Source organism: Pseudonocardia sp., from assembly GCF_050246655.1.
Taxonomy (GTDB): domain Bacteria; phylum Actinomycetota; class Actinomycetes; order Mycobacteriales; family Pseudonocardiaceae; genus Pseudonocardia.
In genome coordinates, this window is sequence record NZ_JBFWVQ010000027.1 from 1 (window position 1) to 56,305 (window position 56,305).

Here is a 56,305-nt window from a genome sequence, read left to right on the forward strand (position 1 = left end):
CCGCTGATCATCTCCGGTCCGGCGGGGGAGAGCGGGCGCTGGTACGCCGAGTTCGCGCGGATCGCGCCGCTGCTCGAGCGGGACGTCCACTACGAGGTGGACGAGCGCAAGCGCACCGTCGGCGTCACCGAGGACGGCGTGCGGCTGGTCGAGGACCAGCTCGGCCTCAAGCCGGTGCCGGTCGAGGGCGGAACGATGAACGAGGAGAAGGGCGGGCTCTACGACGCCGCCAACACCGCGCTCGTCGGCTTCCTCAACAACGCGCTCAAGGCCAAGGAGCTGTTCAAGAAGGACAAGGACTACATCGTCCGGGACGGCAAGGTCCTCATCGTCGACGAGTTCACCGGCCGCATCCTGGCCGGGCGCCGCTACAACGAGGGCATCCACCAGGCCATCGAGGCCAAGGAGGGCGTGGAGGTCCAGGCGGAGAACCAGACGCTCGCGACGATCACGCTGCAGAACTACTTCCGCCTCTACACCAAGCTTGCCGGCATGACGGGCACCGCCCAGACGGAGGCCGCCGAGCTGGACCAGATCTACAAGCTGGGCGTCCTCCCGATCCCGACGAACCGGCCGATGATCCGCGCCGACCAGGCCGACCTCATCTACAAGACCGAGGTCGCGAAGTTCGACGCGGTGGCCGACGACATCGCCGAGAAGTTCGAGGCGGGCCAGCCGGTGCTGGTCGGCACCACGAGCGTGGAGAAGTCGGAGTACCTCTCGAAGCTGCTCAAGCAGCGTCAGGTGCCGCACGAGGTGCTCAACGCCAAGCAGCACGAGCGGGAGAGCCACATCGTGGCCGTCGCGGGGCGCGCCGGGGCCATCACGGTCGCCACGAACATGGCCGGCCGGGGCACGGACATCGTCCTCGGCGGCAACCCCGAGTTCCTCGCCGACGTCGAGCTGCGCGAGAGCGGGCTCGATCCCGTGGAGACGCGCGAGGAGTACGAGGCGGCCTGGGACGACGTGTACGCCCAGATCAAGGAGCAGGTCGCGGCCGACGCCGAGAAGGTGAAGGCGGCGGGGGGCCTGTACGTGCTCGGCACCGAACGGCACGAGTCGCGGCGCATCGACAACCAGCTGCGCGGCCGCTCCGGCCGCCAGGGCGACCCCGGGGAGTCGCGGTTCTACCTGTCCCTCGGTGACGAGCTGATGCGCCGGTTCAACGGCCAGATCGTCGAGTCGATCATGAACCGGCTCAACGTGCCGGACGACGTCCCGATCGAGGCCGGCATGGTCACCAAGGCCATCCGCAGCGCCCAGACACAGGTCGAGCAGCAGAACTTCGAGATCCGCAAGAACGTCCTGAAGTACGACGAGGTGCTCAACAAGCAGCGCACCGTCATCTACGACGAGCGCCGCCGGGTGCTGGCAGGCGAGGACGTCGGGGACCAGATCCAGCACATGATCACCGACGTGGTAGAGGCGTACGTCCACGGTGCGACCGCCGAGGGCTACGCCGAGGACTGGGACCTCGACAAGCTGTGGGCCGCCCTGCGCCAGCTCTACCCGGTCTCGATCCGCTGGGAGGACCTGGCGGGCGGGGTCGACGCCGACGATCCCGACGGCACGCTGGACGACCCCGGCGACCTCACCCGCGAGTCGCTCGCCGAGGCCGTCGTGGCCGACGCCAAGGCCGCCTACGCCGCGCGGGCCGAGCAGATCGACGCGGTCATCGCGGACCGCGGCGGGATGCGCGAGCTGGAGCGGCAGGTGCTGCTGCAGGTCCTGGATCGCAAGTGGCGCGAGCACCTCTACGAGATGGACTACCTCAAGGAGGGCATCGGGCTGCGGGCCATGGCGCAGCGCGACCCGCTGATCGAGTACCAGCGCGAGGGCTACGACATGTTCGTGGCGATGCAGGAGGGGATCAAGGAGGAGACGGTCGGCCTGCTGTTCAAGATCGAGCTGGTGGCGCAGCAGCCTCCGGCCGACGCCACGCCGACCGAAGCGCCCGCATCGACCGAGGGCACGACGGCCGCGGAGGCCCCCTCAGCTTCCTCCCCGGACGACGCCGCCCCCTCCCCGGACGACGTCGCCACCCCGCCGCGGGGTACACGCACCCAGCCCACGACTCGGCGCGGGCGCGCCGCGGCCCGGGCGGCCGAGCCTCCGACCGAGCAGTTCGAGCAGCCCGCCGACAGCGTGCTTCCGCCCGCCCTGCGCGCCCGCCGTCCCGCGAACCTCAGCTACGTCGGGCCGTCCGAGGACGGCACGCCGCAGCGCGTCGGCTCCGGTGGCGCGCGTACGGGGAACGGGCGCACCGGATCCGCCGCCGGTTCCGGTCCCGTCTCGGGTACGACGGCGACGCCGTCGCGCAACCGCCCGTGTCCCTGCGGGTCGGGCCGCAAGTACAAGCAGTGCCACGGGTCACCGACGGGGGCGCGTCCCTGAGCGCTCCCGCCCCGGTGCGGTGATCGCCGCTCCCGTGACATGACGTGCACCGGTGCACGTTGCGTCACGGATCGGGTGATCATGATCCGCGGGTGCCGTCAGCCGAGGCGGATCGCGACGCACCGCCACCGTCCGCCCGGCGCACGCGGTTCGAAGCGGGCGGCGACGGCGCGTGCGCGCCCGTCCAGGCGGTAGACGGCGGCCACCTCGGCCGCCCCCGGCGCCGGACGGCAGATCCGTACCGACGCGAGCCGGCTGCGACCGCTTCCCCGGCGTGCGGCCGACCGCACGCAGCGCAGCGCGTCCGGTGCGAGGTGCGCCGTGAGCTGCCAGGCCGGGCGCCTGCCGTCGAGGACGTCCAGGACCAGCAGCAACGCGGCCTCGACCTCGTCACGGAGGTCGTCGACCCGGCCGGCGGTGTGATCGGCGGTGTGATCGGCGGTGTGATCGGCGACCCGGCGGGCGGCGGCGGGCGGCCCGGCCCTCCGGGACGGCGTGGGCGGCTCGCGTGGCGGCAGCGCCCGGACCGGCCCGCCGAGGCGTTCGCCGGGTAGCGGCTCGTAGCGGACGCGGCGCAGGCGTGGCGCCTGCGCCGTCGGTGCGGCGGGGATGGCAGTGATCGTCACCCGCCCAGGGTGGGCGGCGAGGACCTCCGGCGGGGCGGATCGTGCAGGTTCGGCACCGAACGGTACGGCGCCGAACGGCCGGGGATCCGAGTGTCGTCGGCGAGCGGGCGCGGGCGGGTTCGGGGGGCGAGCGGGCTCGGGCGGGCTCCGAGGCGGGCGGACCTCCACGATTCGACCTCCTGACGGCAACCGCGGCCGTACCGTGGCGCGATGACCCACCCGCTGGACGAGCTGGCGTGGGCGCCGCTCGCGGGGCTCGTCGCCCGGGCCGGGACCGCCGTCGCCCGGCGCCACCGGCGGGCGGTGGCCGAGCACGGGCTGAGCACGACGGCGCTCGGCGTGCTCGCGGCTCTGGCCGGTGAGCCGGCTGCCCCGGGCGCCACTGTGGATTCCGGCCTGGATTCCGGCCTGAACGGGTCCGCCACCGCCCACGACACCCTCGTGCGAGAGGGAGTCGCCGGGCCCGGCTCCCGGCGACGCGGGGCGGGTGCCCCACCTGCCGGTGGCGCCGGGCTCTCCCACCGCGAGCTCGCCGCGCGCCTCGGCGTCGCACCGGCCACGCTCACCCCGGCCCTGGACGCGCTGGAGGACGCGGGCGACGTCCGTCGGGCCCGGGACCCGGACGACCGCCGCGTCGTCCGGCTCGCGATCACCGCGGACGGCAGCCGCCGCCTCGCGCGGGCGTACCCGCTGGTCCGCGCCGCGACCGGGGTGCGGCTGCCGCAGCTCCCGCCCGACGACGAGGCGGTCGTCCGCAGGTACCTGCTGGCCCTGCTCGCGGCTGTCGCCGAGGATGGCGAGGATGGCTGCGCCCGCTGACCCCGATCCCGCCTCGCCCGCTGCGGGTGGCCCGACCGCGGCGGCAGCTGCCGGTGACCCGGCCGCATCCACGGCGGCGAACGCCACCGGTCCGGGCACGGCGACGGGTCTGCGCGCCCTCGTCATGGACTACGGCGGCGTGCTCACCGAGGGCGCACCGATGCTGTCGCTGCCCCACCGTGCGCGGAAGGCCGGGCTCGCGACGGCGCTGGTGTCGGACGCCCACGCGGTGCCCGACGCGGTGGCCCGCCTGTTCGACGTCGTGGTCCTGGGTGGGTCGCTCGGGGTCCGCAAGCCGGACCCGGAGGTGTTCCGGCGAGTGGCGGGACTGCTGAGGGTGGCGCCGACCGAGTGCGTGGTGGTGGACGACCTGGCGCGCAACGTCCGCGGGGCGACGGCCGCCGGAGCCGTCGGCGTGCTGCACCGGGCGGTCAGCCTCACCGTCGAGGAGGTCGAGATCCTGCTCGACCTGCCGTGAGAATGCTGCCCCGAGCCGCGCAACGAACGGCACCCTCGTGCGCACGGTGCGCACGAGGGTGCCGCTCGTGGCGGGACGGTTCCCGCGCCGGGGCCTACTGCTGCGGCGGCGGGTTGTCGGCGGGCGCCGGCTCCGGTGGGGCCGGAGCGTCCTGGGGCGGCGCAGCAGTGGTGTCGCCTGCGCCGGTGTGCTGCTGCGCGAGGTCGACGACCTTGTCGATCTGCTCGTCGTGACCTGCGAAGCGCTCCTTGGCGGCCTCGCCGGCCTTCTCCAGCGCTTGGTCGACCTTGTCGTCGTGCTGGCCCAGCAGATTCTTGGCCTTGTCGAGGAAACCCATGGCGCACACCTTGGCCCTTCCGTGCGGGATGCGCCAGCGTGACATGCCCCCGAACGGCCTAGCCGCGGAGCCGGACGTGGTGCGGTCGCAGCGAGTCGACGCTCGTCACGCCGAGCAGCTGGAGGGTGCGGACGACCTCGGCGGCGAGGATGTCGACGGCCTTGGCGACGCCGCGGCGCCCGCCGGCCATGAGCCCGTAGACGTACGCGCGGCCGACGACGGCGGCGCGGGCGCCGAGCGCGAGGGCGGCGACGACGTCGCCGCCGTGCATGATCCCGGTGTCGACGAGGACCTCGGCGCGGTCACCGACGGCCTCCGACACGGGCTGCACGAGCTCCAGCGGGACGGGGGCGCGGTCGAGCTGGCGGCCGCCGTGGTTGGACAGCAGCACGCCGTCCGCGCCGGCCTCCACGACGCGCCGCGCGTCCTCGACGCCCTGGACGCCCTTGACGACGAGCTTGCCGGGCCAGATGCCGCGCAGCCACTCGACGTCCGCCATGGTGAGGGCCGGATCGAAGACGCGGTTGATCATCTCGGCGGGCGTGCCGCCGGTCGTGGTGAGGCTCGCGAAGGTGAGCGGCTCGGTGGTGAGGAGGTCGAACCACCAGTTCGGGTGCATCGCGCCGTCGAGGAAGGTGCGCAGCGTGAGAGCGGGCGGGATGGCGAGCCCGTTGCGGACGTCGCGCAGCCGCGCCCCGCCGACGGGGGTGTCGACGGTGAGCATGAGCGTGTCGAACCCGCTCGCGGCGGCCCTGGCGACGAGGTCCTTGGCGGGTTCGCGGTCGCGCCACAGGTAGAGCTGGAACCACTTGCGCCCGGTGGGAGCGGCCGCGGCGACGTCCTCGATGGTGGTGGTGCCCATGGTCGAGAGCGACACCGGGATGCCGGCGGCCTGCGCGACGGCGGCGCTGGCGCGCTCGCCCTCGGTGTGCATCATCCGCAGGAAGCCGACGGGGGCGAGGGCGAACGGCAGCGCGCAGCGCCCGCCGAGGACCTCGCGGCTGGTGTCGACGCTGCTCACGTCGGTGAGGACGGTCGGGCGGAACTCGATGCGCCGGTAGGCCTCCCGGGCGCGGCGCAGGGTGATCTCGGAGTCCGCGCTGCCGTCCGCGTAGTCGAAGACGGCCCGGGGGGTGCGGCGGCGCGCGATCGCGCGCAGGTCGGAGATGCTCGCCGCCCGGGCCAGCCTGCGCTCGGTGGGGTCCAGCGTGATCGGGGCCGGTCGCAGGAGGGGACGCAGCTCGGACGGACGGGGCAGGCGTCGCCGGACCATGCGGCCCACCCTAGGCGCCGTGCTGCTGATCACCACGGGATCTCGCGGCCGTCCCGGAAGAAGCGCCCGGTCGGCCCACCGGGTGGCAGGTCGACGGCGTGGAGGACGCTCGCTGCGCCCTCGGCGACCGGGCGCCCACCGGGGCCACCCATGTCGGTGGCGACCCAGCCGGGGCAGACGGCATTGACGAGCACGCCGCGCGGGCGGACGGCGGCCGCGAGCCGGACGGTGAGCATGTTCAGCCCGGCCTTGGACACCGAGTAGGCGGGGGCGCCCGCCCCGCCGCCCTCGCCGAACGACCCCGCCCCGCTGGACACGTTCACGATCCGCGCGCCGCGGCCCATCAGGGGCAGCAGCGCGACGGCCGCCCGCCAGGCGCCGACCAGGTTCGTGCGCAGGATCTCCTCGACGGCGTCGAGATCGGCGCGGGCGGCGTCCTGCCAGGTGTCGTAGCCGACGGCCGCGTTGTTGACGAGCACGTCCAGCCCGCTGCCGCGGGCGCGCAGCTCGTCGGCGACCGCGGCGGCGTCCCCGCGGGAGGTGACATCCAGCCGCCGGACGAGGACGGCCTCGCCGAGGCCGCCGGGAACGGTCGCCGGGTCGCGGGCGCCGAGCACGACGGTCATCCCGCTCGCGGCGAGCGCGCGCACGACCGCCAGGCCGATGCCGCGCGACCCGCCCGTGACGACGGCGGTCCCGGCGCGGGTCATCCCCGCCGCCTGCGCAGCTCGAACGCGGCCACGGCCCCGGCGCTCGCGACGTTGAGCGACTCGACGCCACCGTCCATCGGGATCGCGAGCAGCCCGGTGCAGGCGGCCCGGACCTCGGGTGACAGGCCCGCGGTCTCGCCGCCGAGCACGAGCGCCACCCGCTCCGGGAGCGATGCCTCCAGCAGCGAGGAACCCCCCGCGTCGAGGCCGTGGACGGCGAACCCGGCCTCGCGCAGCGTCGCGCAGCCCTCGGCGGCGGTGGCGGCGCGCAGCACGGGGGCCCGGAAGGCGACCCCCGCGGAGGCCTTGACGACCATCGGGTCGATCGACGGCACCCCACGGCGGGGGAGCAGCACGCCGTCGAGCCCGGCGGCGGTGGCCGAACGCAGCAGCATCCCGACGTTGGCGGGGTTGGTGACCCCGTCGAGGACGAGCACGGCGGCCGGCCCGGGGTGCCCGGCGACGAAATCGGCGACGGGCGCCATCCGGGGGGCGACGACGTCGGCGAGCACGCCCTGGTCGTGGCGGCCGTTGCCGGCGAGGACCTTGACCCGGTGCGCCGACGCCCGCTGCACGGGGACGCCGCGGGCCTTCGCGGCGGCGAGGATCGCGCGGGCCGGCTCGCCGCGCTGGTCCTCGGCGAGGATCACCTTGTCGACGCGCAGGCGCTCGTCGTCCAGCGCCTCCAGCACCGGGCGCCGCCCGTACACCGTGATGAAGGTGTCCTTCGGTGAGCGGGCATGCGCGGATCTCTCGGCTGACACACGCCGAGCCTAGGATCGCCGCATGCCTCCCCGGCTCTCCGCCCTCGACGCCTCGTTCCTGTACCTGGAGGCTCCGACGACCCCGATGCATGTCGGGACCGTGTCGATCTTCCGGCGGCCGCGGAGCGGGTTCGACTACGACCGGCTCGTCGAGCTGATCGAGCAGCGGCTCGCGCGGGTGCCGCGCTACCGGCAGAAGGTGCGCCACGTGCCGGGCAACCTGGCGCGGCCGGTGTGGGTCGACGATCCGGACTTCGACGTGGCCTACCACGTCCGCCGCTCGGCGCTGCCGAAGCCCGGTACGGACGCGCAGCTCAACGAGCTGGTGGCGCGGCTGATGTCGCGGCCGCTGGACCATGCCCGCCCGCTCTGGGAGATGTACCTGGTGGACGGCCTCGCCCGCGACCGCACGGCGGTGCTGGCGAAGACCCACCAGGCGATGGTGGACGGCGTCAGCGCGATCGACATCGGCCAGGTGATCCTCGACGTGTCGCCGGATCCGCGACCGGTGCCGGACGAGCTGTGGATGCCGCGACCGGAGCCGTCGGATACGAAGCTGGTGCTCGGTGCGCTGGTGGAGGCGGTGCAGCGGCCCGGCGAGCTGGTGGACACCGCGCGGACGGCGGCGGGGGACGCGATCGCGACCGTCGGGAAGCTCGCGGACGGCGTGGGCCAGGTGTTCTCCGTGGCGTGGAAGGCAAGCCGCCGGGCCCCGGGCAGCCCCCTCAACGCGACGGTCTCCACGCAGCGGCGGTTCGCGGTGGCCCGCACGCAGCTCGAGTGCTACCGGCGGGTCCGGGCGGCGCACGGCTGCACGGTGAACGACGTGGTGCTGTCGGTGGTGGCGGGAGCCCTGCGCAACTGGCTGCTCTCCCGGGGCGAGGCCGTCACGGGGTCGAGCGCGGTGCGGGCGATGGTGCCGCTGTCGGTGCGCGGCGAGGCCGACGTCCCCAGCTCGGTCTCGGGCTCGCTGGGCAACCGCGTCGTGTCGTTCCTCATCGACCTGCCGGTCGGCGAGCCGAGCCCGGTGGTGCGCCTGCACCACGTCACGCACGCGATGCGCGAGCACACGGCGTCGCACCCGTCGGTGGGCGCGGGCACGCTGGTGCGGATCGGCGGGTTCGCCCCGCCCACGCTGCACGCGCTCGGGGCGCGCGCGGCCAGCGGCATGTCGAGCCGGATCTTCAACGTGATGGTGACGAACGTGCCGGGGCCGCAGTTCCCGCTGTACGCGGCGGGCGCCCGGATGCTGGAGATGTTCCCCGTCGTACCGCTCGCGAAGGGGCAGGCGCTCGCGATCGGGCTCACGTCCTACGACGGCGGGGTCTACTACGGGTTCAACGCCGACCGGGACGCGATGCCGGACGTGGACGTGCTGGCGGGCCTGGTCGACGAATCACTGGACGAGCTGGTGGGGACGGTGTCGTGAGGATCTACGTTCCGGCGACCTGGCCGATGCTTCGACGCCTCGCGAAGACCGGGGAGATGCTCCCGATCGGCGGCACGGCGTTCGCGCTCACGCCCCGGCTGCGGGAGCGGTACACGGCCGGTGACGACGAGGACCTCGAGTACGCGGCGATGACGGAGGCCGCCCGGGCGTCGCTGCGGCTGCTGGCGGTGGAGCTGGGGCTCGGCGAGGATGCCACGCCGTCGCGGCGGGTGGTGGTCTCGGCCGACCTGGAGGACGTCACGCCCCGTCCGGACCTCGACGACGGCGCCGTCAGGATCGCGGGCACGGTGCCGCTGGAGAAGGTGGCCGCCGTGCACGTGGACACCGAGGACGCGGAGTACGCCGTCCGGCAGGCGGCGGGGGCGATCGACGCCGCCGATCTGGGAGACATGGACGCGGACTTCCTCGTGGGCGAGGCCGAGGACCACGAGCTGGCCTGGTACGACCCGTCGGAGATCGTCTTCCTGGTCGCCGACCCGGGTTGACGCACCCCGGCTGAGCCGAAGAGCCGATTGACCGCCCCCCGGGTGTACGACTAGGACGGACCTGGCGCCCCGGGTGGGAGGGGTGCCGCAGCGACCTCCGCGTCCCGGGGGCCGTCCGACGGGGGTTGCGATGGCGGGTACCACCGTTCCGGCTGCGACGTCCGGGCCGTCGTCCGGCGAAGGCAGCGGCGACAGGGTCGACGGCAGTGGCGGTGTCGACGGCAGCGACAGCGGGGGCAGCGCGGAGAGTGTCGAGAGCGCGGAGAGTGTCGAGAGCGCCGACAGCGCCGACAGCGCCGCCCGGGAGATCCGCGGGTACGCGATCGTCTGCGCGATCAGCGGAGTGGTCTTCGCCGCACTGGTCATCGCCTCGATGGTGCTCCTGCTGCAGGCGCCGGGCCTGTCCGATCCGGACGCGGTCTACGCGGCGTTCTACGCCGACGGCGGCGACGTCCTCGTCACCGTGGGCATGCACCTCGTGCCGTTCGCGGGGATCGCCTGGCTCTGGCACATGACCGCAACGCGCAACCTCGTCGAGGCGCATCCGGGGCCGCCGTCGAAGCTCCCGTTCGGGCTGCACCTCGCCTCGGGGATCCTGTTCGTGGCGATGATGTTCGCGAGCGCTGCGGCCGTCGGCGCCCCCGCGCTGCTCGGGGTGTTCACGACCCTCCCGCCGCCGTCCCCCGAGGTGGCCCGCTCGCTCGCCGGGGTCGGCTACGCCTTCGCGTTCATCTACGGGGTGCGGGCCGCGGGCATGTACATGATGACCATGACGTCGACGATGCGGACGACGGGCCTGCTGCCGCGCTGGCTTGTCGTCCTCGGCTACCTCGCCGCGACGTTCCTGCTGGTCAACACGACCTACCACCCGTCGACGCTGCTCGTGTTCCCGAGCTGGGTGATCGTCGTGAGCGCCACCCTGGTGTTCCGCGCCCTCCGGCGTTGACCCTGCGCGACACCGCCCTGGCCGCGTCACCGCCGCGACGCCCCGGACGGATCGTGACGTGCGGCGGACCGCCCGGGACGGAGCGACACCCGTGACCGAACCGACCGAACCGACGACACCGGTGGGCATCGACGAGATCCCCGGTCCGCGAGGTTTGCCGCTCGTGGGCAACCTGTTCGACATCGACACCCACGCGCCGTTCGACAGCATGATGGCGATGGCCAGGGAGTACGGCCCGATCCTGCGGATCGTGGTGCCGGGTGGCGGCGCCCGGATCGTCGTCAGCGGGGCCGACCTCGTCGACGAGATCTGCGACGACGCGCGCTTCGACAAGTTGGTGGGCGGGGGGCTCGCGAACCTGCGCAAGGGCGCCATCGGCGCGGGGCTGTTCACCGCGGACACCGCCGACCCGCTCTGGCACCGGGCGCACAACATCCTGCTCTCGCCGTTCAGCATGCAGAACATGCACGAGTACCTGCCGATGATGCAGGACATCGCCGACCAGCTCGTGGAGAAGTGGGAGCGGCTGAACCCCGACGACGAGGTCGACGTGCCGGCGGACATGACCCGCCTGACGCTGGACACCATCGCGCTGTGCGGTTTCGGCTACCGGTTCAACTCGTTCTACCGCGACACCCAGCACCCGTTCGTCGCCGCGATGGTGCGCACGCTCTCCGAGTCGCAGGCGCGCATGCAGCAGCTGCCGATCCAGCGGCGCCTGCGGATCCGGGCCACGCGGCAGCTGGAGGAGGACCAGCAGTACATGGCGGCGCTGGTCGACGGACTGATCCGGGAACGCCGCGCCCAGGGGGCCGCGGGTGAGACCCGCGACCTGCTCGGCCGCATGATCAACGGCGTCGATCCGAGGACCGGGGAGAAGCTGCCGGACGACAACATCCGCGCCCAGTGCATCACGTTCCTGATCGCGGGCCACGAGACCACGAGCGGCCTGCTGTCCTTCGCGATCTACTACCTGATGAAGAACCCCGACGTGCTCGCGCGGGCGCGGGCCGAGGTCGACGAGGTGCTGGGCGGTTCGCTCCAGCCGACCTACGAGCAGGTGCACCGGCTCACCTACATCGACCAGATCCTTGCCGAGTCGTTGCGGCTGTGGCCGACCGCGCCGGGGTTCAACCGCACCCCGACCGAGGACACCGTGATCGGCGGGCGCTACGCGATCCCCGCCGGCACGCCGCTCACCGTGCTGTCCGGGATGCTGCACCGTGACCGGACGATCTGGGGTGACGACGCCGAGGAGTTCAACCCGGACCACTTCGCACCGGAGCGCCGCGCCGCGCTTCCCCCCAACGCGTACAAGCCGTTCGGGACCGGGCAGCGGGCCTGCATCGGCCGGGTCTTCGCGATGCAGGAAGCCGTGCTGGTGCTCGCGATGCTCGTGCAGCGCTTCGAGTTCGTCGACGACCTGGACTACCAGCTCAAGACCAAGACGACCCTCACCATCAAGCCCGACGAGCTGCGCATCAAGGTGCGCCGCCGCGCCGACGCGCCCGTGTACCGGGAGCCGGTGCAGGCCACGCCGGCCGCGCAGGAGGCGGCGCGGCCCGTCGCCGCCACCGTCGCGCGGCACGGGACCCCGCTCGCGGTGCTCTTCGGCTCCAACCTCGGCGCCTCCGAGGCGATCGCGACGAAGCTCGCCCAGGAGGGCACCGAGCGCGGCTTCGCGGTCACCCAGGGTGCGCTCGACGAGAACATCGGCAAGCTCCCCGCGGACGGCGCGACGATCATCGTCTGCTCCTCGTACAACGGCACGCCACCGGACAACGCCGCGGACTTCTGCGGGTGGCTGACCGCCGCCGACACGCCCGCCGACGCCTGCGCCGGCGCGGCGTACACCGTCTTCGGCTGCGGCAACACCGAGTGGGCCGCGACCTACCAGGCCGTGCCGACCCTGGTGGACGCGCAGCTCGAGGCGCACGGCGCCCACCGCATCCACCCGCGCGGGGAGGGCGACCAGCGCGGCGACTTCGACTCGCAGTACCGCGCGTGGCGCAGCGGCCTGTGGACCGACCTGGTCGCGGCCCTGGACCTGCCCGCGGACATCGCCGAGCCCGCGGCGGCGGGCCCGCGCCTGACGATCACGACGACGAACCGGCAGCTGACCAACCCGGTGATCATGTCCTACGCCGCGCGGCCCGCGCTGGTCCGCGACAACCGCGAGCTCAACCGCGCCGCCAACGGGCGCTTGCCGACCCGCTCCACCCGCCACGTCGCGATCGCCCTTCCGGAGGGGGTGACCTACCGGGCGGGCGACCACCTCGGCGTGCTGCCGCGCAACAGCGTCGACCTCATCCGCCGGGTGATGGCCCGGTTCACCCTCGACGCGGGCACGTACGTGACGATCGTCCCGAACCGCGGCAACCACACCCACCTGCCGATCGACGAGCCCGCGCCGCTGCTCGGCGTGCTCGGCAGCTGCGTGGAGCTGCAGGACGTCGCGTCCCGGGCGGACATCCAGGTGCTGGCCGACCACACCGGTGACCCTCACCAGAAGGCCGCGCTGGAAGCGCTCGCGGGCGACGACCCCGAGTCGCAGGCGCACTACCGCGAACAGGTGTTCACCCCGCACCGGTCACTCATCGACCTGCTCGAGGACCACCCGGCGTGCGACCTGCCGTTCGAGGTCTACCTCGACATGCTGCCCCCGCTGCGGCCGCGGTACTACTCGATCTCCTCGTCGCCGCTGGCCGACGCGGAGGTCTGCACGATCACGACCGGCGTGCTGCGGTCACCGCTGCGCGACGGCAGCGGCCGGACGTTCCAGGGCGTCTGCTCGAACCACCTGTCCACGCTCGCGCCGCACAGCACGGTGTTCGCGTTCGTGCGCGAGCCGTCGATCCCGTTCCGGCCGCCCGCTGACCCGTCCGTCCCGATGATCATGGTCGGGGCGGGGACGGGCCTCGCGCCCTTCCGGGGCTTCCTGGAGGAGCGGGCAGCGCAGCGGGAGAACGGTGCCACCCTCGGCGAGTCGCTGCTGTTCTTCGGCTGCCGCGACCCCCAGCAGGACTACCTCTACGCCGACGAGCTGCGCGAGTTCGAGAAGACCGCGGCGCTGACCGTGCGCACGGTGTTCTCGGGCAGCCCCCAGGACGGGCGGCGCTACGTCCAGCACGAGATGGCCGCGCGCGGCGACGAGGTGTGGGACCTCATCCAGCGGGGCGCGTCGATCTTCGTGTGCGGCAACGCCAACACGATGGCGCCGGGCGTGCGGGCGGCACTCGTCGACATCCACCGCGCGCACACGGGTGGTTCCGCCGAGGACGCCCAGGCGTGGCTGGCCGACATGCGCGCCGCGGGCCGCTTCGTGGAGGACATCTGGGGCGGCTGAGAGCGTCCGGTATCCCGTGATCACCGGGAATGTGGCGGCAGCCCGGATACGGGCGTCGTGCCGCATTCCCGGCGATCATGGCCGGGGCGGCGCGCGGCAGGCTCGACGGGGGCGGCGAGGCCCGGCATCCTGATCACCGTGGGCGGCGTGGCGATGGTGTTCTCCGGGGGCGGGGCGCCTGCCGCGTACTTCGGGGCGGGTGTGGTCCGCGCCGTCGAGGAGGCCGGGCTGCGGCCACGGATCTTCTCGGGCGTGTCGGCGGGGGCGGTCAACGCCGCGGCGCTCGCCGTCGGGATGGACGCGGCGGCACTCGCGGCGATGTGGCGGGGGATCCGCTGGTCCGACGTCGCCCGCTGGCGCACCGACGTGTACCGGCTGCCGAAGATCGAGAACATGCTGCGCGGTGCGCCGCACCTGCTGGACTGGGCGCTGGGCTCCGTCGGGTGGACCGCGTTGCTGGACAGCTCGCCCGCCCGGACGGCGCTGCGGGAGCGGCTCGGCGGCCCCGAGCTGCCCGTCGCGGACGGGCGCACGCTCGTCGTGTCGGCCGTGGACGTCGCGACGGGGGAGGTGCTGCGGTTCGGCAGCAGGCCTGCGCCGCGGCCCGGCTCGGCGATCCTCCCGGGGCCGCTCACCGTCGAGCACCTGCTGGCCAGCGCCGCGGTGCCGGTGGCCTTCCCGCCGGTGGAGATCGACGGGCGGCTGCTCGTGGACGCGGGCACGGTGGCCAACACGCCGCTCGCGCCGGTGATGGACTACGAGCCGGACGCCGTCGTGGTGGTCTCCGGCAGTGGCGGGACGCGCCCCGCGCCGCCGCCCGCGTCGCTCGGCGAGACGATCGGGCTGCTCGTGGACAACCTGGCCCACTTCGCGCTGCGCGCGGACCTGGAGCACGCCGCCACGGTGAACGAGCTGGCGCGGGCCGGGGCCACCGACCGCCGCGACGTGCCGATGGTGCTGGTCGAGCCACGCCGTCTCGCGTTCTCCGCCGGCTCGTTCTTCCGGTTCACGGAAGCGGACGCGGACCGGATCATGGGCTTCGGCCACGAGCGCGGCGCGGAGGCGCTCGCCGCGTGGATGCGTGCGGAGGTGGACCGTGGGGCCCTCGGAGCACCGTGACGTCGTCGCCGCGCAGGCGCGGTCGGTCGCCAGGGCCTGGTCCCCGCCCGGCGCCCCGCCGAGCTGGTGGCTGACCGCGGAGACGTTCGCCACCATCGCCGAGGACGACGTCCTGCTCGACCTCGCCACCGCGATCCCGCCGGACCGGCTCCCGGCACTGCTGCTCTCCGCTGCCCTGCGGCGGCGGATCGACGAGCTGCGGCCCCGGCCGCTGACCGCCTACTACCCGGTCCCGGGCGGGTCGCAGCCACCGCGCGACGGCGGCTTCCGGCCCGCGCTGCACGCGTTCGCCCTGGCCGAGGCGCAGGCGATCGGCGCGCTGTGCGCCGGGCACCGCTACCAGATGAACGAGGTGGGCCGCTGCCTCGACGTGCTGCCCGCGCTCGCGGAGGCGGCCGCGTCGGACCCGAGGCCGCTCGCGCTCGTCGATCTCGGCACCGGGGCGGGGCTGGGGCTGCACCTCGACCGGTACGCCTACCGCTACGCGCTGCCCGACGGCACCGAGCGCGTCGCGGGCGATCCCGGCTCGCCGGTGCGGCTGTCCTGCACCGTGCGCTCCGGGAGGCCGCCGGTGCCTGCCGCGCTGCGGATCACCCACCGTGTCGGCGTCGACGCCGAACCGCTGGACGTGACCGATCCGGCCACCGCCGCCTGGCTCACCGCGTGCGTCCCGCCCGAGGTGGGCGCGGTGACCCGGTTCGCCGCCGCGCTCGACCTGGTGCTCGACCTGGCCCGTGCCCCGGTGCTCGGCGCGGCTTTCGATCCGGCGGTCGGCCCGGTGCTCGATCCTCCGCTCGGCCCGGTGCTCGATCCGGCTCCCGCTCAGCCCGTGCCCGCCGTGCGCGGCGACCTGGTCGACGCGCTGCCCGGTGTCGTCGCGGAGATCCCCGCGGACACCCTGCTGTGCCTGGTCGACACCTACGTCCACGTGTTCTTGCCGCCGGACCGGCTGGCCCGCTTTCACGCTCTCGTCGACGAGATCGGTCGCGAGCGCGACCTGGTGTGGATCTCGGTCGACCCCCTCGTGCCACTGGGTCCGGCGGCGGATGCGTCCGTCCAGGGCATGGCGGTCCCCGCGGCGTGGGTGCGGGACAACCGCGAGGGTGGGGTGTTCGGCGTCGTCGGACAGGTGAGCGTGCGGGACGGGCGGCGCACCGGCGCCGTCCTCGGGCGGGCGCACCCGGGATCGGCCTGGCTGGAGTGGCTCGTCGGGTGACCCCGGCGCTCGTTTCTGTGTGCGACCGATCGCACGTGTGTTCGACGGCCCGCCCGTGTTCGACGGTGCCCGCGCGCGGTGGTGCTCCGGTCGCCACCCGGCGGGCTCGCGCATACCCCGTGGGGCTCGCACAGCCTCGGCGAGGCTCGCACAGACCCCGGGGTGCTCGCACACATGGTCGGCGGTGTGTGCCAGCGCCCGCGGCTGTGTGTGCCAGCGCCCGCGGCTGTGTGCGACCGCTCGCACATGTGCTCCATGGCCTGCGCGGATGCGCCGGCCCGCCCGTGTGTTCGACGGCCCGCACCTGTGTTCGGCGGCCCGCACGCGTGTTCGGCGGTGCTCGCGCGCTGTGTGCTCCGGTCGGCGCCCGGCGGTGCTCGCACAGACCCCGTGGTGCTCGCACACACCCGGCGGGGCTCGCATACCCCCCATGGTGGTCGCACAGCCTCGGCGGGGCTCGCACAGACCACGTGGTGGTCGCACACGCGGTCGGCGGTGTGTGCCAGCGCCCGCGGCTGTGTGCGACCGCTCGCACATGTGTTCCATGGCCTGCGCGGATGCGCCGGCCCGCCCGTGTGTTCGACGGCCCGCCCGTGTTCGACGGTGCCCGCGCGCGGTGGTGCTCCGGTCGCCACCCGGTGTCAACGACGGCCGAAAACTGACCCCGTTGCGACGGCCGCTCGAATCCACCCTGGAACCCACGCGCCGACTGGGGGTCAGTTTCATGCGCCGTCGACACCCGGCGGGCTCGCACAGACCCCGGGTGCTCGCACAGCCTCGGCGGTGCTCGCACACACCCCGTGGTGCTCGCACAGCCTCGGCGAGGTTCACACAGACCCCGGGGTGCTCGCACACGCGGTCGGCGGTGTGTGCCAGCACCCGCGGCTGTGTGCGACCGCTCGCACATGTGTTCCGGCGACGCGCCGGTGCGTCCGCCGGTCGCCCACCCCGGACGTCGTGCCCACCCCGGACGTCGTGCCCACTCCGGACGTCGCGCCCGCCCCGTATGTCGTGCCCCCGACTCCAGCCGCGGCCGATCAGCCGGGCAGCTCCTCGCACACCGCCGGGAGCCCCGGGGTGACCGGTGCGAGACCCAGCCGGGCCGCCATCCACGGCAACGAGGCCCGCAGCGACGCGCTCCACACGTCGAACGTGTGACCCCCGCCCGGGACGACCACCAGGCAGGTCTCGATGCCGGCGCGGCGGGCCAGCGGCGCGAGGATCTGCGCCGCGGCCAGCGGCAGCGGATCGTCCGAGCCGGCCTGGAACCACCCGCCCATCCCGGGCACGCCGGGCCCGGGATCGGCGAGCAGCAGCTGCGGCTGGTGGGCGTCGTAGGCGGACTGGGAGCCCCCGAAGAGCGTCGTGACGGTGGCGGCGTCCGGGTCGTCGTTGGTGTCGCCGACGCGCGGCCCGAGCAGGCCCCCGAAGTCGCCGAACGTGCCGAACAGGGCGGGGTGGCGCAGCGCGAGCATGATCGCGCACATGCCGCCCTCGGACAGGCCCGCGATCGCCCACGTCCCCGGCCCCGGGGGATGGGTGGCGAACGTGGCGACGACCGCAGCGGGCACGTCCTCGGTCAGGTAGGTCTCGATGTTGCCGCGCGGGCTGTTCACGCACTCCGTGTCGTTGACGTCGCTGCCGTTGACGTCAGGCATGACGAGCACGGGCGCGGCCCCGCCGTGCGCCGCGGCGAAGGCGTCGGCCGTGGCCGCGGCGTCCCCGCCCTCGGTCCAGTCCGTCGGGCCACCGGGGATGCCGTGCAGCAGCAGGATCACCGGCAGCTGCGGGCGCGGCCTCGCAAACCAGGCAGGCGGCAGGTACACCTGCGCCTGCCGCCCGACGAAGCCCGACGCGGTGCCGGGGATCGTCACGGGCACCACCACGCCCGCCGCGGGGACGCGGCCCTCGTCGGCGTCCGCGGCGGCCAGCGTGGTCTCGTCCGAGACCGCGCCGCCCAGTGCCTCGCCCAGCGTCGGGAAGTAGGCGTAGTAGGCGTTGACGGCCGCGCCGGCGTTGAGCATCAGCAGGATCATCGTGAGCGCCGCGGCGACGGCGCGGCGCAGGGCCGAGCCGCTCCGGAGCGCGACGACGGCGAACCCGACGCACCCCAGGGCGAGCACCAGGAGCAGCGTGCGAACCGGCCACCAGGCCACGATCGGCAGGCTCGCGATGGGGTCGATGGGCGGCATCATAGGCCCGTGACGATGATCGCGGCAGGACTCGCCCTACTCGCGGCGTTGCTGTTCGCGATCGCCTCCGCCGTGCAGCAGAACACCGCCGCCGAGGTGCCCGACGACGTCGCGGGCGGGCTCGGGCTCATCCGCGTGCTCGTGCGCAGGCCGTGGTGGTGGATCGGCACGCTGAGCGACGTCGGTGGCTACGTCGCGCAGGCTGCGGCGCTCGCCGTCGGGTCGTTGGTGCTGGTGCAGCCGCTGCTGGTGACCACGCTGCTCTTCGCGCTCCCGCTCGGGGCCCGCTGGTCCGGGCGGGCACTGCGGCCCGCGGACCGGGCGTGGGCGGTGCTGCTCGCCGCCTCGCTCGCCGTGTTCGTCGCGGTGGGGGAACCCACGGCGGGTGCGGACCGGGCTCCGCTCGAGGCGTGGCTGCCGACGGCGGCCGTCCTCGGCGCGGTGCTCGTGGCCTGCCTGGTGGGCGCTGCGGTGTCGAAGAGGCAGCGCCGCGGCACCGTCCGGGCGTTCCTGCTCGCCGTCGCCACCGGGGTGCTCTACGGGATCACCGCGGCGCTCACCAAGGGCGTGGTCACCGAGCTGGACGGCGGGATCCTCCGGCTGCTCGCCACCTGGGAGACCTACGCGCTCGCGGTCGTCGCCGTCAGCGGGACGCTGCTGCAGCAGTCCGCCTTCCAGGCAGGCGACCTGGCCGCGTCGCTGCCCGCGATCACGGTCGGCGAGCCGGTGGTCGGTGTCGCGATCGGGCTCACGGTGCTGGGCGAGCAGCTGCAGGCCGACGGCGTGGAGTGGCTGGTGATCGCGCTGGCCGTCGGGCTCGCGGTGACGGCCACGGTGGCGCTCGCCCGCGCCACCGCGCGGGAGGCGGCACCCTCAGGCGAGGGTCTCCACGCCGGGTGAGGATTCGGCGCGGCGGGTGAGGAACGCCTGCACGAACGGCGGCAGCGACAGCACCACGACGGCCAGCGCGAGCAGCAGCACGTAGACCGCGGTGTCGCCGGTCTTGAGCTGGCTGGGCGGCACGAACCCGAGCACGAACGAGAACACGCACCCCACCAGGCCGATCCCGCCGACCAGCCACACACCCGGCAGGCCGCCGGGGATGCGGTAGGGCCGCGGGGTGTCCGGCTCGGTGTAGCGCAGCTGGATCACCGACGCGAACATCAGCGCGTACATCACGATGATGATCTGCGCGGTGACCGCCGACAGCATCCAGTACGAGGTGCTCACGCTCGGCACGAACAGGAACAGCAGCGCGAAGATCGAGCCCCCCACGCCCTGCACGACCAGGAGCGGCACCGGGACGTCGTGGCGGTTGACGCGGGCGAACCGGGCCGGGGCGAGCCCCTCCTTGGCCACGGCGGCCACGCCCTTGGCCGGGCCGAGGATCCACGGCGCGAGGTGCGCGACCCCGCCGAGCGCCACGATCAGCGCGAGCGGGGCGAGCAGCCACTCCAGCGAGAGCTTCGCCAGCACGCTCGAGAACAGCTCCATCGTGCCGGAGACGAGGCTGATCTCCTGCTGCGGCAGCACGAACGCCATGAACAGCGACCCGAGCACCGAGAACGCCACGGTGATCACCACCGCGAGCAGGATCGCCCGGGGCACGACGCGGCCGGGATCGCGGGTCTCGCGCGCGTGGAAGCCCGCCATCTCCATGCCGGTGAACAGCAGGATGATCCCGCCGAGGAACGCGAGGTTGCCCCATGCCAGGTCGGGGACCAGCGCCCCCGCCGAGAACGGGATCTGTGACGGGTTGCCCTGCGCGAGGTAGGCCGCACCGAGGACGACGACGAGCACGGCGGGAAGGATCGAGCCCGCCACCGTCCCGATCGAACCGATCGCCGACGACGCCCGCACCCCGCCGAGGCTCGCGAGGGTGGTGCCCCAGAAGAACGTCAGCATCACGGACACCAGGAACACGTTGTCGTTCGCCAGGCGGGGGTCGATCGCGTATGCCAGCGACGCCGCGATGAACGACAGCACCGTCGGGAACCAGGCGATGTTCTCCGCGTAGTCGCACCACACCGCGAGGAAGCCGGCGCGCCCGCCGAAGGCCTGCTTGACCCAGGCGTAGACGCCGCCCTCGCGCGGCCACGCCGTGCCCAGCTCGGCCGCCGCCATCGAGATCGGCACCAGGAACACCAGCACCGACAGCGCGAACAGCAGCAGCATCGCCCAGCCGTACTCGGCCATCACCGGCAGGTTGCGGGCGCTGACGATCGACGCGACGTTGATCATCGCCAGGGCGAGGATCCCGAGCTTGGCGGTCACCGGGCGCCCACTGCCTGCAGGGCGGGGGCGAGGGCCGCCTGCACCGTCGAGTCGCCGGAGCCGCGCACGGAGACGGTCGTGTCGCCCAGTGTCCACACAGCGCCGCTGCCGCGGGGGCGGTTCAGGACCTCGAACCTGCGGGCGGCGGCATCGCGGTCCGACGCGGTCTCGAACTGGTCCACGACGACGGTCGCGGTGTCGCTCGCGCACCCCGTACCGGCCGGGGCGAGGACGTACGTGCGGCTCGCCAGGGCCCCGGGGGCGAGCGGGTCCGCGGCGACCGACGTGCTGCAGACGGTGAGCCCCGCCGTGGTGAACGCCCCTTCGACCTGGGCGAAGGACCCTGCTCCCGGCTCCGAGCGTTCGTGCGACGCCCACGACACCAGCACCAGGACGACGGCGAGCGCCGCGCCGGCCACCCCGAGCGCGACGAACGCGACGACGCCGCGCCCCTCAGCGCGCGTCGTCCCGGTGCCCGTCGTCCCGGTGCTCGTCGTCCCGCTGCCCTGCCCCGCGCGGCCGTCCTCGACGCCGGACCCGGCGCCCTCCCCGGTGCTCTGCTCCTCCACGGCGCCCTCCGGTCGCGGCTGGCTGATCACGATAGGGGCGTCCGGGAGCCGGGGGCCAGCGCCCGAACGGATCATCGCCGGGTCGGCCCGCCACCGGCCGGGCCGGATGCGGTCCGTCATGCGACCCGCCCGGTTGGAGCCGCGGCCGGCCCTGCCGAAGCGCTCCGGGCGTGCGGCCGGCCGGCGCGTTCGCCGTCGCCATCCCGGTGGCGCCGGTGTCCCGGCACGCGGCGATCCTGTGCTGGCTGCTCGCGATGGTGCCGGTCGGACGCCCGACCCGCCGGATCGCCGACGCCCGCGCCGCGTGAGCCGGTCAGGGGGCCCTCGGCCGGCGGACGGCGCTGTGGCCCGCGCGGTCGGTGTCGTCGCCGCGCGGCGGGTCCGGGGGGCCGCCGGGATCCGGCCTGCCGGGAGTCGACGCGCGGGTGCGAGGCGCGGGTGCGGGCACCCGGCGGACCCGCCCGCCGCGCACCCGCCCGTCCCGTGTGCCCGGCTGTTCCATGGGGAGATCGTCACGACCGCGTGGGAGCGGGGCCAAGAGACCTGGGTCGCGTCGTGCTACTGGACCCGGACCCGACGGGCTGAGCCGAACGGTCTAACGGGCGAGGTAGCGGGCCACGGCGAGCACGCGGCGGTGGTCGTCCCCGTGCGGGGCGAGCCCCAGCTGGTCGTAGATGAGCGACACGTGGTGCACGACCGCCTTCTCCGTGATGCGCAGGCTACGCGCGATGGCGGCGTTCGAACGGCCCTCGGCGATGAGGGCCAGCACCTCGCCCTGCCGCGCGGTGAGCCGGTCCAGCGCGGTGTCGTCGTGGCGGGCCGCGTCGAACATCGCCGCGACGACCTCGGGGTCCAGCGCAGTGCCACCCTCGCCGACCCGCGCCACGTCGCGGCAGAAGCTCGCGGCGTTCGCCACCCGTTGCTTGAGCAGGTAGCCCACCCCGGACGAGCCGGTGTCGAGCAGCTCCTGGGCGTAGCGGCGCTGGACGTACTGGGAGAGCACGACCACGGCCGTCCCCGGCGCCGCGCGCCGGATCGTGATCGCCGCGTGCAGGCCGTCGTCGGCGCGCCCGGGGGGCATCCGGATGTCGGTGACGACGAGGTCGGGCGCCGTGTCCGCGACGATCCGGACGAGCTCGGGCGCCGCCCCCGCCGATCCGACGATCTCGTGCCCTGCGCCCTCGAGCAGCAGCGCGAGACCCTCGCGCAGCAGCGCCTCGTCGTCCGCGATCACGATCCGCACGGCAGCTCCACCACCAGCCGGGTGCCCTCACCGGGGCGGCTGTCGACCGCCAACCGGCCGCCGAGCACGTCCACCCGGTCCGCGATCCCCCGCAGCCCGGAGCCGCCGCCCGGCCGGGCCCCGCCGACGCCGTCGTCGCCGACCTCCAGGTGCAGGATCCCGTCGCGGCGGGCCACCCGCACCCGCACGACGGTGGCACACGCGTGCTTGACGACGTTGGTGAGCGCCTCGGCCACCACGAAGTAGCCGGTGTGCTCGACCGGCCGGGGCAGCGTGAAGCCGACTTCGGGCAGGTCGAGGTGGGTGCGCAGCGGGGCGCGCAGAGTGAGGTCCTCGATCGCGGCCACCAGCCCCCGTTCGAGCAGCAGCGCGGGCATGATGCCGTGCACGAGGCCGGGCAGCTCCGCGATGGCGCCCTCCAGGTCCTCGCCGAGCGTCGCGAGATCGCTGCGCACGCCGGCGGGTGTCGCGCGGTCCGTGGCGATCCGCCCGGCCTGCAGGGCGAGGACGACGAGCCGGGCCTGCAGGCCGTCGTGCAGGTCCCGGGCGATCCGCCTGCGTTCGCGGTCGGCGGACGTGACGATCCGCGCGCGGGACTCGCGCAGCGCCTCCCGCCCGGCGAGCAGCTGCACGGTGAGCCGTTCCCGCTCGATCGCCAGCGCGACGACGCGGCCGGCCGCGCGCACGATCTCGGGATCGGCGTGCAGCGTCGCGTCGTAGGCGATGGCGCCGACGGTCTCGCCGCCCAGCACCACCTCGACCGCGGCCCGGCCCGACCCCGGGCGCGGCAGCGCGACGGGCGTGCCCGCGGCGTCGACGTGCGTCTGCAGCTCCGGCAGCCAGAACAGCAGCTCCAGGGAGGGGTCGCCGAGGGTGCTGCCGAGCGCCTCGCGCAGGTGCGGGCGCCCCCCGTCGCCGGTGCCGAGCCAGGCGCCGAGCTCGCCGATCTCGCCGGTGCGGGCGAAGCCGCCGCGCATCACCCCCGCGAGGAACGCGAACGGCACGCCCGCTACCACCGCGAGCTGGGCGGCGAACAGCCCGATCGGTCCGAGGCCGAGCGCTGGCGCCAGGTTCGCGCTGGCGACGAGGAACAGGATGGTGAACGTCCCGTACCCGCAGACCGCGGCGAGGGTGCGGCGCTGCGCCCGGTCCGCCGCGCGCAGACGCGACACCAGCACCACGGCGGAGGTCACCAGGACGACCATTCCGGCCGCGCTCTGCACGCCGTTCGCCGCCGCCACGAGGTCGGGCCGGACCGCGGCGACGACGGGGGCGGGCAGGGTCGGATCACCACCGGCCAGGAGCTGGGGGATCTGGGCGCCGACCGCCACCACGTACGCGGCGGTGGCCAGGACCCGGCTGGCCCGGTCCGGCAGCCGGCCCGACGGGAACGCGAGCAGCAGGTGCAGCAGCACCGCGATGGGCAGATCCGCGGCGAGGTAGCCGACCGCGACCAAGGCGGGTACGCCGGTGTTGCCCGCCGCCGCCGCGAGCAGCGTGACGCCGCACAGGCACAGCAGCGCACCGGTGAGGTTGCCCGGCCTGCGCCGCCAGGCCAGGATCCCGGCGGCCACGTATCCGACGGCCACGGCGGCGCAGCTCACGAACACCCACAGCGGCGTCACCCCCGCGGCGGCGAACAGCGAGATCTCCGTACCGGCCATCCCGATCACGAGCAGCGCGACGAGGCCCAGCGCCGGGTCGAGCGTCCGTGCGGGCGACGGGGGCGTCCGGTCGGGGGTGCCCATGGGGCCCGGATGGTCCACCACCGGGAGGACCTGCGTCCAGTATCGGCGGGGAGTCAGCTCACTGGCGGCGCGACGGGCGCCACGCGAAGCTGTTCCCGCCGCCCGCCCGCTCCGGTGGCCTACGGTGTGCAGGGGGTGCGCGATGGCCGTCGAACAGGCGACTCGGTGGTCGACGCGCGTGCGGCGGCGGTGGTGGTCGTCGCGCTGGCGCTGCTGGTCACCGGATGCGGGTCGGGCGGCCTCCCGAGCCGGAGCCCGGGCGCGCTGATCAAGGCCTACGAGCGCTGCGAGGTCGCCGTGCCGTCGTCGGCGCTGTGACGATCCTCTGGGCGGACACGCTGCCCCCGTGGCCACGAGCGGGGTCGTGATCGGCGACGCGGCACGATGTGCCCATGTCACGACGGACGCGCTCCCCTGACGACCGGGCGCTGTGGGTGTCGATGTGGGTCTCGGCGGGCTTCGCGGCGGTCTCGCTGGTCTGGGGGCTCGCGGTGGGGTCGTCGGCGATCGTGTTCGACGGCCTGTACTCGTGCGCGAGCGTCGTGCTCACCCTGGGTGCGGTGGTGGCGCTGCGCACGGCCCGGCGCGGTGCGGACGACCGCTACCCGTGGGGCCGGGAGGCGTGGGAGCCGGTCACCGTCGTGATGAAGGCGGCGGCGCTCGCGGCGCTGTGCGTGTACGCGCTGGTCGAGGCCATCGGGGTGCTGCTGCGCGGCGGCCGGGAGATCGCCACGGGATGGGCGCTGCTCTACGCGGTGCTCGCGACGACGGGCGGCGTGGTGGTGTCGATCTACCTGCGCCGCCGCGCCCGGGAGGGCTCGGACATCCTGCGGGCGGAGTCCGCCGAATGGACCGGCGACACCCTGCTCAGCTTCGGGGTCCTCGCAGGCTTCGCGCTGGCGTTCGTGCTGCAGCGCACGGGGCGCGACGACCTCGCCCGGCTCGTGGACCCGGCGATGGTCGCGATCATCTGCGCGATCTACCTGTGGGTGCCGCTGCGGATGGTCCGCGGCGGGTTCCGGGAGGTGCTCGCGATGGCGCCGGACCCGGCCGTGCTCGACCCGCTGCGGGCGCAGGTGGCCGCGGTCGCGGCGGAGTACGGGTTCGCCGAGACGTTCCTGCGGGCGTCCAAGGTGGGCGGGCGGCTGGACGTGGAGGTCGACTTCGTCGTGGCCGAGGACTCCCGGGCCCGCGACGTGACGGCCTTCGACGGGGTGCGCGAGCAGCTCTGGGAGCGGCTCACCCCACTGGGGCACCGCCTGTCGATGTCGGTGGGGTTCACCGCGGACCGCCGCTGGGTGGCCTGAGAACGGGCCGCCGCCGTCACCGACCGGGGTGCCCGGCGGGCCGAACGGCCCTGTCTCCTGCAGCCGTTCGGCTGCCGACGGGGCGTCCGTTGCTCGGTAGCGTCCGGATCAAGCGGGAACGGGGGCGGCGATGGCCGAGCGGACGGCGGGTCGGACGGCAGGCGACACGGGTGGGCAGGCGGGGGACACGCCGCGGACGGCCCGGACGGGCAACGTGTTCCTCGGCTTCCTGCCGTGGATCGTGTTCGCGGTCGTCTCCGGCCCGTCGACGTGGGCGTGGGCGTCCGGCATCGCGCTGGTGATCAGCGTCGTCCAGGCCGTGCCCGAGTACCGGCGCACCCGCGAGATCAACGTCCTCACCGCGGCGGGGGTGGCGTTCTTCGCCGTCCTCACCCTGCTCGCGCTCGTGCTGGACCGGTCCTCCCTGCAGTGGGTGGAGGATCGGGCCCAGTTCCTGTCCGCACTGGTCCTGGCGCTCGTGGCGTTCGGGTCGCTCGCCGCGGGCAGGCCGTTCACCGAGTACTACGCCCGCCAGCAGGTGCCGCGGATGTTCTGGGGCAGCCCGCGGTTCAAGCGGGTCAACCGGGTGATCACCGCGGTGTGGGGCGCCGCCTTCGCGCTCACGGCGCTGTGCGATCTCGCCGTCCTCGCCGGCGGGCCGTCCTGGCTGTTCAACTGGGTGCTGCCGATCGTGCTGCTCGTCGGCGCGGTGGTGTTCACCAACCGCTACCCCGACAGCGTCCGCCCGCAGCCGCCCGCTCCCGTGGACGAGGCCTCCGACCCGCACCTGAGCGGCGTGTTCGCCCCGGTGCGCACCGAGAGCCAGGCCGCGGACCTGGAGGTGGTCGGCGAGCTGCCGTCCGAGATGGACGGGCTCTACCTGCGCAACGGCCCCAACCCGCGCTTCACCCCGCTCGGCTCCTACCTGTACCCGATCGAGGGTGACGGGATGGTGCACGGGCTGTGGGTGAGCGACGGGCGCGCCCGCTACGCCAACCGGTTCGTCCGCACGCCGGCGCTCATGGCCGAGGAGAAGGCCGGCAAGGCGCTGTGGGGCGGGTTCGCGACCGGCTACCTGCCGGACGCCTCGCAGGTCGGGCCCGACCTCGCCGGCACGTTCCGGGAGATGCCCGACATCAACGTCGTGCGCCACGGCGGCCGGCTGCTGGCCCTCGCCGAGGCCGCGCCGCCGTTCGCGCTGACACCCGAGCTGGCGACGATCGGGCGGGAGACGTTCGGCGGTGCGCTGCCCGCGGGGATGACCGCGCATCCGAAGGTCGATCCGGAGACCGGCGAGATGGCGGTGTTCTGCTACGGGCTGGAGGCGCCGTTCCTCACCTGGTCCATGATCGGCCCGGACGGCGTCCCGACCCGCCTGCCCACCGTGGTCGAGGGGGTCGACGCACCGATCATGATCCACGACATGGCGCTCACCCGGCGCTTCCTCGTCGTGGTGCTCGCCCCGTTCTACTTCGATATGGCCGCGGCCGTCGCGGGCGGCTCGATGCTGAAATGGAAGCCGGAGGACGGCACCCGGATCGCGCTCATCCCGCGCGACGGCGGGCCGATCCGGTGGGCGCGCGACGAGGCGTTCTGGACCTGGCACAGCGCCAACGCCTACGACGACGGGGACGACCCGGACGCCCCGGTGGTGCTGGACTTCGTGCAGTGGACCCGCCCGACCGGCTTCAGCCGCGCGAGCGACGCCCCGGTCCGCGGGGGTCTGGCCCGCGCACGGATCGACCCCGCGCGCGGTTCGCTGACGAGGGACTGGCTCGCCGACACCGCGGGGGTGGAGTTCCCCCGGGTCGACGACCGCCGCATCGGCACCCCGCACGGCACGATCGCCGTCGGTGCCACCACGGGGAACCAGAAGCCCGTCGCGGGCGACCACGACGCCGTCCTGTGGCTCGACGCGCGCACCGGCTCCGTGACGCGCTGGGACGCCCCGGAGTTCGCCGTCGGCGAGCCCGTGTTCGTCCCGCGGCCGGGCGACCCCGACGAGAGCCACGGCTGGTGGGTCACCTTCGCCACGGACCGCCGCGACGACGTGAGCTGGTTCCTCGTCATCCCCGCTGGGGACCCGGCGTCCGGGCCGGTCGCGCGCGTGCGCATCCCGACGCGGGTGCCGCTGGGGCTGCACGGGGCGTGGTTGCCGACGCAGGAGTAGGCGTCCCGGCCTCGCAGGGGTGGTGCGCCGGTTCGTGGGGTGTGGGGGGTTCTTCGCAGGGGTGGCGCGGTTCGCGGGGCCTGACCGGGGTTCGTCGCAGGGGTGGCGCGCGGTTCGCGGGGCCTGCCGGGGTTCTTCGCAGGGGTGGCGCGCGGTTCGCGGGGCCTGCCGGGGTTCTTCGCAGGGGTGGCGCGCGGTTCGCGGGGCCTGCCGGGGTTCCTCGCAGAGGTGGCGCGCGCTTCGCAGGGCCTGCAGCGTCTGCGAGGCGTGTCGGAGCCCTGCGAGGTGCAGGGAACCCCTGCGCGACAGGGTGAAGGCCCGACGCCGACCACCCCACCACCACGGGCACCGTCGCCGTCAACGCCATCCTGCCGCCCGTCGCGGCGTACGCCGGCGGGGATCACCACGCCGGAGAGCAGGTGACCGCGCTGCGCGCGCCGACCGGCCCGTCCTGCCGGAGCGCGCGGGTGTGGCGGGCGGCCCAGCAGCCGCGAACGGCCCGAATGGGAACACCTACTTCCCGTACGTGCCGTTCGCGCGGCTCTCGGGTGGGCTCGCGGCTCTCGGGTGGGACTCGCGCCGCGCCGGCCGGGACTCGCGCCGCGCCGGCCGGGCCTTGCGCGGCTCGGCCGGGACTCGCGCTGCCCAGCCGGGGCCGGGCCCCCGCTCGGCAGGCGGCTCCCGCGCGGCTTGGGCGGCCTTGCGCGGCTCGGCCGGGACTCGCGCCGCCCCGCCAGGGCCGGGCCCCACCGCACCGGCGCCGGCGCCGGCCCACCGAACCGGGCACGGCGCTCAGGCGATGCGCGCGCCGCCCGCCGCGCCCGCTGCCGGCGGCGCGGACGGCGACGTCACCCCGCCGACGGCCTTGGGCACCAGAAGCTCGCCGATCCCCGGGATCGCGAGGAAGCCCTCCGCCCCCGCGTAGAGCAGCCCGACCCGGGCGAGGTCGCTGCGGCGGCGGAAGGCGAGCACCCGCGGCAGCCACTCGGGGTCGAACTTGGCGTTGAAGTCGCGCAGCGACTTGATCTGGAAGAACGGGTTGAGCGCCGACACCACGCGCCGCGCCTGCCGCTGCGTCCACGTGAACGGGATGTCGTCGGCGAACAGCCTCCCCCACACGGCGAAGTTCATGGACAGCCGCACCACTCCGCGCTCGCGCAGCGCCGTAGCGGTGGACGCGATGAGGAACTCCGTCATGCCGTTGGGCGCGTCCGGGTCGTGGCGCATGAGGTCGAGGGTGTAGCCGAAGCCGACGCCGTCGGCGCCGTAGGCGGGTACCAGCCGCAGGAATCCGCCGGGCCTGCCCTCCGGGTCGAGCGCGACGCAGAGCAGGAACTCCGGGTTCGCCCCCTCGCCGCGCACATCCTGCGAGAGCGACATCGTGAACCCGCGCTCGGGGGCCTTGCCGCGCCAGCGGGCGCTGATCGCGTTGAGCTGGTCGACCAGGGTCGCCGGCGCGTTGGACTCGGTGACGAGCTGGAACGAGTAGCGCCGCCCGACCCTGCGGACGGCCGCCCGCAGCTGCTTGTGCGCCGAGCCGTCCAGGGTGAACCGGTCGCAGCGGATGATCGCCTCGTCGCCGAGGTAGAGCTCGCGGAACCCGCGCGCGGCGTAGAGCGGCATGTCGGCCTCCCGGATGGCGAGGAAGGCCGGGTTCCAGGCCCGCTGGTCGCACATGGCGAGGAACTCGTCGAGCAGCCGCGGGATGGCCGCGCGCGCGCCGATCGGGTCGCCCGAGACCAGCGCGTAGCCGCCGAGGTAGGTGTAGGCGAGCATCGCCGAACCGTCGGGGGAGCCGTCGGAGGAGCCGTCCGAGGAGAAGAAGAAGCTCTTGTCGTCGCGCAGCGCGAAGTAGGCCAGGGTGTCCCAGCCGTGGCGGTGCACGAGGTCCTCGGCGCGCTGCCAGTCCGCTGCGGTGTGCGGGTGGCGGGCGGCCAGCGGGCGGTAGAGCAGGATCGCGAACACGACGAGCCCGGTGATCCCGAGCGCGAGCAGCGCGGCGGGGAAGAACAGCGCGAAGAACCGGTGCTCGTAGACGTACGGGCCGTCCACGCCGACCAGCCCGCCGAGCACCGTGACCAGCGCCCCGCCGAAGGTCAGCTCGGGGGAGAGCGAGCGGCGTTCCAGGTAGAGGCTGATCAGCCCGAACGCGAAGACGGCGACGAGGTAGACGGGCACGAATCGGGCCAGCCGCAGCAGCGACGGCGGATCGACCGGGGCGGCGAAGCGGTCCCGCATCGCCACCAGCGCGATCACCATCCCGACGCAGTAGACGACCGCGACCGGGTGCGGGCCCTTGACCAGGTGCGCGACGGCGCCGACGGCGAACAGCGCCACGGCCACCCGCCAGGCCGCGCGCTTGTGCTTGGCGAGCTGGTCTGCGAGCTGGATGAGCAGCAGGCCCACGATCACCGACACGACGTGCCCGGCGACGCCGAACCAGAGGGGGCCGAAGTCGACCACCGCGGGCTCCACCCGCGGGTGCACCCCGGGCAGCAGGGCCAGGAGCTGCAGTACCCCGCCGAGCCCGGTCAGCGTGGCGAGCAGGCGCACCGGCCAGCGCGAGCGCTCCGGGTGCGCGGGCGGGGCCACGACGACCGGCCCGACCCCGGCGGCGACCGAGGGCGCCGCACCGATGTCGGTGACCGTCGCCCCGGCCGTGGCGGCACGCCCGTCGACCGCGGGCACCGACGGCGTCGGCGGCAGCACCGGGCGCGGCGCGCTGCTGGGCCCGCCGCCAGGGGGCAGGGTGAACTCGGGGCGCAGCGTCGGGAAGAGGATCACCTCGCGGATCGACTCCGCCCCGGCCAGGAGCATCACCAGCCGGTCGATGCCGATGCCGAGCCCGCCGGTGCACGGCATCCCGTGCTCCAGCGCCCGGATGTAGTCCAGGTCGACGTCGCCAGCCTCGGGGTCGCCGCCCGCCTTGGCCCGCGCCTCGGCCTCGAACGCGGCGAGCTGCTGCGCCGGGTCGTTCTGCTCGGAGTAGGCGTTGCACAGCTCGAACCCGGCGACGATCAGCTCGAATCGTTCCACGTACGCGGGGTCGTCGCGGTGCACGCGGGCCAGCGGCGAGACCTCGCGCGGGTAGTCGATGCAGAACACCGGCCCGACGACGTCGTGCTGGACCAGCTCGTCGTAGACCTCCTTCATCAGCCGCCCGGCGCCCCAGCTGCGCTCGTAGGGCAGCTTCAGCCGGTCCAGCACGGCGCGGGCCTCGTCGACCGGCATCGCCGGATGCATGACGGCGCCGGTCTTCTCCTCGATCATCTCGGCGAAGCGCTTGCGCGGGAACGGCGTCGTCAGGTCGATCTCGTGGCCGCCGTAGCGGACCGTCGTGCGCCCGCCGAGGGCGTCGCGGACGCACCGCGCGATCATCCCCTCGGTCAGGTCCATCATGTCGTGGTAGTCGGCGTAGGCCTGGTACGCCTCGAGCATCGTGAACTCGGGGTTGTGCCGGGTGTCCACTCCCTCGTTGCGGAACACCCGCCCGATCTCGAACACCCGCTCCATGCCGCCCACGATCAGCCGCTTGAGGTGCAGCTCCAGCGCGATCCGCAGGTACATGTCGATGTCGAGCGCGTTGTGGTGGGTGACGAACGGGCGCGCCGACGCCCCGCCCTGGATGCTCTGCAGCACCGGGCCCTCCACCTCGGTGAACCCCTGCTCCTCCAGGTGGTGGCGGACGGCGCGGACGGCGGCGTGGCGGATCCGGAAGATCTCCCGGGTGCGCGCGTTGGCCTCCAGGTCGACGTAGCGCTGCCGGTAGCGGGTCTCGACGTCGGTGAGCCCGAGGTGCTTGTCCGGCTGCGGCAGCAGCGCCTTCGCGAGTTCCGCGAACGACCCGACGCGCACCGACAGCTCGCCCCGGCGCGTCGTCATCACGACGCCCTCGACGCCCACCCAGTCCCCGCGCTCGCAGGCGTCGAAGTCGCGGTGCACCTCCTCGCCGACGACCGCGGTGTCGACGAACAGCTGGATGTCGCCGGTCCGGTCGCGCAGCTGCGCGAACGTCAGCCCACCGTGGCGGCGCACGAGCGTCAGGCGGCCCGCGATACGGACCCGGTCGTCGGTCACGGTGTCCGCCGCGAGCCCGTCGTGCGCCTCGCGGATCAGTGCCACGGAGTGGTCGGTGGGATACCGGTACGGGTAGTGCCCGGCAGGGCGCCCCCGCACGTCCTCGACCTCACGCAGGCGTGGCGCCCGCCCGTCCCCCCGGTGATCAGCGGTCACCGGGTCACTCTAGGTTCGACCGACCGTGCCGAACAGCCGTCCGGCCGGGTCGTCGGGATCCGGCTCCGGATCGACGGCTCCGCGCAGCCGGTCCAGATCACCCGCGAGCACGTACAGCCAGCCCCAGGCGTCGATCACCCGCAGCGCGTCCTGGGGATCCTGCCAGTACGGCGCGGCCGGCGGGTGCTCCGCGGGCGGCGCCGTGGAGCCGGGGCCGGGGACGGTGACCGTCTCGAGCGCGTCCGCGACCGCGTGGAGGTCGCGGGCCATGTCCCGCGCGGTGGCGGTGAGCGTCGCGGCGACGTCGGGCCACGGCACGGGCCCGGGCTGCTGGCGGCGGCCCAGCAGCAGGTCGGACTCGTCGACGAACCGGTGGGCGATGCCGAGCACCGTGAGCCAGTCCACCTGGGAGCCCGATCCAGGGTGTGCCTCGGTGCGGTACTGGGCGTGCGTGGCGTCGAGCAGCACCAGCAGGCGCGTCGTCTGCGAGGGGACGTCGGGCTCGGGCCGCCCGACGAGGAGCGTGACGGTCCGCAGGACGTCGTGCGCCCCCGAGCGCAGCACGTCCGCCGCGGTGCGGCGCAGCTCACCGGCCCCACCCCGCGGCCACACCGCCGCACCGATGAGCGCGCCGATCAGCCCGCCGAGCACGACGTCGAGCAGGCGGGTCTCGGCCAGCCGCCACGTCGAAGGCGCGAGCTGGGCGAACAGCACCGTGACCAGCACGGTGAACCCGGCCTGCCCGGCGGCGGGCCCGAGCAGGGGGCCGGCCGCCAGCCCGGCGAGCATGATCAGTGGCAGCGTCCACACGTACACGTCGGTGTGCACGCCGACGACGGTGACGAGCACGCCCGCGGCGATCGCCCCCACCAGGACCCCCACGAACGCGGGCCGCAGCGCCGCCCGGCTCGTGACCAGCGAGGTGCGCATCAGCGTGAGCGTCGCGAGCAGCACCCAGAACCCGTGGCTCACGATGGGCAGCTCGGCCACCACCCGCGCCGCGGCGAGCCCGACGCCAAGGCGCGCGGCGTTCTGGAAGTGCACCGAGTGCACGTTCAGGTGCACGCGCAGGCGCCGCCACCACCGCTGGGCGGGGGAGATCGTCAGGTAGGTGAACGTGGCGGGTGCGATCTCGCCGCGCAGGACGGCCTGCGGGGTCGGGGCGCCGGTGGCGGCCCGGACGGCGACGACGAGGATGCGGGTCGCGTGGGCGATCATCACCGCGCCCGTGCCCCGCCGCAGGTCCCGCTGGGCGACGGCGGCCGCGTCCGTGGTGATCGCCTCGACCCGCATCGCGAGGAACGCGTCGAGCCGCGCCTCCAGCGGGTCGAGCTCGGGTGGCGGCCCGGTGCCGCGCAACGCGGGCGGGAGGGCCCGCAGTGCGTCCGCGACGGCGGCGAGCAGGTCCCTGATGACGGGCTGCAGCGGACCGCCCGGCAGCGCCGTGAGCCGCGTCAACCGTGCCGAGACGGCGCGCAGCGCCGCCGCCGCGATCGTCAGGCTGCGGTCGCGCACGCCCGGACCCACCGGACGCTCCGCGATCGGGACGCGGCTCAGACGCAGCTCGGGATGGGGGTCCGGCGGGGGCGGCAGGCCTGCCGCGGCGGCGTCGAAGCGGGGCTGGAGCGACTCCACCGCCTCCGCGAGCCGGTCCGGGAACCCGCGGGGTGTGGGGGCGGGCCACAGCACCCGGTCCGCGACGACGAGCACGAGCACGCCGAGCGTCAGCCCGGCGAGCCGCGCGGGCAGGGAGGCCGGGTCGTAGGGCGGGAAGCAGGCGAGGATGTAGGACAGGTGCAGGCCGTTCGCGACGCCCGCCACCCGCGGCCCCGCCACGGACGTGTACGCGACGACGAAGCCGACCACGAGCATCCCGGCCGCGGCGGCCCACACGTTCCCGGCCAGCGCCGTCCCGAGGGCGACCAGGGCGAGCCCCACGGGCAGCGCTGCGAGCATCAGGCGGGTGCGCTCCCGGGGCGACCCGGTGACGTCGGAGAGCACCCCGAGCGCGATGGCCCCGAACACCGCGTAGAGCGCGACGGTCTGGTCGCTCACCAGGAACCGGGCGCCGAGGAACGCCACGCTGCTCGCGACCGTCACGCGGGCGGCCCGGCGCACTGCGGCGAGGTCAGGGTCGCGCCGCCGCAGCGCGGCCCACACCCCGGCGAGCACGTCGGTCATGGCACCCCCCTGGCGAGACCCACCGTGGCGCACGCCGTGGCCGGTGTCCATGATCGACACTGATCGACACTGATCGACACTGATCGACGCCGCTCGGCACCCCGGCGATCGATGGCTGCACTCAGGACCTGGATCCCTGGGCGGGCCGGCCCGCGGCTGCCATCCTCGGCGCATGTCTGCTCGCGGCGAGCGCAGCCGGATGGGCGGGTCGCTGCGGCTCGCCGTCGCCGCGCTCGTCGTGGCCTTCGCGGTGCTGATCGGGATCGAGGCCGTCCTGGTGCTCGACGCGGGCCACGGCTGGCCCCAGCTCGGCTTCCCGCTGTGCGCGGCGGTCTACCTGGCCGCGGGCGCGGTGGCATGGTGGCGCAGGCCGAGCAACCGGATGGGGCCGCTGATCGTGCTCGGCGCGCTCGCCTGGACGGTCGCCGGTCTGGTGAACACGTCGGTGGCCGGGCTGATCGTGATCGGGACGATCGCCGCCACCGCCCCGCTCGCGGTCGTCGTCCACCTGCTGCACGCCTACCCGACCGGGCGGCTCGGGGGGCCGTCGCGGGTCGTGGTGGCCGCAGGCTGGGTGGTCAGCCTCGTGCTGCAGGCGCCGCAGTACCTGTGGACGCCCGAGCCGCCGCCGCACGACCTGCTGGCGCTCGCCGACCGGCCGGACCTGGCTGCGCTCGGAGCGACGGTGCAGAGCCTGGGCGGCGCCGCCGTCGTCGTCGCGACGGCGGTGATCCTGGGTGGGCGGCTGCGCCGGGCGGATCCCCCGCAGCGGCGGGTGCTCCTGCCGCTGTACGGCTACGGGATCGCGGCCGTGCTGTTCATCCCGCTGAGCGGATCGCTCGTGGCCATGCCCGCGGAGACCCGCGTCACCCTCCAGCTGGTCGTGCTCGCCGGGGTGCCGGTGGCCTTCGTGGCCGGGATCCTGCGCGGCGGGTTCGCCCGCACCGGTGAGGTCGAGGAGCTCGCCGCCTGGCTGGGCGCGTCCGGCGCGGACCGGCCGGCGCTGGGTGAGGCGCTGGCCCGCGCCCTGGGCGACGACTCGCTCGAGGTGGTGTTCTGGGTGCCCGAGCGCGGGACCTACGTCGACGCCGCCGGGGCGCCGCTGGCCCTGCCCGGGGAAGGGGCGCACCGCGCCGCCGTCGAGGTGGACCTCGCGGGCAGGCGGGTCGGCGCGATCGTCTACGACGCCGGGGTGATCGGCGAGCACGAGCTGGTCCGCTCCGCGGGCCGGGTGATGGCGCTCGCGCTCGATCGGGAGCGGCTCACCGCCGCCCTGCGGGCAGGCGAGGACGCCCTGCGCCGCTCCCGGGCGCGCATCGTGGAGGCGGGCGACCGGGAACGCCGCAAGATCGCCCAGGACCTGCACGACGGCCTGCAGGTCCGGCTGGTCCTGCTCGCGCTGCAGGCCCAGCAGCTCGCCGCGCGCGACGACGCCGGCCCGGTGAGGGACGCGGCCACGGCGCTGCGCGCCGGTATCGACGACGCGGCCGGGGAGCTGCGCGGCCTCGTGCACGAGGTCATGCCCGCGGCGCTCGTCGAGCGGGGGCTCGCGGCCGCCACCGAGGACCTCGTCGACCGCGTCCCGCTGCCGACGCAGCTGGACCTGGGTGTCGGGGACGGGACGCTGCCCGCCGCGGTCGAGAGCACCGCGTACTTCGTCGTCGCGGAGGGGCTCGCGAACGCGCTCAAGCACGCCGGGGCGCGGCGGCTCCTCGTGCGGGTCCGGCACGAGGGCGCGGTCCTGCGCGTCGAGGTGGGGGACGACGGCGTCGGCGGCGCGGGTCTCCACGGCGGGTCGGGCCTGCGCGGCCTCGCCGACCGCGTCGACACCCTCGGCGGGCGGATCGAGGTCGTGAGCCCCGAGGGAGCCGGGACCCGGCTCGTCGTGGAGCTGCCGTGCGGATCGTGATCGGCGAGGACGAGGCGCTCCTGCGCCGGGGGCTCACCCACGTGCTGGAACACGCGGGGCACGAGGTCGTCGGCACCGCGGCCGACGCGGCCGAGCTCGTACGCCACACCGAGGAGCGCGACCCGGACCTGGTGATCACCGACATCCGCATGCCGCCGGGGCACACCGACGAGGGGCTGGTCGCGGCACTGCACATCCACCGCACCCGCCCGCGGACGGCGATCGTGCTGCTCTCGCAGCACGTACAGCGCCGCTACGCCCTCGAGCTGCTCATGGAGCGCCCGAGCGGGATCGGTTACCTGCTCAAGCAGCGGATCGCGGACGTCTCGACCTTCTGCGCCGACCTCGAACGGATCCGCGCGGGTGCGACCGTGCTCGATCCCGAGGTGGTGACCCTGGTGGTCGCCCGGGCCCGCCACACCGGGTTCGACGACGCCCTGGACCGGCTCACCCCCCGTCAGCACGAGGTGCTCGCGCTCATGGCCTCCGGGCGCAGCAACGCGGCGATCGCGCGGCGGCTCTCGATCACGGAGAAGGCCGTGGTCGGCCACGTCTCGCACATCTACGACCTGCTGGGCCTGCCGCCCGACGAGGACGACCACCGTCGCGTGCTGGCCGTGGTGCGCCACCTCTCCCGCGGGCAGAACCGGACCTGAGTCCCTTGTCCCCGCTCGCCCCGACCGGGACGCTCGTCCGCGCACCCGGGCGGCCCCGGGCCGGCTCCCCGCACGTGAGACCGCCCGCCGTGACCGTCCGAAAGGTCGTGCCAGCCGTGCCAGCCGAGCCCGCCGTCTCTGTCACCGCCGTCTCTCTCACCGCCGTCCGGCGCCGCCGCCCGCTCGCCCTCGCCGCCACCGTGGCCGCGAGCGCCCTCCTCCTCGCGGCGTGCACCTCCGCAGGGACACCCCCGCCTGCCGCCGCGCCACCCGCCCCGGCGAGCGCGCCCGCCCCGGCCGAGGACCCGCTGGCCGGGATCACCGTCCCGGACGCCTACACCTCGGTCACCGTGACCCCGCTCAGCAGCGCGGTCATGCCCTTCCCCGGCTCGGACGGCCGGTACCACCTCGCCTACGACCTGGAGCTGACCAACGCCTCGGCGGTCCCGGCCACGATCACCCGCATCGACGTGGTGGACGCGGCGAACACGTCGCGCGTGGTCGCGTCCTTCTCCGGCCCGGACCTGGTGCAGCGCATGCGCGGGCTCCCGTCGGCGCCCACCACGGACGCGGGGATCCCCGCCCAGGCGTCGAAGATCGCGTTCGTCGACTTCGCACTGGACGATCAGGCCGCCGTGCCCAGGGCCGTGCTCCACCACCTGTGGGCCGACGCCGCGCCCAGCCCCGCGGTGCGCGCCCCCGCTCCCGTCGACTACCTCGTCGCCCCGCTGTCCACCTCGGCCGGCCCGCCCCGGGTGATCGGGCCGCCGGTGAAGGGTGAGCGCTGGGTGGCGCTCAACGGCTGCTGCCTGCCGGGCTTCCCGCACCGCAGCTCGCTCGCGCCGCTCAACGGGGAGCTGGTCAACGGCCAGCGCTTCGCCATCGACTGGAAGCAGCTCGATGCACAGGGCCGGTTCTACGAGGGCGACCGGACCCGCAACGAGAGCTACGTCGACTACGGCTCGGAGATCATCGCCGTCGCGGACGGCACGATCACGAGCATCCTCGACACCCTCGACGCCAACAGCCCCGGCGTGCTGCCGGCCAACGACCCCGTGCTCGGCCCGCAGATCACGGTGCAGACCGTGGACGGCAACCACATCATCCAGGACCTCGGCGGCGGCACGTACGCCTTCTACGCCCACCTGGAGAAGGGCAGCCTCCTCGTCAAGCCCGGCGACACGGTCACCCGGGGACAGGTCATCGCGAAGCTCGGCAACACCGGCAACGCCAACGCCTCGCACATGCACTTCCAGCTGATGGACGGCCCGTCGGCGCTCGGCGCGGACGGCGTGCCCTACGTCATCGACCGCTTCGCCCTGCGCGGCTACCTCGACGTGGAGCTGATCGCCGACGCCGACGACTACCTGAGCGGGCAGTTCCCCCTCGGCGGGGAGCCGCAGCCGCACACCGACCAGCTGCCGCTCGCGTGGGCGATAGTGGACTTCCCGGCGTGACCCGCCACGTCCGTCGGGTCGCCCCGGCCGCCGCCCTCGCCGCCGCCGTGCTCATCGCGGGATGTGCCCCGTCCGGGCAGGCGCCCGCGGCGAGCGCAGCGCCGGAGCCGGGCCCGCCCGCCTACGTCGAACCCGTCCTGACGCCCGTGGTCGGCTCGGTGCTGTACCCGCCGGTGCCGTTCACCGGCGAGGACGGCCGCACGCACCTCGTCCACGAGGTGATCCTCACCAACTACACGCCCGGCACGGTGAGCGTCGACAAGGTCGACGTGCTCGACCAGGACGGGAAGGTGATCCACACCCTCACGGGTGCCGACCTGGCCGCCCGGGTGCTGCCGACGAGCGGCAAGCAGTACGTCAACCAGCTCGCCGCCGGCCAGAACGCGGCGGTGTTCCTGCACGTCGCGCTGGACGGGACGGCGCCGGCGTCACTGGTGCACGAGGTGACCGTGAGCGTGGCGGGCACGCCCATGGTGGAGCGGCTCGGTGCCACACCCGTGACGCATCGGCGGCTCCCGGTGCTCGGCCCGCCGCTGAAGGGCGAGGGCTACGTCGCCGCGGACGGCTGCTGCGACGCGGTGCGCCACACCCGCGCGATCCTGCCCGTCAACGGGGGGTCCTACCTGGCCCAGCGCTACGCGATCGACTACGAGCAGGTGGATGCGGACCAGCGGATCTACGTCGGGGACCGCCTCGATCCGCGCAGCTACCACATCTTCGGCGACGAGGCCCTCGCCGTCGCGGACGCCACGGTCGTGGAGACGATGGACGGCCTGTCCGAGCAGGTGCCCGGCACCTACCCGTCGGGCATCCCGATCACTGAGGCGGACGGCAACTTCGTCGTCCTCGACATCGGCGACGGCTTCTACGTCAACTACGCCCACCTGCAGCCGGGGTCGGTGCGCGTGAAGCGGGGCGACACCGTCCGCAAGGGCGACGTGCTCGGCCTGGTCGGCAACACCGGCAACTCGGTGGCCCCGCACCTGCACCTGCACGTGATGGACGCGCCGTCGGCGATCGTGGCCCAGGGCTTGCCGTACCTCATCGACTCCTTCACGGTGACCGGGCGCTCCGCGAGCACCGCGGCGTTCGACGCCGCGGAGGCCGAGGGCATCCCGCTCGCGACGCTGCCCGGGTTCTCGCCCACCGACCACGCGAACCAGATGGTGCTCGACCAGGCCGTCGTGACGTTCGGGGGCTGAGACCTGGCCGCGGGCCGGGCCCGACCTCGCGGTGGCCGGCACCCACCCCGCGGCGCTGGCACAGACCCCGCGGCGCTGGCACCCACCCCGCGGCGCTGGCAGAGACCCCGGGGTGCTGGCACACACCTCTCGGCGCTGGCACACACCTCTCGGCGCTGGCACACATGGTGGGCGGTGTGCGCGGGCGTCGTGGGGTGTGTGCGGCCGCTCGCGCATGTGTGCGACCGCGTGGGGCGCAGTTCGGGGTGGGCGTCGCCGCGTCTGCCCGTCGCCGTGTCTGCCCGTCGTGCTCGTGCGCGCCTCCGGGTGCTGGCACACACGCTCGAGTGCCGGCACGTGCCTCCGGGTGCGTGGCACCGACGCCGCGGCGCTCGCACAGACCTCGGGGTGCTGGCACAGACCTCGGGGTGCTGGCACACATGGTGGGCGGTGTGCGCGGGCGTCGTGGGGTGTGCGGGCGCTCGCGCATGTGTGCGACCGCGTGGGGCGCAGTTCGGGGTGGGCGTCGCCGCGTCTGCCCGTCGCCGTGTCTGCCCGTCGTGCTCGCGCGTCCGGGTGCTGGCACACACGCTCGAGTGCCGGCACGTGCCTCCGGGTGCTGGCACCGACGCCGCGGCGCTGGCACAGACCTCGGGGTGCTGGCACACACGGTGGGCGGTGTGCGCGGGCGTCGTGGGGTGTGTGCGGGCGCTCGCGCATGTGTGCGACCGGGCGGGTGGGCGGTGTGTGCATGCGTCGCGGGGTGTGTTCCACGGCGCACCGGGGGTGGCTCAGCACGGCACCGGGGGTGGCTCAGCACGGCACCGGGGGTGGCACGGCACAGGGGTGGCTCAGCACGGCACCGGGGGTGGCCCGGGCCGGGCCGGGCCGACCCGGCCCGGCCGACCCGGCCCGCACCGCGAGCTCAGCCCGTCAGCGGCAGCTCCACCGTCGCGACCGTGCCGTGTGGGACGGCCGGGGCGAGCGTGAGGCGGCCCCCCGCGGCGGCCGCCCGCAACTGGTGCGACCGCAGCCCGATGTGCCCGTCGCGGAGGCTGTCGGCCAGCGCCCCGTCGGCGATCCCGCGGCCGTCGTCGGCGACCTCCAGGCGCGCGGTGGCGCCGTCGCGGGCCAGCGCGACCCGCGCGGTCCCGGCGGCGGCGTGGCGGGTGACGTTGCCGAGCAGCTCGCGGGCGGCGGAGAACAGCAGCGTGTCCTGCGACGTGCGCAGGTCAGCAGGCCAGTCCCGCAGCGCCACCTCGACGGCGACCCCCCGCGTCGACGCCGCCAGGTCACGCAGCGCCCGTGCGAGCCCCGCCTGGTGCAGGACGGCCGGGTGCAGCTCGCTCACCGTCGAGCGCAGCAGCCGCGACGACTCGGCCAGGGCGTGCTCCAGGCGTTCGACGGCGTCGGGAAGGGGGTCGGGATCGCGCAGCTCGTCGAGGTCCTGGCGGGCGGCGAGGACGTACTGCAGGGCGCCGTCGTGCAGCTGCTCGGACAGCGTCCGGCGCTCGCGCTCCTCGGTGCGCACCAGTTCGTCGAGCAGCGCCGTCCGCTCGCCGAGCAGCCCGCTGATCGCCGCGAGCCGCGAGCGCTGGATGCGGGAGAGCCCGACGCAGGCCGTCCCGACCCCGGCCAGCACTAGGGTGTGCAACGCGATCGACGCCCACGGCTCCTCGTTGGCGGACCGGGTGGCGATGCTCGCGGCGAGCGACACCAGCACCGTCGGGACGACGACGGCGGCGCAGACGCGCGGCCGCAGATCCGTCGCGGCGAGCACCGGGATCAGGAAGAAACCGTTGATCAGGACGTCCGCGGTCCAGCTCTGCTGCGCCTCCAGGCCGGTGGCGAGCGTCAGCGCGGCGAGCACGGCGAGGTCGACGAACAGTGCGAGCCACGCCATGCGTTCCGCCGCACGGCCACCGCGGTGGATCCACACCGCGATCCCCACCGCCCACAGCGCGTAGGCGCCGACGAGGGCGTAGCCAGCGGCGGCACCCCGGGTCGGCGGGACGACCGTCATCGTCAGGCCGACGAACACCACCAGCACGGCCCGCACGACAAGCTGCAGCCGCACGCCGCGCCGGGTGTGCGCACGCACGGCCTCGTCGAGCCCGGCCGGGTCGGGCCCGGCCCTTCCGGGATCGAGCGTCACGCCGTCCATCGTCGTACCCCCTGCGTCGCGGCGTCCCTATCCTGGAGCGACTGCTGGATCGCGAGCGCTGTGCCCGACGCCGGAAGGAGCTCATGATGCCCGGCTCCCGGGTGCGGGTCGTCATCGCCGACGACCACCCGTTCTTCCGGGACGGGGTGAGCCGCGGCCTGGTCCGCAGCGGCCTGGTGGAGGTCGTCGCCGAGGCGGCGGACGGCCACGAGGCGCTCGCGGCGATCCGCGCCGAGCGGCCCGCGGTGGCGCTCGTGGACTACCAGATGTCCGGTGTCGACGGCGTCGGCGTGGTGCACGCGGTGGTGCGTGACGGGTTGCCCACGCGGGTGCTGCTGCTGTCGGCGTTCACCGACAGCGCGATCGTCTACCAGGCGCTGCAGGAGGGCGCGGCGGGCTACCTGTCGAAGGAGGCCCGCCGCGGCGAGATCGTGCAGGCCGTGCTGGAGGTGGCTCGCGGCGGGACGGTGGTCCCGGCGGAGCTCGCGGCGGGCCTCGCCGGCGAGATCCGGCGGCGGGCCGAGCAGGCCGGACCCGTGCTGAGCGAGCGGGAGCGGCAGGTGCTCGCGGCGTTCGCCAGGGGTCTGTCGATCCCGCAGGTGGCGGCCGAGCTGGTCATCGGCGTCAGCACGGTGAAGACCCACACCCAGCGGCTCTACGAGAAGCTGGGTGTCGGGGACCGGGCGGCGGCGGTGGCCGAGGCGATGCGCCGGGGCCTTCTCGAATGACCGACCCGCTGTCGGCCGATCGCCCGACAGCGACGTTCCCCTGATCCGTCGGCTGATCACCCGATCCCGCGGGAAGTCCTTTTCCGGCATATTTCTCGGTGGGCGCAGAAAGCGCCGAGCAAGGCCAGGAGAACACGATTCTCCGCCACCGAGAAGGAGCAATTGACATGCCTTGGATCGCCACCGCAACGGCCGTTTCGGCGATCGTCGCCGGCGGGCTCTTCGGGCTGGCCGGGACCGCGGACGCCAGCGGGACCAACGCTGTGATCAAGCAGCCAACCTGGTCGTACACCAGCCCGTCCACCGACTCCGTCCGGGTGCAGGCGCTGCACCAGGGCGAGCGGGTCGAGGCCCTGTGCCTCACCGAGGGCCAGGAGCGCAACGGCAATTTCAACTGGTTCCGCATCAAGGGTTCGGAAAGCGACGGATACGTCCACCGCGACGCGATTTCCGCGCCGACCACGCTGCCGCACTGCTGAGCGGGACGTCATGTCGACGAATCGTGACGCCACCGTCGCCACGCGCATGCGGCGCGTTCTCGGCCGCCGTCGGACCCGCCGGGGCCGGGACGGCATCCCGAGCGGGCCAGCGCCGCGGCGGTTCGGCGACGCCTACCGCTGGCCGGACGGCACGTGGACGCAGTCCGGCTGACCCGCCCGCCCGCTGTGCCGGGGAGAACGCCGCGGAGAACGCCGGGGAGAACGCCGAGAACGCCAAGAACGCCGGGGAGAACACCGGGACAACGCCGAGGAGGTCGTCGTGAGTGCCGCACCCGCGGCCCGGGTCACCCCCAACCTCCTCGGCATCGCCACCGGCATCGCCGCGTCGGCAGGGACGTGGGCGGCCGCCCACCACCTCGGCGCGGCGCCCTCCTGGCCCGCGACCGCGCTCTACCTGCCCGCCGGCCTCGCCTGGGCGACGCTGGCCGTCGCCTGGGCCCGGCCGGTGCTGCGCCGCCGTCGCGGCCTGGCCGCCGAGCTCGGTGACCCCGGGCGCGCGCCGTACCTGTGCCTGCTGCCGATCGGAGCGACGAGCGTCGCCGCGGGGCTGGGCCTGGCGGGCCCGGCGGCCGTCTGCGCGATGCTCACCGTGCTGGTCGGCGCGCTGGTGCTCGCCCGGCCGGGCGGCCGGCCGCGGCTGCGTGACCTGCACCCCGGCCACCTCCTGCCGGCCGTCGTGGGTCCGCTGTTCGCCGCGACGACCCTCGCCCACGCCGGGTTCCCCGGCCCGGCCCGGATCGGCCTCGGTGCGGGCCTGGCCTGCTGGGTGGTGTTGGGCCCGCTGGTCGTGCTGCGGTCGACCCGTCATCCGCTGCCGCCTGCGCTGATGCCCGCGCGGGCGCTGGAGATCGCCCCGCCGGTGCTCGCCGGCAGCGCCCATCTCGCGCTCACCGGCGGGCGCATCGACGCGTTCGGGGCCGTCCTGCTCGTGGCGGTCCTCGCGGCGCTCGCACAGCAGTGCCTCCTGGCACGCCGCTACCGGCGGGCCGGGTTCGGACCGGCGAGCTGGGCGTTCGCGTTCCCCTACGCGGCGACGGCCGGCTACCTGCTGCACTGGGTGGTGCTGCTGCCCGCCTTCGCGGCAGGTGCGGCCACCGCGACGCTGCTCGCGGCCGTCACCGCGCTGCTCGGCCTGCTCGCGGTGCGCACCGCGCTCGCCCTGCGCGGGGGGACGTTCCCGGCGGCCGCGGCGCCGCAGCGTCCCCGGACGGCCCGGACCTGCGGCGGATCGGCGGTGCTCGTGGGACCGGGCCACCCGGACCCGACCGGATCGACCCGGATCGGCCCGGCGGTCGCCCCCAGTAGCCGCGATCGGGCAGGCTCGGCCCCGTGCCGGACGGTCCGGCCGGGAGGGAGGCCGGCGTGGCGGCGGTCGTGGGCCTCGTCGCGGCCTTCTGCGCGGCGGTGTCCAACAGCGCCGCAGGCCTGCTGGAGGCCGCGGGCGGGCGGCGGGCGGCCGGGGCCCGCCGCCTGCTGTCCCAGCCGCTGTACCTGGTCGGGCTCGGGGTGGACGTCCTGGGGTTCGCGCTCACCGTGCTGGCGCTGCGCTACCTACCGGTGTTCGCGGTACAGGCCGTGCTCGCCGGGTCGATCGCGATCACCGCCCTCGCCGCGCACCGCCTCTACGCCCAGCCGCTGCATCGCGCGGACCGGCTCGCGATCGCCGCCTGCGTCGGCGGGTTGACCGTCGTCGCCGCGAGTGCGGGCACCGACGCGGAGCCGACGGCGCGCGTCGGGATCATCCTGCTGGGCACGTCGCTGGTGCTGGCCGCGGTGGCCGTCCCCGCGTGGCGGGCGGCCCGGCCCGTGCCGTGCGCGGTCGTCGCCGGGCTGGGTTTCGGCGGCGTGGCGCTCGCCGTGCGTGCGCTGCACCTGAGCCCCAGCCTGGCCCAGGACCTGACGACGCTGCCGGCCGAGCCGTCCGCCTACGCGTTCGCCGTCTTCGCCGCACTCGGCGTGGCCACCTACACCCGCGCGCTCACCCGCGGCGACGTCGCCACGGTGACGGGCGTGCTCGTCGTGACCGAGGCGGTGGTGCCGGGCCTGGCGGGCGTCGTGCTGCTCGGCGACACCGTGCGCCCGGGCTGGGCGTGGCCGTGCGCGGTCGGGCTGCTGCTCGCGGTCGGCGGCGCTGCGGTGCTCAGCCGCTCCGACGCGACCCGCCCGGCTCCCGCGTCACCAGGCCACCAGCGGCCGGCTCGGGACTGAAGGGATCGCGGTCGGCGGGCTCGGGCGGCAGCGCGAACAGGTCGACGAGCCGGTCCAGGCGGGTCTCGCGGGCGGCCGGGAAGCGGGCGTGGCTGCGGGCGAGCTTCTCCGGGTCGTAGCGGCGGGCCCACCGTGAGCGGGGCCGGGCCAGGCGCAGCGCCGCCACGAACGCCACCAGGGGCACGAACATCCCGACGACGGCCAGGACGACCCTCCCCTTCAGGAGAGCTACCCCCACGAACGCGGCGTTCAGCAGGACCGAGACCGCGACCGTCGCCTCGCCGTCGGCGTCGAACTCGTCGAACGGGTTCGCCCCGATCAGCAGGAGCGCGCCGATCACCGTCGCGAGCATCACCGCGTCGACGGAGGTACGCCCCTCCGCGGACCAGTAGACGTCCTCGAGGTGCAGCCACAGCGCGAACTCGTCGAGCGTCAGCGCGGCGCCCACGCCGAAGAGGACCGCGAGCACCTCCACCCACGGCGATTCCGGACGGTAGGTGAAGGCGGCCGTCCCCGTGAGGAGCAGCAGGAAGATCCCGTAGACCTGGTGGTGCACGTGCACGCCGCCGACCGTGGTGTCCCGGAACGGCCCTCGACCGGCCCGGATGGCGCGGGTGACCAGGCGCGTCGCGAGGAACGTCACCAGGAACGCCACCAGCATGCAGGCCACCAGCACGTGCCGGTCGGCCACGCTCCACCCCACCATCGCCCACCCCCGTGTGTGCAGGCCCCGATGCTCCACCGGGGTCGCTCCGTGCGGAAGTGCTGGACGGGACGGCGCCGGTGCGGCCAGACTCCCCGCCGGGGAGAACGATCAGGAAGGGGGGCCAGATGGGCTACTACGAGGAGACCGGCCCTCCGCCGGTCGACGCGGCGCGGCTGTGGTCGGGAGGTCTCGCCACCGCCGTCATCGCCGCGTTGATCGCCTTGGTCGGCGTGCTCGTCGCCCGCACGATCGCGCAGCTGGCGCTCTACTCGCCGCGCGAGGCCGGGGCGTTCGGGGACTCCGACACGCTGCTGCTGTGCGCGGCCGCGGCCGCCGCGGCCCTCGTCGCCACCGGCCTGGCCCACCTGCTGCTGCTGTCCACCCCGCAGCCGATGTCGTACTTCGGCTGGATCGTCGGGCTGGTCACCACGGCCGCGGTGGTTGTCCCGTTCCTCGCCGACCCGTTCGGCATCGCGTTGGCGAAGAGCATCATCCACCTCGTCCTCGGTGTCGCCATCGGCAGCCTCGTCTCCGGGGCCGCGGCCAGCGCGACGCGCGGTCGCCGCCGGTCCCCGGGCCGGTTCGAGATCGACAACACCTGACGTCACCCGTGGATCTCACCAGCAGTATCGACACGCTGCTGGCCGTCGCGGTCGTCGGCGCCCTCGCGCCGCTGATCCTCGCCCTGCTGCCGGGACCGCGGATCCCGCAGGTCGTGCTCCTGCTGATCGGCGGCATGATCATCGGCCCGCAGGGGTTCCAGTTCGGCACCCCCGAGAGCATCCAGTTCCTCGCCGACGTCGGGATCGGCTTCGTGTTCCTCCTCGCGGGCTACGAGGTCGACGTCCGCCTCTTCCGCCAGCACGAGGGCCGCTCCGCCCTGCTGTCCTGGGTGATCAGCCTCGCGCTCGCGATCGGCGCGGTGGCCGCGCTGGTGTCGGTGGGCTTCGTGCGCGACTTCGTGCCCGTCGCGCTCGCGCTCACCACCACCGCGCTGGGCACGCTGCTGCCGATCCTGCGCGAGAACGACATGTTGCGCGGCGGGCTCGGCCGTCACCTGCTCGCGAGCGGTGCGGTCGGCGAGCTCCTGCCGATCCTCGGTATCGCCATCTTCCTCGGGGTCGCCAACCGGCTCGTCGCGCTCGCGTCGCTGGCCGGGGTGGTCGTGCTCGCGCTGCTGCTGTCGGCCGCCTCCCGGCTGCTGCGCAGTCGGCGGATCTCGGACCTCCTGGCGGGCCTGCAGCACGAGACCAACCAGATCACGGTGCGCCTCACGGTGCTGCTGCTCGTGCTCCTCCTCGCGACGACGAACACCTTCCACCTCGACGCCGTCCTCGGCGCGTTCGCCGCCGGGCTGGTGCTGCGGCGCTGGTCGGGGCCGGCCGCACCGGTGCTCGAGGGGAAGATGGACGCCATCGCGTACGGCTTCTTCGTCCCGATCTTCTTCGTCTACTCCGGCATGGTGCTCGACCTGCAGTCCATCGCCGAGAACCCGCTACGGGTGCTGGCCTTCTTCGGCCTGATCGTCGCGATCCGCGGGTTGCCCACGCTGCTGGTGTACCGCGGCACGCTGGACCGGCGCGAGCGCGTGGAGATGCTGCTCATCACCTCCACGACGCTGCCGCTGCTCGTCGCGCTCACCGAGATCGGCAGACGCAACGGCCTCATGCTGCCCGAGAACGCCGCCGCCCTCGTCGGGGCGGGGATGCTCACGGTGCTGCTGCTGCCCGCCGTGGCCGTCGCGGTGCACCGGCGGGGCCTGCCCGAGTCGGGGCAGCTTTTGGACCCGGCCGACCGGGTCGCCGAGGCGGATCCGGGTGGCGACGGGGCCGGGGGTCCGCCGCGCCCGCCCGGCCCCGGCTGAACCGGGGCCTGCCGGACCCGATCAGCCGCCGTCCGGGGTCGTCGTGGGATCGTCGGGCACGGTCACCGGTGGCGTCACCGGTTCCGTCGGGGTGATGGTCACCGTCGTCGTCGGCGTCGTGACCGTCGTCGTCACGGTCGTCGTCACGGTGGTGGTCGGCGGCGGGGTGGGCGGCGGGGCCACCGTGGTGTTCACCGGGCGGCTGAGCGCCGCCGTCTGGTTCGCGGCGTTCGCCGCCGTCAGCGTGACGACGTGCTCGGCTCCGTCGCACGGCACCGGGATCTTGCCGGCACCGGTCACGGGGAAGCCCGCGGCGGCCGGCAGGGGCTGCCCGTCGACCGAGAAGCTCACGGCGGTCGCGTTCTGGGTCGCCCAGGCGGCCGCCACCAGCAGCGGCTGCCCGCCCGTGCAGGTCACGTTCTCGAGGATCTGGAACGCCGAGACGTCCGGCGCCCCCGGCGGCGGCGGAGTGGGCTGCTGCGTGTTGACGTAGACGGTCCGCTTCACGCTCGCGGTGCCGTCCTTCGCGGTCAGGGTGACCGCGTGCGACTTCCCGTCGCACGGCACCGGCAGCTCCGCCGTGCCGCTCACCGGGTAGCCCGCCGCGTTCGGCAACGCCGTGCCGTTCACGGCGAAACTCACCGATGTGGCGTCCTTGGTCGTCCACGCGGCCGGGACGGACGCCGTGCCGCCCGGGCAGTCGAACTCCGCGATCATGTGGAACGAGGTGATGACGGGATCCGGGGTCGCGTTCCCCGCAGGTGCGGCGGCCGGCGTCGGGGTGGGCGAGGGGTGCGCCAGCGCCCAGGTGATCATCACTGCGATCAGCACGATCGCCGCCATGACGGCGGCGAGCACGATCCGTCCGTTGCGGGTCACCGGCGGCCCCTCTCGATCGACATCACCGAAGTCGGCGCAGGCGCAGATCCGCTACGTCCCCGGACAAAGTTCCGCCGGACAGACTAGTGTCAGTAGCCCGGATCGCGCAGCGCGACCAGGACGCGTCGCAGCGCCGCGAGCCGTGCGGGCCGCAGCTCCCCCCGCTCGACGAGGCCGTCCAGGGCGCACTCGGGATCCGCGGGAGGGCCGAGGTGGCCGCAGCCGCGCGGGCAGTCCTCGATCGCGGCGGAGAGGTCGCCGAACGCCGCGATCACGTCGTCGGGGGTGACGTGCGCGAGCCCGAAGGAGCGCACGCCGGGCGTGTCGACGATCCAGCCGTGCTCCGGCCCGGGCAGCGGCAGCGCGATCGCCGCGGTGGTGGTGTGCCGCCCCTTGCCGATCGCGGACACTGCGCCGACCGCGCGGTCCGCTTCGGGCAGCAGCGCGTTCACGAGCGTGGACTTGCCGACCCCGGAGTGCCCGATCAGCGCCGAGACCTTCCCGGCGAGCCGCGCCGCGAGCACGTCGCCGCCCACGATCGCGCCCTGGCCGAAGCGCGTGACCACCACGGGCAGGTCCAGGTCGGCGTACTGCGCCGCGAACGGTGCCGGATCGGCCAGGTCGGCCTTCGTGAGGCACAGCAGCGGGCTGAGCCCGCCGGCGTAGGCGGCGACGAGGCAGCGGTCGACGAAACCGGTGCGCGGCGCCGGGTCCGCGAGCGCCGTGACGATCACGAGCTGCTCGGCGTTCGCCACGACGATCCGCTCGAAGGGGTCGGTGTCGTCGGCGGTCCGGCGCAGGACGCTGGAGCGCTCCTCCACCCGCACGATCCGGGCGAGCGTGTCGGGGGCGCCGGAGAGGTCGCCCACCAGCCCCACCCGGTCCCCGACGACGATGGGTGTGCGGCCCAGCTCACGGGCCCGCATCGCCGTCACCGGCGCGCGGTCCGGGTCGCCGTCCGGAGCGCACGTCCAGCGCCCGCGGTCCACGACCGTCACCATCGCGGGCTGCGCGTCGGCATGGTCGGGGCGGCGCTTGCTGCGCGGGCGGCTGCCCCGGCGGCCGGGCCGCACCCGGACGTCGGACTCGTCGTACTCGCGGGCCCTCACGTGCCGAGGAGTTCCGCCCAGCGACCGGGGAAGTCCGGGATCGTCTTCGACGTGCACGCGACGTCGTCCACGACGACGCCGGGCACCACCAGCCCGACCAGCGCTCCCGCGGTGGCCATCCGGTGGTCGGCATAGGCCTGCCACGGGCCGCCGTGCAGCGGCGCGGGCCGGATCTCCAGCCCGTCCTCCGTCTCGGTGACGTCGCCGCCCAGGCCGGTGAGCTCGGTCGCGAGCGCGGCGATCCGGTCCGTCTCGTGGCCGCGGATGTGCGCCACCCCGCGGATCCGCGACGGCGTGGCGGCGCACGCGGCGAGCGCCGCCACCGTCGGCGTCAGCTCGCTGGCGTCGCGCAGGTCCACGTCCACGCCACGCAGCCCGCCGGTGCCCCGCACCGTCATGCCCGCGGGGCCGGGGGAGACCTCCGCGCCGGCCTGCGCGAGGACGTCCAGGAACTCCGTGCCCGGCTGGACGGAGCCCGCAGGCCAGCCCGCGACCGTCACCTCGCCGCCGGTGAGCGCGGCCGCGGCGAGGAACACCGAGGCGTTGGACAGGTCCGGCTCCACCGCCCACGTCCGCGGTGCGACGGGCCCGGGCAGCACCCGCCAGGTGTTCGGCTCCGCGTCGTCCACCGTGACGCCGGCTTCCCGCAGCATCGCGACCGTCATCGCGATGTGCGGCAGCGACGGCACCGGCGTGCCGGTGGAGGCACGGTGGCGCACCGTGACGCCCTTGTCGTAGCGGGCCCCCGAGAGCAGCAGGCCCGACACGAACTGCGACGACGCCGAGGCATCGATCACCACCTCGCCGCCGGGCAGCGTCCCGCACCCGCGCAGCGTGAACGGCAGCGCGTCCCCGTCGACGCGGGCGCCGAGCGAGCGCAGCGCGTCCAGCACCGTGCGCATCGGGCGCTCCCGGGCGCGGGCGTCGCCGTCGAAGAGGACGGGGCCGTCCGCGAGCGCCGCCGCGGGCGGGACGAACCGCATCACGGTGCCGGCCAGGCCGCAGTCCACGGTGCCGCCGCCGGCGAACCCGGCGTGCACGGCGACCGCCACGTCCTCACCGTCGACACCGCCGACACCGCCGACACCGCCGACACCGCCGACACCGCCGACACCGCCGACGTCCACGGGCACGCCGAGCGCCCGCAGCGCGCCGACCATCAAGGCTGTGTCACGGGTCGCGGGCGCACCCGACACCCGCGCTGGGCCGCCGGACAGCGCCGCGAGGAGCAGCGCGCGGTTCGTCACCGACTTCGACCCGGGCACCGACACGGTGCCGCGGACGGGGGCCGCGGCGTGCGGGGCGGGCCAGGGGCGCTCCATCGGCTGAGGGCTCACGCCGCCCATGATTCCCCACCCGGCGGCGGGTGACGTCCCGGCCACGCGGGCGGTGGAAGGATGGGGGCATGTGCGGTCGCTATGCCTCGATCAAGGCCCCCGCCGACCTCGCCGACGAGTTCCGGGCCGTGGACGCCACCGCAGGCGGGGCGACGCAGGACTACAACGTCGCGCCGACCAAGCAGGTCGTCGCGGTCGTCGAGCGCCACCCTCGGGACGAGGACGGTACCCCTGACCCGGACCACACCGAGCGGACCCTGCGCATGATGCGCTGGGGTCTCGTCCCCTCCTGGGCGAAGGACGCCAAGGGCGGCGCCCGGATGATCAACGCGCGGGTCGAGAGCGCGCGGGAGAAGCCCGCGTTCCGCCGGGCGATGGCGTCGCGGCGCTGCCTGATCCCGGCCGCGGGCTGGTACGAGTGGCAGCGCGGGCCCGAACACAAGCAGCCGTACTACACCAGCTACGCCGACGGGGCGTCGCTCGCGATGGCGGGCCTGTGGGAGTACTGGAAGCGCGACGAGGACCCGGAGTTCCCGGACGGGCTGGTCACCTGCGCGGTGCTCACCACCGACGCCGTCGGCGCGCTCGCCCAGGTGCACGACCGGATGCCGCTCGTCCTGCCGCCCGACGCGTGGGACGCCTGGCTGGACCCGGACCGCCCCGCCACGGACGACGCGGTGGCCGCGCTGCTCGCCCCGCCGTCGCCGGAGCTGGTGGCCCACTTCGAGCTGCGGGCGGTGTCCTCCGCGGTGAACAGCGTCCGCAACAACGGGCCCGAGCTGCTGGAACCGCTCGCGGAGGCCGACGTCGCCGAGCCGCTGCAGCTGGACCTGCTCGCCGGGCCGAACCCGTCGTGACGGGCCGTGGCGTCGCGGGCGCACGGGGTGGCGGGGCCGCGGTGGCCGGCGCGGTGGTGTCGACGGTGTCGACGGTGTCGACCGTGTCGACCGCCGCTGCAGGCCCGGCCCCCGCCGCCGGTCCCGCCGCCGATCCCACCGCGGCCGACACCGACCCGGTGGTGCGCGAGGTCGCCACCCCGCACGGTCCCGCCCGCATCACCGTCCGGCGTCCGCAGCCCGGGGCGGGCGGCCACAGCCGCGTCCGGGCCGCGCTGCTGCTGGGCCACGGCGCGGGTGGCGGCCTCGCCGCGCCGGACCTCGTCGCCGCGACGGAGGAGGCCCTCGCCGCGGGCCTGCTCGTCGTCGGGGTCGAGCAGCCCTACCGCGTGGCGGGGCGGCGCAACGTCGCCCCGACCGACCAGCTCGACGCCGCGTGGCTCGCGGTCGTGGCCGACGTCCGCGCGTCGCTCCACGACGGCCCGCTGGTGTTCGGTGGCCGGAGCTCAGGGGCGCGCGTCGCGTGCCGGACCGCCGGCCCCGGGGGTGCGGTGGCCGTCCTCTGCCTGGCGTTCCCGCTGCACCCGCCCGGCCGTCCCGAGCGGACGCGATTGCCCGAACTGGCCGCACCCGAGGTCCCGGTCCTGGTCGTGCAGGGCGCCCGGGACGCCTTCGGGGTTCCCGAGGCCGCCCCCGGCCGCGAGCTGGTGCTGCTGCGTGGCGACCACTCGCTGAAGGCGGACCGCCCGCTGCTGCGCGCCACCGTCGCGCAGTGGCTCGCCCGCGTCGTCCCCGCAGGCTGATCCACCCGCCGACCCCCGCGAGTTGCGCATCCTGCGGCCGCGAGTTGCGGGTCCCGCGGCCGCGAGTTGCGGGTTTCGCCGTGCCGAGTGTGCGTTCAGGCCGGTCGTGCGCTGCCGGGGTGCACGGCCGTCGTGGCCGGTCGCCGTGGCCGGCCACGAGGCCGGCAGGCCCACCTGCCGCGGCAGCCGACCCTCAGGTGCCCGCCGCGATCGGTGCCACCGTCGCGGCCGTGAGCCGCACCAGCTCCGCGGGCGCGAGCTCCACCTCGAGCCCGCGCCGTCCCGCCGAGCAGAACACGGTGTCGAACCCGGTCGCGGAGGCGTCCACCACCACCGGCAGCCGCTTGCGCTGCCCCAGCGGCGAGATGCCGCCCGCCACGTAGCCCGTCGCCCGCTCGGCGGCGGCGACCTCGGCCATCCGCGCCCGCTTGCCCCCGACGGCGGCGGCGATCGCCTTGAGATCCAGCGTCGCCGACACCGGGACCACGCCGACGGTGAGCTTCCCGTCGACCTCCGTGACCAGCGTCTTGAACACCCGCGCCGGGTCCAGCCCGAGCAGCTCCGCGGCCTCCGGCCCGTAGGCCTGGCCCGCGCCGTGGGTGTAGGAATGGATCCGGTGGGCGACCTTCTGCCGCGCGAGCAGTGCCGTCGCGGGGGTGCCCTGTCCTGCCACGCACGTCACCCTAGGTGAGGGAATCGGGGCTCCCGCGCCGGTGTTGGTCCAAACGTGACACAGGCACTCATGGAGCGTCCGGCGCGCCGCCCGGGCGGGCGGCGCGTACGCTCGAACGGTCCCGCCATCGCGGCCGTCCCCGACGGCCCGTCCCGTCCCGAGAGGAGCGCGGTGCCCGGCACCTCGGTGACCACCGGCACGAGGGCTCCCCTGGAGGAGTCCGTGTCCCACCCCGTGTCAGACCCCGTGTCCGGCTCCGCCCTCGACGGCGAGGCCACGAACGAGGGGGCAGGCTCCGAGACGGCGGCCGTGGCCGACACCGGCGTACCCGAGAGCGAGACGCCGGCCGAGCGGGCCGCGCGGTTCGAGCGCGACGCGATGCCGCTGATCGACCAGCTCTACGGCGCCGCGCTGCGGATGACCCGCAACCCGGCCGACGCCGAGGACCTCGTCCAGGAGACCTTCCTCAAGGCCTACGCTGCGTTCGCGACGTTCCGCGCCGGCACCAACCTCAAGGCGTGGCTGTACCGGATCCTCACCAACACCTACATCAACGGCTACCGCCGCCGTCAGCGCCAGCCCCTGCAGCAGCCGACCGAGGAGATCACGGACTGGCAGATCGCCCAGGCCGGCGAGCACACGTCGCAGGGACTGCCCTCGGCCGAGCTGGAGGCGCTGGACCGGCTGCCGGACGACGACGTCAAGGCGGCGCTGCAGCAGCTGCCGGACGACTTCCGCATGGCGGTGTATCTCGCCGACGTCGAGGGCTTCGCCTACAAGGAGATCGCCGAGATCATGGGAACCCCGATCGGTACCGTGATGTCGCGGCTGCACCGCGGCCGCCGCCAGCTGCGCGAGCTGCTCACCGACACCGCCCGGGAGCGCGGGTTCCTGCGGGGTGCCGAGGCTCGCTCCGCCGTCGCTCCGCGTGGTGAGCAGGAGGTGTCGTCGTGAGCTGCGGAGACCCCCACGAGACGGACTGCTCCGAGGTGCTCGCCCAGGTGTGGCTGTTCCTGGATCACGAGTGCGACCAGGAGCGGCGCGCGTTGCTCGCCAGGCATCTCGACGAGTGCAGTCCGTGCCTGGCCCAGTACGGGATCGACGAGGCGGTGAAGCGGCTGCTCGCCAGCCGCTGCGGCGGGGAGCTCGCGCCTGCGGAGTTCAAGGAGCGGCTGCGCCGCCAGATCCGCGTGGCGGTGATGCAGCAGGCGCAGGTGACGGTGGAGTCGGGCCCGGAGGGCACCACCGTCGAGGTGCGCACGACGGAGGTGCGGGCGACCCGGGTGGAGCGTCGCTCCTGACCTCCGGGCCCGTGGCGGCTGCTCAGGTGTTGGGCCGCTTGCCGTGGTTGGCGCCGTTCTTCCTCCTGGCACGCTTCTTGCGTCCGCGCTTGGACATCACTGACCTCCTCGTTGCATCGCAGGTTGGCGTCGAGTGTCGCACCCGCCTCGAAGCGGTCCGCGCGGCGGTCGGGACGTGGGAGTATCGGAGTCGATGACGACCCTGAGCGATCTCCTCGCGGCCCACACCCGCCTTCCGGCAGGCGCTGTGCAGCACCTGCAGCGGGTGGTGGCGGAGTGGCAGCTGCTCGCCGACATGTCGTTCGCGGACTTCCTGCTGTGGGTGCCGGTGTCCGCCGACGCGGCCCGCCCGGAGGAGTTCCTGTGTGTGGCACAGGTGCGCCCGACGACGGCGCCGACGGCCTACCACGAGGACCGGGTCGGCAAGCGCGTCAGTAGCGAGGAGCACCCGCAGCTGCGCCGGGCGGTCATCGAGAGCCGGATTTTCCGGATCGAGGAGCCGCGCTGGCACGGCGGGGTGCCGGTGCGCCGCGAGACCGTCCCCGTGCGCTGGGACGGACACGTGGTGGCGGTGCTGTCGCGGGACACGAACCTGGGGATGCCACGCATGCCCAGCCCACTGGAGATCGCCTACCTCGGCAGCGCGGCGGACCTGTGCCAGATGATCGCGGACGGCACGTTCCCGCCGCCCGCGGAGGCCGCCGTCGTGGACACGAGCCCGCGCGCCGGTGACGGCCTGATCCGGTTGGACGCGGGCGGCAACGTCTCCTACGCGAGCCCGAACGCGTCCTCGGCCTTCCACCGCCTCGGGCACGCCAGCGACCTCGTGGGCGCATCGCTCGCGGCGGCCACGCGAGCGCTGCTCACCGATCCCTTCGACGCGGCCGAGGTGGGCGCGCTGATCGGAGCGGCGCTCGCCGGTCGCGCGTCACCCCGCACCGAGATCCGGGCGCGCGGTGCCGTGATGCTGGTACGGGCGCTGCCGATGCGCCCACGCGGGGACGCGGCCGGCGCGCTGGTGCTGGTGCGCGACGTCACGGACCTGCGGCGCCGGGACCAGGCGCTGCTCAGCAAGGACGCCACGATCCGCGAGATCCATCACCGCGTGAAGAACAGCCTGCAGACCGTGGCGGCGCTGCTGCGGCTGCAGGCGCGTCGCACGACGATCCCGGAAGCCCGTCGGGTGCTCGCCGAATGCGTGCGCCGGGTCAACTCGATCGCGCTGGTGCACGAGAGCCTGTCCGTGTCGCTGGCGGACCGGGTGGACGTCGACGAGCTGGTGGACAAGGTCCTCCCGGCGATCGGGGACGGTGCCACCGCGGACGCCCGTTCCAAGGTGCGCCGGGACGGCAGCTTCGGCACGCTCCCGGCCCAGCTCGCCACGCCGCTGGTGCTGGTGCTCACCGAGCTGGTGCACAACGCGCTGGCCCATGCGTTCGAGCCGGGACGTTCCGGCGAGGTGGTGGTGACGGCGGTGCGTTCGGGCGAGGGCCTGGACGTCACGGTCGCCGACGACGGCCGCGGCCTGCCGCCGGGCTTCTCTCTGGAGAAAGCCGACGGCCTGGGGTTGCAGATCGTCCAGACGCTGTGCAGCTCCGAACTCGACTCGCATCTGCGGATCTCGGACCGGCCCGAGGGCGGTACGCTCGCCGCGCTGCGCCTACCCGTCGTCTCCAGCTGAGCGACGGGCGGCCGGGTCGGCCTGTGCCATGTGTGCGGGTCCGATCCGTGCGGACCGGACCCGCGAGGGGAGTCGTCGGGCGTGGGGCCGCCCGAGCTGTGTCGAATGTCTCAGGCGGAGTGTGCCCGCGCGCGGGTGTTGCGCCGCTTGAGCGCGCGGCGCTCGTCCTCGCTCATGCCACCCCACACACCCGCGTCCTGGCCGCTCTCCAGCGCCCACGTCAGGCACTCGGTGACCACGGGGCAGCGGCGGCACACCGTCTTGGCTTCGGCGATCTGCAGCAGGGCCGGGCCGCTCGTCCCCACCGGGAAGAACAGCTCGGGGTCCTCGTCGCGGCAGATTGCGCGGTGACGCCAGTCCATGGTTGCTCTGCTCCTCGTGCGTGCGCGATCGGGGTCGCGCCGATCGGTCATCTCACTCTATACGCGCTTGT

The 56,305-nt window shown here is 74.7% G+C and carries 49 protein-coding genes; 29 read left to right on the plus strand and 20 right to left on the minus strand.

What is annotated here, in order from left to right; translation table 11 throughout:
* A partial coding sequence (gene secA / locus AB7J25_RS11610; RefSeq protein ID WP_428508035.1) for a preprotein translocase subunit SecA occupies nt 1–2,394 on the plus strand: 2,394 nt, incomplete at its 5' end.
* Nucleotides 2,395–2,492: 98 nt separating this feature from the next.
* Here the strand turns inward: secA and AB7J25_RS11615 are convergent.
* Nucleotides 2,493–3,020: an Rv3235 family protein gene (locus AB7J25_RS11615; protein ID WP_428508037.1), complete on the minus strand. Its 528-nt coding sequence runs from the start codon at nt 3,018–3,020 to the stop codon at nt 2,493–2,495.
* A 210-nt stretch (nt 3,021–3,230) separates the two neighbouring features.
* Here AB7J25_RS11615 and AB7J25_RS11620 point away from each other — a divergent pair, with 210 nt between their 5' ends.
* Nucleotides 3,231–3,839: a MarR family transcriptional regulator gene (locus AB7J25_RS11620; protein WP_428508039.1), complete on the plus strand. Its 609-nt coding sequence runs from the start codon at nt 3,231–3,233 to the stop codon at nt 3,837–3,839.
* A complete protein-coding gene (locus tag AB7J25_RS11625) occupies nt 3,823–4,317 on the plus strand; it encodes an HAD-IA family hydrolase (RefSeq protein ID WP_428508041.1) in 495 nt (164 codons plus the stop codon). The genes AB7J25_RS11620 and AB7J25_RS11625 overlap by 17 nt, the downstream gene beginning before the upstream one ends.
* Before the next feature lie 94 nt (nt 4,318–4,411).
* Here AB7J25_RS11625 and AB7J25_RS11630 read toward each other — a convergent pair whose 3' ends face one another.
* From AB7J25_RS11630 to AB7J25_RS11645, 4 genes are read right to left on the minus strand one after another with little or no spacing between them, the layout of a single operon-like run.
* Nucleotides 4,412–4,654, minus strand: coding sequence for an antitoxin (locus AB7J25_RS11630; RefSeq protein WP_428508043.1), 243 nt, complete (start codon nt 4,652–4,654; stop codon nt 4,412–4,414).
* A 58-nt stretch (nt 4,655–4,712) separates the two neighbouring features.
* On the minus strand, nt 4,713–5,927 hold the full coding sequence (locus tag AB7J25_RS11635) for an alpha-hydroxy acid oxidase (protein WP_428508045.1): 1,215 nt from the start codon (nt 5,925–5,927) through the stop codon (nt 4,713–4,715).
* 29 nt (nt 5,928–5,956) lie between these two features.
* Nucleotides 5,957–6,637, minus strand: coding sequence for an SDR family NAD(P)-dependent oxidoreductase (locus tag AB7J25_RS11640; protein ID WP_428508047.1), 681 nt, complete (start codon nt 6,635–6,637; stop codon nt 5,957–5,959).
* Nucleotides 6,634–7,401, minus strand: coding sequence for a TrmH family RNA methyltransferase (locus AB7J25_RS11645; protein ID WP_428508049.1), 768 nt, complete (start codon nt 7,399–7,401; stop codon nt 6,634–6,636). Before AB7J25_RS11645 ends, AB7J25_RS11640 begins: the two co-directional genes overlap by 4 nt.
* A gap of 22 nt (nt 7,402–7,423) precedes the next feature.
* Between AB7J25_RS11645 and AB7J25_RS11650 the strand changes: the two genes are divergently transcribed.
* The 6 genes from AB7J25_RS11650 (at nt 7,424) to AB7J25_RS11675 (ending at nt 15,963) form a co-directional block, all read left to right on the plus strand.
* Nucleotides 7,424–8,830: a WS/DGAT/MGAT family O-acyltransferase gene (locus AB7J25_RS11650; protein WP_428508051.1), complete on the plus strand. Its 1,407-nt coding sequence runs from the start codon at nt 7,424–7,426 to the stop codon at nt 8,828–8,830.
* Entirely contained in the window at nt 8,827–9,336 is a 510-nt protein-coding gene (locus AB7J25_RS11655) for a DUF6912 family protein (protein ID WP_428508053.1), read from the plus strand. Before AB7J25_RS11650 ends, AB7J25_RS11655 begins: the two co-directional genes overlap by 4 nt.
* A 130-nt stretch (nt 9,337–9,466) precedes the next feature.
* Nucleotides 9,467–10,282 carry a hypothetical protein gene (locus tag AB7J25_RS11660; protein ID WP_428508055.1) on the plus strand — a complete coding sequence of 272 codons (816 nt, stop codon included), beginning with the start codon at nt 9,467–9,469 and terminating at the stop codon, nt 10,280–10,282.
* Between the two features lie 91 nt (nt 10,283–10,373).
* Nucleotides 10,374–13,628 carry a bifunctional cytochrome P450/NADPH--P450 reductase gene (locus AB7J25_RS11665; protein WP_428508057.1) on the plus strand — a complete coding sequence of 1,085 codons (3,255 nt, stop codon included), beginning with the start codon at nt 10,374–10,376 and terminating at the stop codon, nt 13,626–13,628.
* Nucleotides 13,629–13,766: 138 nt separating this feature from the next.
* Nucleotides 13,767–14,747 carry a patatin-like phospholipase family protein gene (locus AB7J25_RS11670; protein WP_428508059.1) on the plus strand — a complete coding sequence of 327 codons (981 nt, stop codon included), beginning with the start codon at nt 13,767–13,769 and terminating at the stop codon, nt 14,745–14,747.
* Entirely contained in the window at nt 14,725–15,963 is a 1,239-nt protein-coding gene (locus AB7J25_RS11675; RefSeq protein WP_428508061.1) for a DUF2332 domain-containing protein, read from the plus strand. The genes AB7J25_RS11670 and AB7J25_RS11675 overlap by 23 nt, the downstream gene beginning before the upstream one ends.
* Before the next feature lie 1,037 nt (nt 15,964–17,000).
* Here the strand turns inward: AB7J25_RS11675 and AB7J25_RS11680 are convergent.
* Nucleotides 17,001–18,158, minus strand: coding sequence for an alpha/beta hydrolase (locus tag AB7J25_RS11680; protein ID WP_428508063.1), 1,158 nt, complete (start codon nt 18,156–18,158; stop codon nt 17,001–17,003).
* Between the two features lie 12 nt (nt 18,159–18,170).
* On the opposite strand from AB7J25_RS11680, the gene AB7J25_RS11685 reads away from it, so the two are divergent.
* Nucleotides 18,171–19,055: a DMT family transporter gene (locus AB7J25_RS11685; protein WP_428508123.1), complete on the plus strand. Its 885-nt coding sequence runs from the start codon at nt 18,171–18,173 to the stop codon at nt 19,053–19,055.
* On the opposite strand, the gene AB7J25_RS11690 is transcribed toward AB7J25_RS11685, so the two are convergent.
* Nucleotides 19,029–20,429, minus strand: coding sequence for an amino acid permease (locus AB7J25_RS11690; protein ID WP_428508065.1), 1,401 nt, complete (start codon nt 20,427–20,429; stop codon nt 19,029–19,031). The two genes, AB7J25_RS11685 and AB7J25_RS11690, sit on opposite strands and share 27 nt — an antisense overlap.
* A complete protein-coding gene (locus AB7J25_RS11695; protein ID WP_428508067.1) occupies nt 20,426–21,118 on the minus strand; it encodes a hypothetical protein in 693 nt (230 codons plus the stop codon). The genes AB7J25_RS11690 and AB7J25_RS11695 overlap by 4 nt, the downstream gene beginning before the upstream one ends.
* A 50-nt stretch (nt 21,119–21,168) precedes the next feature.
* On the opposite strand from AB7J25_RS11695, the gene AB7J25_RS11700 reads away from it, so the two are divergent.
* Nucleotides 21,169–21,306 carry a hypothetical protein gene (locus AB7J25_RS11700; protein WP_428508069.1) on the plus strand — a complete coding sequence of 46 codons (138 nt, stop codon included), beginning with the start codon at nt 21,169–21,171 and terminating at the stop codon, nt 21,304–21,306.
* A gap of 287 nt (nt 21,307–21,593) precedes the next feature.
* Here the strand turns inward: AB7J25_RS11700 and AB7J25_RS11705 are convergent, their stop codons facing one another.
* Both AB7J25_RS11705 and AB7J25_RS11710 read right to left on the minus strand, forming a co-directional pair.
* Nucleotides 21,594–22,241 carry a response regulator gene (locus AB7J25_RS11705; RefSeq protein WP_428508071.1) on the minus strand — a complete coding sequence of 216 codons (648 nt, stop codon included), beginning with the start codon at nt 22,239–22,241 and terminating at the stop codon, nt 21,594–21,596.
* Complete coding sequence (locus AB7J25_RS11710) at nt 22,229–23,989, minus strand: sensor histidine kinase (RefSeq protein ID WP_428508073.1); 1,761 nt, start codon at nt 23,987–23,989, stop codon at nt 22,229–22,231. Before AB7J25_RS11710 ends, AB7J25_RS11705 begins: the two co-directional genes overlap by 13 nt.
* Nucleotides 23,990–24,154: 165 nt before the next feature.
* On the opposite strand from AB7J25_RS11710, the gene AB7J25_RS11715 reads away from it, so the two are divergent.
* From AB7J25_RS11715 to AB7J25_RS11725, 3 genes are all read left to right on the plus strand, one after another.
* Complete coding sequence (locus AB7J25_RS11715; protein ID WP_428508075.1) at nt 24,155–24,307, plus strand: hypothetical protein; 153 nt, start codon at nt 24,155–24,157, stop codon at nt 24,305–24,307.
* Between the two features lie 74 nt (nt 24,308–24,381).
* The gene (locus AB7J25_RS11720) at nt 24,382–25,296 is read left to right on the plus strand and encodes a cation diffusion facilitator family transporter (protein WP_428508077.1); all 915 of its coding nucleotides are present in this window, start codon (nt 24,382–24,384) and stop codon (nt 25,294–25,296) included.
* Between the two features lie 130 nt (nt 25,297–25,426).
* Complete coding sequence (locus AB7J25_RS11725; RefSeq protein WP_428508079.1) at nt 25,427–27,466, plus strand: carotenoid oxygenase family protein; 2,040 nt, start codon at nt 25,427–25,429, stop codon at nt 27,464–27,466.
* 792 nt (nt 27,467–28,258) lie between these two features.
* On the opposite strand, the gene lysS is transcribed toward AB7J25_RS11725, so the two are convergent.
* Together lysS and AB7J25_RS11735 are read right to left on the minus strand one after the other, a co-directional pair.
* Nucleotides 28,259–31,699: a lysine--tRNA ligase gene (lysS, locus tag AB7J25_RS11730; protein ID WP_428508081.1), complete on the minus strand. Its 3,441-nt coding sequence runs from the start codon at nt 31,697–31,699 to the stop codon at nt 28,259–28,261.
* 9 nt (nt 31,700–31,708) lie between these two features.
* Nucleotides 31,709–33,880 carry an FUSC family protein gene (locus AB7J25_RS11735; protein ID WP_428508083.1) on the minus strand — a complete coding sequence of 724 codons (2,172 nt, stop codon included), beginning with the start codon at nt 33,878–33,880 and terminating at the stop codon, nt 31,709–31,711.
* A gap of 172 nt (nt 33,881–34,052) precedes the next feature.
* On the opposite strand from AB7J25_RS11735, the gene AB7J25_RS11740 reads away from it, so the two are divergent.
* The 4 genes from AB7J25_RS11740 (at nt 34,053) to AB7J25_RS11755 (ending at nt 39,104) form a co-directional block, all read left to right on the plus strand.
* On the plus strand, nt 34,053–35,789 hold the full coding sequence (locus AB7J25_RS11740; RefSeq protein WP_428508085.1) for a sensor histidine kinase: 1,737 nt from the start codon (nt 34,053–34,055) through the stop codon (nt 35,787–35,789).
* Nucleotides 35,777–36,445 carry a response regulator transcription factor gene (locus tag AB7J25_RS11745; protein WP_428508087.1) on the plus strand — a complete coding sequence of 223 codons (669 nt, stop codon included), beginning with the start codon at nt 35,777–35,779 and terminating at the stop codon, nt 36,443–36,445. Before AB7J25_RS11740 ends, AB7J25_RS11745 begins: the two co-directional genes overlap by 13 nt.
* A gap of 116 nt (nt 36,446–36,561) precedes the next feature.
* A complete protein-coding gene (locus tag AB7J25_RS11750; RefSeq protein WP_428508089.1) occupies nt 36,562–37,902 on the plus strand; it encodes a M23 family metallopeptidase in 1,341 nt (446 codons plus the stop codon).
* On the plus strand, nt 37,899–39,104 hold the full coding sequence (locus tag AB7J25_RS11755) for a M23 family metallopeptidase (RefSeq protein ID WP_428508091.1): 1,206 nt from the start codon (nt 37,899–37,901) through the stop codon (nt 39,102–39,104). The genes AB7J25_RS11750 and AB7J25_RS11755 overlap by 4 nt, the downstream gene beginning before the upstream one ends.
* 904 nt (nt 39,105–40,008) lie before the next feature.
* Here the strand turns inward: AB7J25_RS11755 and AB7J25_RS11760 are convergent.
* Complete coding sequence (locus AB7J25_RS11760; protein ID WP_428508093.1) at nt 40,009–41,238, minus strand: sensor histidine kinase; 1,230 nt, start codon at nt 41,236–41,238, stop codon at nt 40,009–40,011.
* Between the two features lie 92 nt (nt 41,239–41,330).
* Between AB7J25_RS11760 and AB7J25_RS11765 the strand changes: the two genes are divergently transcribed.
* The 4 genes from AB7J25_RS11765 (at nt 41,331) to AB7J25_RS11780 (ending at nt 44,683) form a co-directional block, all read left to right on the plus strand.
* A complete protein-coding gene (locus AB7J25_RS11765) occupies nt 41,331–41,975 on the plus strand; it encodes a response regulator (RefSeq protein ID WP_428508095.1) in 645 nt (214 codons plus the stop codon).
* Nucleotides 41,976–42,142: 167 nt separating this feature from the next.
* A complete protein-coding gene (locus tag AB7J25_RS11770) occupies nt 42,143–42,454 on the plus strand; it encodes a hypothetical protein (protein WP_428508097.1) in 312 nt (103 codons plus the stop codon).
* A gap of 280 nt (nt 42,455–42,734) precedes the next feature.
* Nucleotides 42,735–44,159, plus strand: coding sequence for a hypothetical protein (locus AB7J25_RS11775; RefSeq protein WP_428508099.1), 1,425 nt, complete (start codon nt 42,735–42,737; stop codon nt 44,157–44,159).
* Nucleotides 44,051–44,683 (plus strand): hypothetical protein, encoded by a 633-nt coding sequence (locus AB7J25_RS11780; protein WP_428508101.1) that lies wholly within the window; start codon nt 44,051–44,053, stop codon nt 44,681–44,683. Before AB7J25_RS11775 ends, AB7J25_RS11780 begins: the two co-directional genes overlap by 109 nt.
* On the opposite strand, the gene AB7J25_RS11785 is transcribed toward AB7J25_RS11780, so the two are convergent.
* Nucleotides 44,616–45,374: a hypothetical protein gene (locus AB7J25_RS11785; protein WP_428508103.1), complete on the minus strand. Its 759-nt coding sequence runs from the start codon at nt 45,372–45,374 to the stop codon at nt 44,616–44,618. The two genes, AB7J25_RS11780 and AB7J25_RS11785, sit on opposite strands and share 68 nt — an antisense overlap.
* 140 nt (nt 45,375–45,514) lie before the next feature.
* Here AB7J25_RS11785 and AB7J25_RS11790 point away from each other — a divergent pair, with 140 nt between their 5' ends.
* Both AB7J25_RS11790 and AB7J25_RS11795 read left to right on the plus strand, forming a co-directional pair.
* A complete protein-coding gene (locus AB7J25_RS11790; protein WP_428508105.1) occupies nt 45,515–45,991 on the plus strand; it encodes a DUF6069 family protein in 477 nt (158 codons plus the stop codon).
* Between the two features lie 8 nt (nt 45,992–45,999).
* The gene (locus AB7J25_RS11795) at nt 46,000–47,253 is read left to right on the plus strand and encodes a cation:proton antiporter (RefSeq protein WP_428508107.1); all 1,254 of its coding nucleotides are present in this window, start codon (nt 46,000–46,002) and stop codon (nt 47,251–47,253) included.
* Between the two features lie 21 nt (nt 47,254–47,274).
* Here AB7J25_RS11795 and AB7J25_RS11800 read toward each other — a convergent pair whose 3' ends face one another.
* The 3 genes from AB7J25_RS11800 to aroA all read right to left on the minus strand — a co-directional run bounded on the left by AB7J25_RS11800 (nt 47,275) and on the right by aroA (nt 50,563).
* Nucleotides 47,275–48,132, minus strand: a complete 858-nt coding sequence (locus tag AB7J25_RS11800) for a hypothetical protein (protein ID WP_428508109.1) — start codon at nt 48,130–48,132, stop codon at nt 47,275–47,277.
* Nucleotides 48,133–48,221: 89 nt separating this feature from the next.
* Nucleotides 48,222–49,241 (minus strand): ribosome small subunit-dependent GTPase A, encoded by a 1,020-nt coding sequence (gene rsgA / locus AB7J25_RS11805; protein ID WP_428508111.1) that lies wholly within the window; start codon nt 49,239–49,241, stop codon nt 48,222–48,224.
* The gene (aroA, locus tag AB7J25_RS11810) at nt 49,238–50,563 is read right to left on the minus strand and encodes a 3-phosphoshikimate 1-carboxyvinyltransferase (protein ID WP_428508125.1); all 1,326 of its coding nucleotides are present in this window, start codon (nt 50,561–50,563) and stop codon (nt 49,238–49,240) included. The genes rsgA and aroA overlap by 4 nt, the downstream gene beginning before the upstream one ends.
* Nucleotides 50,564–50,646: 83 nt before the next feature.
* Between aroA and AB7J25_RS11815 the strand changes: the two genes are divergently transcribed.
* Both AB7J25_RS11815 and AB7J25_RS11820 read left to right on the plus strand, forming a co-directional pair.
* Nucleotides 50,647–51,435: an SOS response-associated peptidase gene (locus AB7J25_RS11815; RefSeq protein ID WP_428508113.1), complete on the plus strand. Its 789-nt coding sequence runs from the start codon at nt 50,647–50,649 to the stop codon at nt 51,433–51,435.
* A 158-nt stretch (nt 51,436–51,593) separates the two neighbouring features.
* Entirely contained in the window at nt 51,594–52,217 is a 624-nt protein-coding gene (locus AB7J25_RS11820; RefSeq protein ID WP_428508127.1) for an alpha/beta family hydrolase, read from the plus strand.
* A gap of 193 nt (nt 52,218–52,410) precedes the next feature.
* On the opposite strand, the gene ybaK is transcribed toward AB7J25_RS11820, so the two are convergent.
* Nucleotides 52,411–52,890 (minus strand): Cys-tRNA(Pro) deacylase, encoded by a 480-nt coding sequence (ybaK, locus tag AB7J25_RS11825; RefSeq protein ID WP_428508115.1) that lies wholly within the window; start codon nt 52,888–52,890, stop codon nt 52,411–52,413.
* Nucleotides 52,891–53,199: 309 nt separating this feature from the next.
* On the opposite strand from ybaK, the gene AB7J25_RS11830 reads away from it, so the two are divergent.
* Together AB7J25_RS11830 and rsrA are read left to right on the plus strand one after the other, a co-directional pair.
* Nucleotides 53,200–53,844 (plus strand): sigma-70 family RNA polymerase sigma factor, encoded by a 645-nt coding sequence (locus AB7J25_RS11830; protein WP_428508129.1) that lies wholly within the window; start codon nt 53,200–53,202, stop codon nt 53,842–53,844.
* Entirely contained in the window at nt 53,841–54,191 is a 351-nt protein-coding gene (rsrA, locus tag AB7J25_RS11835; protein WP_428508117.1) for a mycothiol system anti-sigma-R factor, read from the plus strand. The genes AB7J25_RS11830 and rsrA overlap by 4 nt, the downstream gene beginning before the upstream one ends.
* 22 nt (nt 54,192–54,213) lie before the next feature.
* Here the strand turns inward: rsrA and AB7J25_RS11840 are convergent, their stop codons facing one another.
* Complete coding sequence (locus tag AB7J25_RS11840) at nt 54,214–54,288, minus strand: 50S ribosomal protein bL37 (protein ID WP_428508131.1); 75 nt, start codon at nt 54,286–54,288, stop codon at nt 54,214–54,216.
* Nucleotides 54,289–54,384: 96 nt separating this feature from the next.
* Between AB7J25_RS11840 and AB7J25_RS11845 the strand changes: the two genes are divergently transcribed.
* Nucleotides 54,385–55,872, plus strand: coding sequence for a sensor histidine kinase (locus tag AB7J25_RS11845; RefSeq protein ID WP_428508119.1), 1,488 nt, complete (start codon nt 54,385–54,387; stop codon nt 55,870–55,872).
* A gap of 110 nt (nt 55,873–55,982) precedes the next feature.
* Here AB7J25_RS11845 and AB7J25_RS11850 read toward each other — a convergent pair whose 3' ends face one another.
* Nucleotides 55,983–56,234: a WhiB family transcriptional regulator gene (locus tag AB7J25_RS11850; protein ID WP_428508121.1), complete on the minus strand. Its 252-nt coding sequence runs from the start codon at nt 56,232–56,234 to the stop codon at nt 55,983–55,985.
* Nucleotides 56,235–56,305 lie beyond the last annotated feature (71 nt).

Bases quoted from the DNA above. Each gene is read 5' to 3' on its own strand.
- AB7J25_RS11765 (WP_428508095.1), top strand. From the start codon at position 41,331: ATGATGCCCGGCTCCCGGGTGCGGGTCGTCATCGCCGACGACCACCCG.
- AB7J25_RS11685 (WP_428508123.1), top strand. From the start codon at position 18,171: ATGATCGCGGCAGGACTCGCCCTACTCGCGGCGTTGCTGTTCGCGATC.
- AB7J25_RS11695 (WP_428508067.1), bottom strand. From the start codon at position 21,118: ATGACGGACCGCATCCGGCCCGGCCGGTGGCGGGCCGACCCGGCGATG.
- AB7J25_RS11635 (WP_428508045.1), bottom strand. From the start codon at position 5,927: ATGGTCCGGCGACGCCTGCCCCGTCCGTCCGAGCTGCGTCCCCTCCTG.
- AB7J25_RS11680 (WP_428508063.1), bottom strand. From the start codon at position 18,158: ATGATGCCGCCCATCGACCCCATCGCGAGCCTGCCGATCGTGGCCTGG.
- AB7J25_RS11725 (WP_428508079.1), top strand. From the start codon at position 25,427: ATGGCCGAGCGGACGGCGGGTCGGACGGCAGGCGACACGGGTGGGCAG.
- AB7J25_RS11660 (WP_428508055.1), top strand. From the start codon at position 9,467: ATGGCGGGTACCACCGTTCCGGCTGCGACGTCCGGGCCGTCGTCCGGC.
- AB7J25_RS11625 (WP_428508041.1), top strand. From the start codon at position 3,823: ATGGCTGCGCCCGCTGACCCCGATCCCGCCTCGCCCGCTGCGGGTGGC.
- AB7J25_RS11620 (WP_428508039.1), top strand. From the start codon at position 3,231: ATGACCCACCCGCTGGACGAGCTGGCGTGGGCGCCGCTCGCGGGGCTC.
- AB7J25_RS11850 (WP_428508121.1), bottom strand. From the start codon at position 56,234: ATGGACTGGCGTCACCGCGCAATCTGCCGCGACGAGGACCCCGAGCTG.
- AB7J25_RS11650 (WP_428508051.1), top strand. From the start codon at position 7,424: ATGCCTCCCCGGCTCTCCGCCCTCGACGCCTCGTTCCTGTACCTGGAG.
- AB7J25_RS11735 (WP_428508083.1), bottom strand. From the start codon at position 33,880: ATGACCGACGTGCTCGCCGGGGTGTGGGCCGCGCTGCGGCGGCGCGAC.
- AB7J25_RS11770 (WP_428508097.1), top strand. From the start codon at position 42,143: ATGCCTTGGATCGCCACCGCAACGGCCGTTTCGGCGATCGTCGCCGGC.
- AB7J25_RS11630 (WP_428508043.1), bottom strand. From the start codon at position 4,654: ATGGGTTTCCTCGACAAGGCCAAGAATCTGCTGGGCCAGCACGACGAC.
- AB7J25_RS11710 (WP_428508073.1), bottom strand. From the start codon at position 23,989: ATGGGCACCCCCGACCGGACGCCCCCGTCGCCCGCACGGACGCTCGAC.
- aroA (WP_428508125.1), bottom strand. From the start codon at position 50,563: ATGGAGCGCCCCTGGCCCGCCCCGCACGCCGCGGCCCCCGTCCGCGGC.
- AB7J25_RS11790 (WP_428508105.1), top strand. From the start codon at position 45,515: ATGGGCTACTACGAGGAGACCGGCCCTCCGCCGGTCGACGCGGCGCGG.
- AB7J25_RS11640 (WP_428508047.1), bottom strand. From the start codon at position 6,637: ATGACCCGCGCCGGGACCGCCGTCGTCACGGGCGGGTCGCGCGGCATC.
- AB7J25_RS11720 (WP_428508077.1), top strand. From the start codon at position 24,382: ATGTCACGACGGACGCGCTCCCCTGACGACCGGGCGCTGTGGGTGTCG.
- AB7J25_RS11845 (WP_428508119.1), top strand. From the start codon at position 54,385: ATGACGACCCTGAGCGATCTCCTCGCGGCCCACACCCGCCTTCCGGCA.
- AB7J25_RS11815 (WP_428508113.1), top strand. From the start codon at position 50,647: ATGTGCGGTCGCTATGCCTCGATCAAGGCCCCCGCCGACCTCGCCGAC.
- AB7J25_RS11740 (WP_428508085.1), top strand. From the start codon at position 34,053: ATGTCTGCTCGCGGCGAGCGCAGCCGGATGGGCGGGTCGCTGCGGCTC.